The organism is Faecalicatena contorta (genome assembly GCF_003149105.1).
Classification (GTDB): Bacteria; Bacillota; Clostridia; order Lachnospirales; family Lachnospiraceae; genus Muricomes; species Muricomes contortus_C.
Genome location: NZ_QGDS01000020.1, coordinates 1 through 55,263 on the forward strand (window position 1 = coordinate 1; position 55,263 = coordinate 55,263).

Annotated in this window: 50 protein-coding genes and 1 pseudogene; 47 read left to right on the forward strand and 4 right to left on the reverse strand. The window is 42.6% G+C overall.

Features of this window, described 5'->3' with window-relative positions:
- Nucleotides 1-206 (reverse strand): annotated as a pseudogene (locus tag A8805_RS19690) (IS256 family transposase); the annotation flags it as partial.
- Nucleotides 207-941: 735 nt separating this feature from the next.
- On the opposite strand from A8805_RS19690, the gene A8805_RS23050 reads away from it, so the two are divergent.
- The 6 genes from A8805_RS23050 (at nucleotide 942) to A8805_RS19720 (ending at nucleotide 7,133) form a co-directional block, all read left to right on the forward strand.
- Entirely contained in the window at nucleotides 942-1,403 is a 462-nt protein-coding gene (locus A8805_RS23050; protein WP_242992508.1) for a hypothetical protein, read from the forward strand.
- Nucleotides 1,404-2,016: 613 nt separating this feature from the next.
- Nucleotides 2,017-3,234, forward strand: a complete 1,218-nt coding sequence (locus A8805_RS19700) for a trans-sulfuration enzyme family protein (RefSeq protein ID WP_109714372.1) — start codon at nucleotides 2,017-2,019, stop codon at nucleotides 3,232-3,234.
- A gap of 49 nt (nucleotides 3,235-3,283) precedes the next feature.
- The gene (locus tag A8805_RS19705) at nucleotides 3,284-4,087 is read left to right on the forward strand and encodes an ABC transporter ATP-binding protein (protein ID WP_181392927.1); all 804 of its coding nucleotides are present in this window, start codon (nucleotides 3,284-3,286) and stop codon (nucleotides 4,085-4,087) included.
- Between the two features lie 47 nt (nucleotides 4,088-4,134).
- Complete coding sequence (locus tag A8805_RS19710) at nucleotides 4,135-5,241, forward strand: ABC transporter substrate-binding protein (protein WP_109714376.1); 1,107 nt, start codon at nucleotides 4,135-4,137, stop codon at nucleotides 5,239-5,241.
- 27 nt (nucleotides 5,242-5,268) lie between these two features.
- Nucleotides 5,269-6,027 (forward strand): ABC transporter permease, encoded by a 759-nt coding sequence (locus A8805_RS19715; RefSeq protein ID WP_181392928.1) that lies wholly within the window; start codon nucleotides 5,269-5,271, stop codon nucleotides 6,025-6,027.
- Nucleotides 6,015-7,133, forward strand: a complete 1,119-nt coding sequence (locus A8805_RS19720) for a uroporphyrinogen decarboxylase family protein (protein WP_242992497.1) — start codon at nucleotides 6,015-6,017, stop codon at nucleotides 7,131-7,133. Before A8805_RS19715 ends, A8805_RS19720 begins: the two co-directional genes overlap by 13 nt.
- On the opposite strand, the gene A8805_RS19725 is transcribed toward A8805_RS19720, so the two are convergent.
- A complete protein-coding gene (locus tag A8805_RS19725) occupies nucleotides 7,130-7,954 on the reverse strand; it encodes a helix-turn-helix domain-containing protein (RefSeq protein WP_242992499.1) in 825 nt (274 codons plus the stop codon). The genes A8805_RS19720 and A8805_RS19725 overlap by 4 nt on opposite strands.
- A 319-nt stretch (nucleotides 7,955-8,273) precedes the next feature.
- Here A8805_RS19725 and A8805_RS19730 point away from each other — a divergent pair, with 319 nt between their 5' ends.
- From A8805_RS19730 to iolG, 29 genes are all read left to right on the forward strand, one after another.
- Nucleotides 8,274-9,281, forward strand: coding sequence for an ABC transporter substrate-binding protein (locus tag A8805_RS19730; RefSeq protein ID WP_109714380.1), 1,008 nt, complete (start codon nucleotides 8,274-8,276; stop codon nucleotides 9,279-9,281).
- Between the two features lie 76 nt (nucleotides 9,282-9,357).
- Nucleotides 9,358-10,317: a FecCD family ABC transporter permease gene (locus A8805_RS19735; protein ID WP_242992501.1), complete on the forward strand. Its 960-nt coding sequence runs from the start codon at nucleotides 9,358-9,360 to the stop codon at nucleotides 10,315-10,317.
- Complete coding sequence (locus A8805_RS19740; RefSeq protein ID WP_109714382.1) at nucleotides 10,314-11,312, forward strand: FecCD family ABC transporter permease; 999 nt, start codon at nucleotides 10,314-10,316, stop codon at nucleotides 11,310-11,312. The genes A8805_RS19735 and A8805_RS19740 overlap by 4 nt, the downstream gene beginning before the upstream one ends.
- A gap of 14 nt (nucleotides 11,313-11,326) precedes the next feature.
- Nucleotides 11,327-12,115 carry an ABC transporter ATP-binding protein gene (locus tag A8805_RS19745; protein ID WP_109714384.1) on the forward strand — a complete coding sequence of 263 codons (789 nt, stop codon included), beginning with the start codon at nucleotides 11,327-11,329 and terminating at the stop codon, nucleotides 12,113-12,115.
- A 116-nt stretch (nucleotides 12,116-12,231) separates the two neighbouring features.
- The gene (locus tag A8805_RS19750; protein ID WP_109714386.1) at nucleotides 12,232-12,867 is read left to right on the forward strand and encodes a TetR/AcrR family transcriptional regulator; all 636 of its coding nucleotides are present in this window, start codon (nucleotides 12,232-12,234) and stop codon (nucleotides 12,865-12,867) included.
- Nucleotides 12,868-12,875: 8 nt separating this feature from the next.
- Nucleotides 12,876-13,061, forward strand: a complete 186-nt coding sequence (locus A8805_RS19755; RefSeq protein ID WP_109714454.1) for a cysteine-rich KTR domain-containing protein — start codon at nucleotides 12,876-12,878, stop codon at nucleotides 13,059-13,061.
- Nucleotides 13,062-13,176: 115 nt separating this feature from the next.
- Nucleotides 13,177-14,898, forward strand: coding sequence for an ABC transporter ATP-binding protein (locus A8805_RS19760; protein WP_109714456.1), 1,722 nt, complete (start codon nucleotides 13,177-13,179; stop codon nucleotides 14,896-14,898).
- Between the two features lies 1 nt (nucleotide 14,899).
- On the forward strand, nucleotides 14,900-16,651 hold the full coding sequence (locus A8805_RS19765; RefSeq protein WP_109714388.1) for an ABC transporter ATP-binding protein: 1,752 nt from the start codon (nucleotides 14,900-14,902) through the stop codon (nucleotides 16,649-16,651).
- Entirely contained in the window at nucleotides 16,648-17,610 is a 963-nt protein-coding gene (locus A8805_RS19770; RefSeq protein ID WP_207657734.1) for an ABC transporter permease, read from the forward strand. The genes A8805_RS19765 and A8805_RS19770 overlap by 4 nt, the downstream gene beginning before the upstream one ends.
- A complete protein-coding gene (locus A8805_RS19775; protein ID WP_109714390.1) occupies nucleotides 17,603-18,421 on the forward strand; it encodes an ABC transporter permease in 819 nt (272 codons plus the stop codon). The genes A8805_RS19770 and A8805_RS19775 overlap by 8 nt, the downstream gene beginning before the upstream one ends.
- Nucleotides 18,421-19,221: an ABC transporter ATP-binding protein gene (locus A8805_RS19780; protein WP_109714392.1), complete on the forward strand. Its 801-nt coding sequence runs from the start codon at nucleotides 18,421-18,423 to the stop codon at nucleotides 19,219-19,221. Before A8805_RS19775 ends, A8805_RS19780 begins: the two co-directional genes overlap by 1 nt.
- On the forward strand, nucleotides 19,205-20,023 hold the full coding sequence (locus A8805_RS19785) for an ABC transporter ATP-binding protein (RefSeq protein WP_109714394.1): 819 nt from the start codon (nucleotides 19,205-19,207) through the stop codon (nucleotides 20,021-20,023). The genes A8805_RS19780 and A8805_RS19785 overlap by 17 nt, the downstream gene beginning before the upstream one ends.
- Nucleotides 20,024-20,038: 15 nt before the next feature.
- The gene (locus A8805_RS19790) at nucleotides 20,039-21,691 is read left to right on the forward strand and encodes an ABC transporter substrate-binding protein (protein WP_109714396.1); all 1,653 of its coding nucleotides are present in this window, start codon (nucleotides 20,039-20,041) and stop codon (nucleotides 21,689-21,691) included.
- Nucleotides 21,692-21,834: 143 nt separating this feature from the next.
- Nucleotides 21,835-22,815, forward strand: coding sequence for a LacI family DNA-binding transcriptional regulator (locus A8805_RS19795; protein WP_109714398.1), 981 nt, complete (start codon nucleotides 21,835-21,837; stop codon nucleotides 22,813-22,815).
- 149 nt (nucleotides 22,816-22,964) lie between these two features.
- Complete coding sequence (locus A8805_RS19800) at nucleotides 22,965-24,191, forward strand: ABC transporter substrate-binding protein (RefSeq protein WP_109714400.1); 1,227 nt, start codon at nucleotides 22,965-22,967, stop codon at nucleotides 24,189-24,191.
- Nucleotides 24,192-24,447: 256 nt separating this feature from the next.
- Nucleotides 24,448-25,332 (forward strand): carbohydrate ABC transporter permease, encoded by an 885-nt coding sequence (locus A8805_RS19805; RefSeq protein ID WP_109714402.1) that lies wholly within the window; start codon nucleotides 24,448-24,450, stop codon nucleotides 25,330-25,332.
- Nucleotides 25,333-25,356: 24 nt separating this feature from the next.
- On the forward strand, nucleotides 25,357-26,187 hold the full coding sequence (locus A8805_RS19810; RefSeq protein WP_109714404.1) for a carbohydrate ABC transporter permease: 831 nt from the start codon (nucleotides 25,357-25,359) through the stop codon (nucleotides 26,185-26,187).
- Between the two features lie 19 nt (nucleotides 26,188-26,206).
- Nucleotides 26,207-27,691, forward strand: a complete 1,485-nt coding sequence (locus A8805_RS19815) for a glycoside hydrolase family 32 protein (RefSeq protein WP_109714406.1) — start codon at nucleotides 26,207-26,209, stop codon at nucleotides 27,689-27,691.
- Nucleotides 27,692-27,776: 85 nt separating this feature from the next.
- On the forward strand, nucleotides 27,777-29,132 hold the full coding sequence (locus tag A8805_RS19820) for a NosD domain-containing protein (RefSeq protein ID WP_109714408.1): 1,356 nt from the start codon (nucleotides 27,777-27,779) through the stop codon (nucleotides 29,130-29,132).
- Nucleotides 29,133-29,477: 345 nt separating this feature from the next.
- Nucleotides 29,478-31,277 carry a cache domain-containing sensor histidine kinase gene (locus tag A8805_RS19825; RefSeq protein WP_109714410.1) on the forward strand — a complete coding sequence of 600 codons (1,800 nt, stop codon included), beginning with the start codon at nucleotides 29,478-29,480 and terminating at the stop codon, nucleotides 31,275-31,277.
- Nucleotides 31,264-32,877 (forward strand): response regulator transcription factor, encoded by a 1,614-nt coding sequence (locus A8805_RS19830; protein ID WP_109714412.1) that lies wholly within the window; start codon nucleotides 31,264-31,266, stop codon nucleotides 32,875-32,877. Before A8805_RS19825 ends, A8805_RS19830 begins: the two co-directional genes overlap by 14 nt.
- Nucleotides 32,870-34,147, forward strand: coding sequence for an ABC transporter substrate-binding protein (locus A8805_RS19835; protein ID WP_109714414.1), 1,278 nt, complete (start codon nucleotides 32,870-32,872; stop codon nucleotides 34,145-34,147). The genes A8805_RS19830 and A8805_RS19835 overlap by 8 nt, the downstream gene beginning before the upstream one ends.
- 91 nt (nucleotides 34,148-34,238) lie before the next feature.
- Nucleotides 34,239-34,406, forward strand: a complete 168-nt coding sequence (locus A8805_RS23190) for a DUF6783 domain-containing protein (RefSeq protein ID WP_420319483.1) — start codon at nucleotides 34,239-34,241, stop codon at nucleotides 34,404-34,406.
- 19 nt (nucleotides 34,407-34,425) lie between these two features.
- On the forward strand, nucleotides 34,426-35,715 hold the full coding sequence (locus A8805_RS19845) for an extracellular solute-binding protein (protein ID WP_109714418.1): 1,290 nt from the start codon (nucleotides 34,426-34,428) through the stop codon (nucleotides 35,713-35,715).
- Nucleotides 35,716-35,904: 189 nt separating this feature from the next.
- Nucleotides 35,905-36,789 (forward strand): carbohydrate ABC transporter permease, encoded by an 885-nt coding sequence (locus A8805_RS19850; RefSeq protein ID WP_109714420.1) that lies wholly within the window; start codon nucleotides 35,905-35,907, stop codon nucleotides 36,787-36,789.
- Nucleotides 36,789-37,655, forward strand: coding sequence for a carbohydrate ABC transporter permease (locus A8805_RS19855; RefSeq protein WP_109714422.1), 867 nt, complete (start codon nucleotides 36,789-36,791; stop codon nucleotides 37,653-37,655). Before A8805_RS19850 ends, A8805_RS19855 begins: the two co-directional genes overlap by 1 nt.
- A gap of 6 nt (nucleotides 37,656-37,661) precedes the next feature.
- A complete protein-coding gene (locus A8805_RS19860) occupies nucleotides 37,662-39,776 on the forward strand; it encodes a glycoside hydrolase family 36 protein (RefSeq protein ID WP_109714424.1) in 2,115 nt (704 codons plus the stop codon).
- 70 nt (nucleotides 39,777-39,846) lie between these two features.
- Nucleotides 39,847-40,743 (forward strand): myo-inosose-2 dehydratase, encoded by an 897-nt coding sequence (gene iolE, locus A8805_RS19865; RefSeq protein WP_109714460.1) that lies wholly within the window; start codon nucleotides 39,847-39,849, stop codon nucleotides 40,741-40,743.
- Between the two features lie 11 nt (nucleotides 40,744-40,754).
- The gene (gene iolG / locus A8805_RS19870; RefSeq protein WP_109714426.1) at nucleotides 40,755-41,768 is read left to right on the forward strand and encodes an inositol 2-dehydrogenase; all 1,014 of its coding nucleotides are present in this window, start codon (nucleotides 40,755-40,757) and stop codon (nucleotides 41,766-41,768) included.
- Between the two features lie 110 nt (nucleotides 41,769-41,878).
- Here the strand turns inward: iolG and A8805_RS19875 are convergent, their stop codons facing one another.
- On the reverse strand, nucleotides 41,879-42,745 hold the full coding sequence (locus A8805_RS19875; RefSeq protein WP_109714428.1) for a LysR family transcriptional regulator: 867 nt from the start codon (nucleotides 42,743-42,745) through the stop codon (nucleotides 41,879-41,881).
- Nucleotides 42,746-42,945: 200 nt separating this feature from the next.
- Here A8805_RS19875 and A8805_RS19880 point away from each other — a divergent pair, with 200 nt between their 5' ends.
- The 12 genes from A8805_RS19880 (at nucleotide 42,946) to A8805_RS19935 (ending at nucleotide 54,816) form a co-directional block, all read left to right on the forward strand.
- Complete coding sequence (locus A8805_RS19880) at nucleotides 42,946-44,205, forward strand: aspartate aminotransferase family protein (RefSeq protein ID WP_207657735.1); 1,260 nt, start codon at nucleotides 42,946-42,948, stop codon at nucleotides 44,203-44,205.
- 24 nt (nucleotides 44,206-44,229) lie between these two features.
- Complete coding sequence (locus tag A8805_RS19885; protein ID WP_109714430.1) at nucleotides 44,230-45,495, forward strand: aspartate aminotransferase family protein; 1,266 nt, start codon at nucleotides 44,230-44,232, stop codon at nucleotides 45,493-45,495.
- Between the two features lie 13 nt (nucleotides 45,496-45,508).
- Nucleotides 45,509-46,513, forward strand: coding sequence for a phosphotransferase enzyme family protein (locus A8805_RS19890; RefSeq protein WP_109714432.1), 1,005 nt, complete (start codon nucleotides 45,509-45,511; stop codon nucleotides 46,511-46,513).
- Nucleotides 46,514-46,635: 122 nt separating this feature from the next.
- Nucleotides 46,636-47,778 carry an iron-containing alcohol dehydrogenase gene (locus A8805_RS19895; protein ID WP_242992503.1) on the forward strand — a complete coding sequence of 381 codons (1,143 nt, stop codon included), beginning with the start codon at nucleotides 46,636-46,638 and terminating at the stop codon, nucleotides 47,776-47,778.
- Between the two features lie 12 nt (nucleotides 47,779-47,790).
- Nucleotides 47,791-49,065: an aspartate aminotransferase family protein gene (locus A8805_RS19900; protein ID WP_109714434.1), complete on the forward strand. Its 1,275-nt coding sequence runs from the start codon at nucleotides 47,791-47,793 to the stop codon at nucleotides 49,063-49,065.
- A gap of 187 nt (nucleotides 49,066-49,252) precedes the next feature.
- Complete coding sequence (locus A8805_RS19905) at nucleotides 49,253-50,200, forward strand: transporter substrate-binding domain-containing protein (RefSeq protein ID WP_181392930.1); 948 nt, start codon at nucleotides 49,253-49,255, stop codon at nucleotides 50,198-50,200.
- Between the two features lie 19 nt (nucleotides 50,201-50,219).
- Nucleotides 50,220-50,996, forward strand: coding sequence for an amino acid ABC transporter permease (locus A8805_RS19910; RefSeq protein WP_242992505.1), 777 nt, complete (start codon nucleotides 50,220-50,222; stop codon nucleotides 50,994-50,996).
- A gap of 12 nt (nucleotides 50,997-51,008) precedes the next feature.
- Complete coding sequence (locus tag A8805_RS19915; protein ID WP_242992507.1) at nucleotides 51,009-51,752, forward strand: amino acid ABC transporter ATP-binding protein; 744 nt, start codon at nucleotides 51,009-51,011, stop codon at nucleotides 51,750-51,752.
- A gap of 12 nt (nucleotides 51,753-51,764) precedes the next feature.
- Entirely contained in the window at nucleotides 51,765-52,418 is a 654-nt protein-coding gene (locus tag A8805_RS19920; protein WP_109714440.1) for an AAA family ATPase, read from the forward strand.
- Between the two features lie 3 nt (nucleotides 52,419-52,421).
- The gene (locus tag A8805_RS19925; protein ID WP_109714442.1) at nucleotides 52,422-53,183 is read left to right on the forward strand and encodes a helix-turn-helix domain-containing protein; all 762 of its coding nucleotides are present in this window, start codon (nucleotides 52,422-52,424) and stop codon (nucleotides 53,181-53,183) included.
- A 22-nt stretch (nucleotides 53,184-53,205) separates the two neighbouring features.
- Complete coding sequence (locus A8805_RS19930; RefSeq protein WP_181392931.1) at nucleotides 53,206-54,000, forward strand: SDR family oxidoreductase; 795 nt, start codon at nucleotides 53,206-53,208, stop codon at nucleotides 53,998-54,000.
- A 249-nt stretch (nucleotides 54,001-54,249) separates the two neighbouring features.
- Nucleotides 54,250-54,816, forward strand: a complete 567-nt coding sequence (locus tag A8805_RS19935) for a TetR/AcrR family transcriptional regulator (RefSeq protein ID WP_109714446.1) — start codon at nucleotides 54,250-54,252, stop codon at nucleotides 54,814-54,816.
- 224 nt (nucleotides 54,817-55,040) lie between these two features.
- Here A8805_RS19935 and A8805_RS19940 read toward each other — a convergent pair.
- Nucleotides 55,041-55,263 (reverse strand): transposase (locus A8805_RS19940; RefSeq protein ID WP_146199463.1); only part of this gene is annotated, 223 nt, incomplete at its 5' end.

Genomic DNA, 55,263 nt, shown 5'->3' on the forward strand with positions numbered 1-55,263 from the left:
CTGCGGTTTGTCCCCTCCTTTTCCTGTCGGTCATTACTCTCATAACCCAGATGATCTTTCATTTCTCCCTGAAGCATTGATTCAAACATAGGGCCGAAGATATCTTTCAAAGCATCCTGCATGTCTCCGACGTTTTCCGGTTGGTACTGATTCAGTATTGCCTGTACCAGTGCATCTTTTTTAGGGTCACGTTTTCTTCTTGCCATAGTAGTTCTATCCTTCCTTTTCTCTGTTGTTTAGTTTAACATATCCTGACAAAAAAACAGAGTGTGAAGTTCATTTTGAACTTACACACTCTATCTTACACTCCCTCAAAATCCGAAACGCTTACAGGTGGTTCTAAACAAGTCCTTGATGCACTTACAACAATTCAGTCGAGTCTAACGAGTGTGTCTGTTTCGACTGAGCAGTTAGAACAATTAACGGGTAGCTCGGCTTCCATTAAGCAGGGAATAAGTAATCTCTATGATGGAGCAGTAACGCTACAGACAAATCTATCTTACGAATCATATAAAGCGGCAATGAATCAGAATGGATTAGATCTAAATCAGTTAAAAGCGGGAAATAGTGCGGCAATTACATCATTGTCGGAACAGATTGCTAATCTGCAGGTATCTCTGGAACAACTAAAAAGTATTCCAGGATATGAAAGCAATGAAGAAAATGCTGCAAAGGTTTCCGATTTGGAAAATCAGATTACAAGTCTCAGTAACATTGTGACACTGTTAACCGGAAACAATGCAGCAATTGGTGGGACGGAAACTTATTTTAATACGGTTTCATCTGGGGTCGCTTCACTTGTAAACGGGCTGTCTGACTTAAAAACAAATTATGAAGCATTTGATAGTGCGATTGTTTCTTTGGCAAATACATTGTCAGGATTGGCAGTAAATATGAGCACATTAAAGAGTGGAATTGATCAACTTGTTAATAATTACACCATGTTAGATACAGGAATCAATGAGTATACATCAGGGGTTGCTACTGTTGCTGCCAGTTATTCACAATTGGTGGATGGAGTCAGCACATTTGCATCTGGAAGTAAGGAGCTATTAGAGGGGGCAGGAACATTAAAGCAGGGCACAGCAGAGTTGTATAATGGAATTGTAACCTTATGTGACGGAACAACTGAATTACATGACGGAACAAGTGAATTTTATGAGAAAACATTAGATATGGATACGCAGGTGGAGGATTCAATTGATGAGATGATAGCTTCTATATCTGGTGAAGAAACCGAAATAGTATCCTTCGTATCTGAGAAGAATAAGAAGGTAGAATCTGTTCAGTTTGTAATTAAGACAGCTGCAATTGAAAAGGAAGATGTTGCAGAAGTTACCGAAACAGTAACTCAAAAAATGAATTTTTGGCAGAAAATTTTAAATTTGTTCGGGCTATATTGAGACAATTCATACAGTATTGCATCCAACATTCCAGTTGGCGGTACGGGATAACATTATTCGTAATAATCCAAGTGACGGAGTTATGGCACAAGTTAAGAAACAACCGGTATGAAGAAACAAGAATCAATTCAAAATTTAGCATACAGATTAGATGTATTTTAGGAAAGAGTCCAATTTGGACTGGCAGAGAGTACGAAAAAGTGTGTGCCATACGACAATAGTACGACAAACTAATAGGGATTAAGGGCTTTCATTAAAGAATGCTTCGCTTTTTTATTTATCAAGGATGGCTTAATAAAGGGAAATGCGTTATAATAAATTAAACTGACGTATAAGCCTGGCGATGAAAAGTTTGAGCTAAGAAATTAAAAGGACATTTTCCAACTATATGGAGAATGTCCTTTTTCTGTTGTTATGGTAAAAAACAAAATAAAAGAGGTAAGCTATGGAAAACCCATGCAAGTAAAAAGATTCATTATCTGCCTTGAAATGTTATAGAAGATGTCTATTCGTCCGGTGTATATATGTAAATAAACAATTAGACGAAAACATACCGGGGGTGGTAACATCAGGTTGGTTGTCTAAAAAGTAACATATATACAGGGAGGATAAGATGAACGAGATTGATTTTGGACAGACGGGATTTGGAACCTGCGTTATCCACGCAGGCCAGGGACCGGACAAAGTTTACGGCGCGCTGGCAACGCCTATTTACCAGACCTCTACATTCTGCTTTGAGACTGTTGAGCAGGGCTCTTCGATTTTCAGCGGAGAGACACAGGGATACGCATATTCCCGGGGCGGTAATCCTACCGTAGCCGCGCTGGAGACAAAGATTGCCGCTTTGGAGTGCGGAGAATCTTGTGTGGCAACGGCATCTGGGATGGGAGCGGTAGGCGGCGTTGTGCTTGGGGCACTGGCAGCCGGAGACCACGCCATCTGCGGTGAATGCGTATACGGATGTACAGACGTTGTATTCCGGGAGACATTGAGTAAGTTGGGGATTGAAGTTACATATGCGGATACGAATGACCTGGACGCAGTGAAGGCGGCAATCCGCGAGAACACGAAGCTGATTTATTTTGAGACTCTGACGAATCCGACCATGGAGCTTACAGATATTTCGGCTATTGCAGAGATTGCACATGAGCATGGAATTATAGTGGCAGTGGATAACACATTTACACCGCCCCCAGAGGTATATCCGCTGAAGGAAGGCGCAGATCTGGTGCTTCACAGTTGCACGAAGTACATCAACGGACACGGTGATGTAATTGCCGGTGCAATCATCGGAAGAGAAGAACTGGTGACACCGATCCGTAAGAATATCACCTCTAAGATCTGCGGTACGACACCGAGTCCATTTGATGCATACCTCATGCTTCGGGGAATGCAGACGATGGAGCTTCGTATGGCACGTCACTCAGAGAATGGAATGGCAGTTGCAAAGTACCTTGAGGGTATTCCCTATGTAAAGAAGGTTTACTATCCAGGGCTTGAGAGCCATCCGCAGCACGAACTAGCCGGGAAAATCATGCACGGGAACTTTGGCGGCCTCATTTCATTTGAACTGAAGGATGAAGTGAATGGGATGGACGGATTTACCGCCTGCAAGAAGATGGTAAATGCGCTAAAGCTTGCATCTATTGCTGTAAGTCTCGGAGATCCGGAAACGCTCATCCAGCATCCGGCAAGTATGACACATGCAAATATGTCGCCTGAGGCGCGGGCAGAGGCTGGAATCAAGGATGACCTGATCCGTCTGTCTGTAGGTCTGGAAAATGCAGAGGATATCATTGCCGATTTCCAGCAGGCTTTTGCAGTCTTATAGATAGTTTTGTAAACTGATGTAGATTCAGAAAAAGAGGATAACAGTACAAATGAGTGAAATTAAAATTACAGATCTTTCCTTCGCATATAAGGATCAGCCGGAGCGTCTGATTCTGAAGGACATCAGTGTAGAAGTGGAACATGGAGAGTTTGTATGTCTTCTTGGACAGTCCGGATGTGGAAAGAGTACATTTTTAAGATTGCTGGCAGGCCTTGAGGCTCCTGCTAACGGTGTAATCCAGGTGAACGGGGAAGATATGAAGGGCGCAAGCCTGAACCGGAGTGTGGTATTCCAGGATTATGGACTCTTTCCGTGGATGACGGCCGGAGAAAATATTATGCTGGCCCTCGAGCAGAAGTATCCGAAGAAGAGCAAAAAGGAACTGAAAGGGATTGCAGTTGATATGCTGGCCAAGGTTGGACTTGATGGGACGGTATTCAAGAAGCTTCCCAAGGCGCTGTCCGGTGGTATGAAGCAGCGGTGTGCGATTGCGAGGTCATTAAGTATCGATCCGCCCATCCTTCTGATGGATGAGCCTTTTGGAGCATTGGATGCGGTTACCCGTGCCAAGCTGCAGGATCTTCTGGTTGATTTGTGGAATAACGAGGATGAGAAGAAAACCGTATTTTTCGTAACCCATGATGTGGATGAGGCCATTCTTCTCGCCAACCGCATTCTCGTATTTGGTCAGTCTCCGAGTAACATCATATACGACAAGAAGGTGCCGGGTGATATGCATGCGACCAGAGAAAGTATCTTTGACAATCCGGATGTTCTGAAACTTAGGAATGAACTGATCTACTACATTAACCGTGATGTAGCGGAACGCACCAATAAAGTACAAAACAACTAGCACATTTTGTATAGAAATCAGACAGTGAAAAAATGGAGGAAGAACAGATGAAGAAAAGAATTGTATCCATTCTGCTTGTGGCAGTGATGGCACTTGGCCTGACTGCCTGCGGAGGCGGAAATAAAGAATCCGACAGCAAGTCGGAGGACACGAAGAAGGCAGATGTAGGTTCGGTGACAAAGGACTCCTACGATCCGGAGAAAACGGATGTTGTGTGGGCTCAGGGGATTAGTGGCAATGTACTCGTAACACTTGCGACTCAGCTGGGATATTTTGAGGATGTTGGGCTGAATGTGAAAGAAGTGCCGCTGGATGACGGGCAGTTACAGGGAGTTTCGGATGGACAGGTGGATATAGCATCCAACTCTGGAACGAATGAGCCTCTTCAGATGATTGCATCTGGGGATGATATTGCAATCATCGGAGGATTTATGCTGGAAGGCTGTATGCCGATTATTGCGAAAGAAGGAACCGTATGGAACGGACCTACCGATTTCGTGGGTAAGAAGGTTGGAGGCTCTCCGACAACCTATGCTATCACAAGCAAGATTCATGAGGCAGGATACGATATCAACAATGACATTCAGTGGGTGCCGTTTGATAACGACGCAGATAAGATTGCAGCAATCCTGAACGGACAGATTGATTACGCTGTTATGGGAACTGGCCGTATGTATATGATTCAGAATACAGAGGGAATTGGTATCATGGCTTACTGTGATGATGTGACACCGAACTATTCCTGCTGCCGTATGGTAGCACGCAATTCATGGGTACAGGAGAATCCTACTACAGTTAAGCTTCTCAATGAGGCACTGCTCCGTGCACAGTGCTACTTTGAGGCAAACAGAGATGAGTGTGCAGAGATTATGTCTGAAGTGTTAGCTGCAGATCTTGACTATGTAAAGGCCTATATGGATGAGACTGAGCACTATGAGCTGAACGTTGCGACCGTTAAGAAGACTGTTGTAGATAACTGGCATTTCCAGCGTGAGGTGGGACTTATCGATGCAGATATGGATGACAGCGTAATTGAGGATGTGGTATATGATAATCTCTACAAGGCTGCTCTTGACGCATGTGTGGACAAGTATTATGATGATGATCCGGATTTCTGGGACAGCCAGGTACAGATGTATGAGGAACTGCAGTAGTTGGATAGGAATGTGGGGTAATATATTTTGGAAAAGGTTCTTGGTTATGTAAAAAAATATTGGCTGACAGTGGCATTTGGAGCAGGACTTGTACTCCTCTATAAGCACATATCCGACAACAAAGTATTCGGCTCTATGATGTTTCCGACAATTGAAGAGATCTGGGCAGCGTTCGTAAGTGAGCGGACAGTCATGTTGAAGAACATGCTGGCGTCATTCGAGCTGCTGATTCCATCCATTGGAATCACGCTGATGATTGCGCTGGTCGTGGGTGTGATTTTAGGAATGAGCAAGTATCTGCGAGATGCACTGCATCCTTTTATCTACGCATTTAGCTGCGTGCCGGCCATTTTGCTCTCTCCGTTTGTAATCCTGATTGCGGGAAATTTCTGGATTTCCTCAATATTCCTGATTTTTTACGGAACCGTGTGGGCAACCCTGTTTGCTACCATCACCGGAATTGAGACGATTGACAAGCGGTACCTGGATAATGCCAGGACACTGGAGTTAAAAGGTGTTAAGTTGATGTTTAAGGTGATTCTTCCGGCAGCCAGCCCGTCTATCATAGGAGGCTTTGTCAATTCTCTGAGAAGTTCCTTCGTTATGCTGGTATTTGCGGAGATGTATGGGGCAAGCTTCGGACTTGGATTTTATGTCCGAAGGTACTTTGATTACGGTCTGTATGCAAATGTGTGGGCCGGGTTTTTATTCATGGTATTGGTTTTGGTCTGCGTGATGATGTTGTTTGAGCAGCTGAAGAATTATCTGTTGAAATGGACGGCGTAAGAAGTATGATAGAACAATATTTGCACGGACTTAAAGTCCCGGAGGATGAACTGACCGCGCTGGAGCGAAGCAGGCTCTTAAGCGAGGGAAAAGAAGTTGACCGGATTCTGTGCTGCATCGATTCAGGGGAGACATTGGCTCCCCTGATTGGATGTACGCTGACGGAATATTATTTTTCTTCGGAGAAAATGTGTGCGCTGGAAGAGTATATTTATGAGAAATATCATTCTGATGGAGCCGGGATATCCATAACTCTCCGCGGAATGGCGGAGGCCATGGGGACGAAGATTAAGTATTCAGATTATAACATTGCCCAGGTGGAGACACCTGCCATAAAAAGCCTGCAGGAAGTGAATCGTTTGGGGCTGGTAGATGTGGATAGGGACGGCAGGCTCCCTATTATTTTGGAAGGACTCAGGCTGGTCAAAAAGAAGCTGGGAGATAAAGTCCCTGTCAGCGGAACTGTGACCGGCCCTTTTACTATTGCAGCTATGCTGGTCGGTGCAGAGACTTTGCTGAAGGGAATGATGAAGCATCCGGATCAGGTGCTCCAGATGATGGAGATTATCACAGAGAATAATAATCTCTACATTCAGAGGCTTCTGGATATGGGTGTCGGAGTTGGGTTTGCAGATCCCATGAGTTCTACCTCTCTTTTGCGTGTGTCCCAGTATGAGAAGTTTTCCCTTCCGTTTTTCCAGAGGAATGTGAATTATATTAAGAACCAGGGCGGAGGATGTGGACTGCACATCTGCGGCACCAGCCGGAAGCTGTGGGAGAAACTGATTTCCACCGGAATCGGTACATTTGGTCCGGATAATGTGGAGGATATGGAAGAGGCCAAACAGGTGCTGGGCCCTTATATGTGCATCCAGGGAAATGTTCCGCCCGTGGATGTAATGCGCATGGGAAGTCCTCACGATGTGCTTCGCTCTGCCAGGGAGTGTATCCGAAAGGCATACGATTCACCGAAGGGGTATGTGCTGACATCTGGATGTCAGACACCCATGAACACGCCGGAGGAAAATATGATGGCACTTATGGATGCGGCGAGGATTTTCGGACGTTATCCGATTAATCAGGAACTCCTGTGGATGGAGGATTAGTTAATGGCTCGCAGAAGTGAACTGGGGCTTACACCAAATCTTTTCTGGAATGCCTCTGAGAAGTGGCTTATGTTCGTATAGCCTATAGCATATGCGGTCTGGCTTACGTTACAATTCCCTTCTTGAAGCAAAGAAAAAGCCTTTTCCAATCGTTGTTCCCGAACAAATTCATAAACGGTTTTTCCAAAATATACCTTGAAAAGCCGCTTCAATTTACAATCATTCATCTGGATGATGCGTGATAATTCAAGTAAAGTCGGAGGAGTTTCCAGCCGGTTTAAAAGAACTTCGCGGGCGTAAACCAATCGCTCTATATCAGATTTAGATATTTCACAAAAGCGTTCATCCAAAGAATCCTTACAAAGCAGCCTCTCTATATTCAGAGACAGCAGTTCCAGAATATAACTCTCCAGCAAAAGTCTGTTCAGGGCTCCGGACCCATTTGAAAAGCATGAATCCAGCTTATTTATAATGCTTTCTTCCTGGGCATCACTTTTAAAATCGCAACGGTAATAAGCTTCCTTTTGAAAAGAACGAAATCCTATATTGCTCTTTCCGCAGACAGCTTCACAAAAACAATCAAATGCAGAAGGGCTGACCCAGATAGAATATAGCTGAATGTTATCTCCTCTATCGTACTCTGAATGGCTGACAGCTTCTCCCAAAAACCCAAGTGAGGCATATCCAGGGCGAAGTTCAACCGGTGTCCGGTTTACTTCTCCATGCAAGGTATTCTTTCGGGTATAAGATAACTCGAATATAGGAGCAGTTGATTCTGATTTTCTGCAAATATTATTTTCCAGGGTACCGGTAGATAGCATAATATGTAAATCAGGTCGAACGGATATACGTTCTTTAGGAAAAATATTTGAATTTTCAAATTTTAATGGCAAATATGACATTTTATCAATCCTTAATATTTCGTGATATAAGAAACAAAACAAGGGTAAGGTACTCTTTTGTATTAATTATAAGTTAGACGCGTCTAACTTGTCAAGAAAAGTTTATTCGTATTGTCCGTCTTGGGGTAAAAAGAATCCGTTTGGGGGTAGAAGAGTTTTCTCATATTCCTTATACTCATCATGGTTAGTGATATCTAACTAAAGATTGTAAAATTAGATTACATATAGGAGGATCAAAATGAAGAAAAAGTTTATTATTCCGATTTGTTTTATTTTAGTATTACTTATGGCTGCCTGCACAGCCACACCAAACAGTTCGGAAAAAACCGGTCAGCAAACGAATTCAAACGAAGAGGCTGATTCGAATGATACTGTAAAAACGATTGAGGATATGAAGGGAACAGCTGAGATTCCTAAAAACCCACAGCGCATTGTAGACGTATCGGGGTCAGCAGATGAATTGATTGTTATGGGGGTTCCATTTATCGGTTCAGCAAATACCAGTATGTTTGACGGCGTGACAGTGCCGGATTACCTTCAAGACTACTTTAGGAAAAATGAAGTTGAAGTAGTGGGAAATTATTCTGGAACTATGGATTTAAATCTGGAAAAGATAGCAGAATTAAAACCGGATCTTATTATTATGAACATCCGTCATGAAAAGGTGTACGACCAGCTAAAGGCTATTGCTCCTACGGTCATGCTCAGCGATGATATTAATTTTGTAGATTGGCGCGGACGCTTTCAGCAGCTGGGTGAGTGGTTTGGCAAAGAGGACGTTGTGGCAGAGTGGCTTGAGACCTACGATGCAAAAGCTGCTGAACTTGCTGAACAGGTAAAGGCTGCCGTTGGTGATGAGTCCTTTGCGGTTATTGAAGCGAACTCAGTGCATTTTGGCTCTTATTATGTTTATCGGACAGCAGGGCCTGGTGATCTTATTTTCAATGAATTGAAGCTGAAGCCTTCAGCAGGCGTGCCTGAAAATGTCTGGGGTGAAGTTGTAGATGCAGAATACTTTTCCAAGATTGACGCAGAACATATTTTTTACTTTAGTGATGATGGAAAACTTGGAGATACAGCGAACAGTCCTACCTGGCAGAATCTGAAAGCTGTAAAGAATGGGAATGTGTACTATGGGCTGAATAACAATCAATATAATATGGCTTACACACCCAATGGAAAATTACTCTATATGGAGAAGATGGCGCAGGCTATTATAAACCACACAAATGTTGATGATGAATAAAACGTTTAAAGAAAGGACCTTCCTAAAAAACACCGCAATTCATACAAAAGTGGGTTATACATTTTTAATACTCTTTATGATTGTCATACTAATATTGTTTGTCTTGTTATCCGTTAGTACAGGTGTTGCCGGAGGAGATCTTAGAATATTAATTCAAACCCTTTTTCTCCAGCATAACCCTTCCGAAATTGGAAGGGTTATGCTGGAGATGCGTATGCCAAGAGCACTGGCTGCGTGTTTTACTGGTGCGGCGTTTGCCCTTGCGGGAGCTATTATGCAAGGGGTCACGAGAAACCCATTAGCTGATTCCGGACTTTTGGGAATTAACGCCGGAGCAGGGTTTTTTGTTGCTGTTACCACCGTCCTTTTTCCTTCCATTCCAATTTTCGGTACAATGTTTTCCGCATTTCTTGGGGCAGCGGCAGCTGTCCTTATGGTATATGGGCTAGGCATGGGAAAGCAGAAGTCTGGAACAATACGGCTGATTTTAGCCGGTTCTGCTGTTTCTGCCTTATTAACGGCTCTCAGCCAGGGAATATCACTTACTTTTGGTATTTCTAAAAATCTATCCTTTTGGACGGCAGGTAGTATGTCTGGTATTACATGGACGCAGATTAAGATAACCATGCCATGCATCATGGGTGCGGCATTAATCGGATTTTTTCTTTCGGGGAAATTGTCCATATTGGCACTTGGTGAAGAAACTGCTGCAGGGCTTGGGATAAACATACGGGCAGTGCATCTGACCGGCATTGTGGTTGTCTTGGTTCTGGCAGGAGTGAGTGTATCGACAGTAGGCGGGATTTCATTTTTAGGGCTGATTGTACCGCACTCCGCCCGTCTGCTGGTAGGATCTGATTACCGGAAAATATTACCTGCATCAGCACTCTTAGGAGCAATTTTACTGGTAGCCGCCGATATAGCAGCACGCACGATTCATGCTCCTTTTGATACCCCTGTGGGTGCACTTGTATCGGCAATTGGCGTTCCAGTTTTTTTGGCTCTGACCTATCAAAAGAAAGGAACCGTTATATGAACAAACGAACCCGGCAGAGGCTGCTGCCAGGGCTGATTCTGTCAGTAACCTGTGCTGCAATCCTGTTTTCTATAAACTGTGGGTATCTAAAAATACCATATGAAAATGTCTTAGAAAGTCTTATTCATCCAGACAGCCCTGAAGCATCGGTTGTGTTGCTGCAAATTCGGATGCCACGTATTATTTTGGCTGTTTTGTGTGGAATGGGGCTGGCTCTGTCTGGCTGTACATTGCAGGCAGTGACAGGAAATCATCTGGCTGATCCGGGAATCCTTGGCATCAACGCTGGTGCAGGATTCTCGGTGATGCTTTTTCTGACATTCTTTCCTTCTCTGCATATTAGCAGCATGATTTACCAACCACTGTTTGCCTTGGCAGGCGGCCTTTTGGCAGCGGTGCTGCTATATGGTTTTTCTAAAAGGAATGGGAAGATACGGCCTGATTATCTGTTATTGGGCGGAATTGGTGTTTCAGCCGGATTTTCTTCTTTGATGCTCATTCTGGCTGCCGACATGGATAGCAGTAGCTATCAATTGGTGGCAAGATGGCTGGCAGGGAACATCTGGGGCAGCAGCTGGCATCAGATTCATGCGCTGATTCCTTATTTGTTAATTCTGATTCCCTTATTGCTTACCAGAGTTAATGTGCTGGATATTCTTCTCCTTGGTGAAGAAACTTCTCTGGCGTTAGGCGTCCGGGTAGAAAAAGAGCGGAGAATTCTCTTGATTGTTGCGGTTGCTCTGGCAGCCAGTTGTATTTCCGTCAGCGGAGGAATTGGATTTGTCGGTTTGGTGGCACCTCATGTATCCAGGAGACTTGTAGGGCCACGCCATTCTTATCTTCTCCCGGTCTCTATGCTTATCGGCGGGCTTTTCCTGTTATTGGCGGATACTATAGGCCGCTCTTTATTTCAACCGATAGAAATACCAGCAGGTATCATGATTTCCATTTTCGCTGCGCCCTATTTTCTATACCTGCTTCGTAAGCAGATTTAAGGAGGTAAAATATTATGCAAGCTTGTATTACAGCAGACAAGTTATCTGCGGGTTATGGCAGCGTTTTGGTTTTTCATAATCTCAACTTTGAAATCCCTGCAGGACAGATTACAACATTAATTGGTTCAAATGGTTCCGGTAAATCTACCATTCTCAAAACCATGTCAAGAATCATTGCCCCATCAAGCGGTGTTGTGTATTTGGATGGTGAATCTATACACAAAATGCCTACAAAGCTGGTTGCACAAAAGCTGGCCCTGTTACCTCAAAGCGCACAGACTCCTGGGGGGATATGTGTGCGGGATCTGGTAGAATACGGAAGGTTCCCTTATCGCACAAAGCTGTCCGGCATGACACAAAAAGACAGAGAAGTGATTGATTGGGCGTTGTCCTGCACGAATATGGAAAAACTGGAAAAGCGGGAAATGGATCAGCTTTCCGGAGGTCAACGGCAACGGGGCTGGATTGCCATGGCACTGGCGCAGAAAACAAATATTTTGTTTTTGGATGAACCGACTACCTATTTGGATATCTCACATCAACTCGAAATACTTCAGCTACTAAGGAAATTAAATATAGAGCAGGGCGTAACGGTTGTCATGGTTTTACATGATTTAAACCATGCCGTTATGTTTTCTGATTACCTTATAGCCATAAAGGATGGTGACAAGTATTGTGACGGCACCCCTGAGGCGGTTATAAAGCCGGAAACAATCCGGAAGGTTTTTGGTGTGGAGGCAGAAGTGATACGGCATCCTGTGCTGGATGTGCCGGTATGTCTTCCATATGGGGTATGCGGTTAACTATTTGAAAATAAAAAATAAACAAAAGGAGGATTAGCACTTGACCATTTGCCAAGCCGGTGGTAGAATAAGACCATCGGTTAAACCACTGGTCTAAAAATAGAGAGGGCGAATAGATGGCAATACGAACAGATGATGTCACTGAGAAATTGCTTGAGTGTGCAAAAGAGGAATTCCTTGAAAACGGATATGAAAATGCGTCTTTGCGGACGATTGCTGCGAAAGCAGGATCAAGCAAAGGCTCTATCTATTTTCGCTTTACGGACAAGGAAAGCCTGTACCGTGAATTAGTTCAGCCGGTAGTGGACGGTTTTTGCGGTCTGCTGGGTATGATGCTTGGCGAATTTGAGGCGATGTCTGGAACTGAACAAAAGGAGCGGGCCATATCTTACGCAGATGGTGGATTCCCTCAAATCGTTGACTATATTTACGAACACTTTGATATGTTCAGGCTGCTGATGATGAGTGGAGAAAACAAAGCGGCGCAGGAGTTGATGCACCGCATTGTCGAGATTGATGTTGCGTGTACCATGCAATTTATTGAGCAGACAGGAAATGATGCTGTTTCGTCCGGCAGATTAACGGCGGATTTAGCGCACCTTTTGTCCAGTGCTTTTTACTCTGGCGTGTTTGAAGTAGTGGTGCATGATATGCCGCAGGAGCAAGCTAACATACATATTCAGCGGATGCGCCTTTTTTACAATGCCGGTTGGAAAAGTATCCTGGAGGGAACTGGAGGAGATATCAGTTGAAGGGGCGAATTGACTCGGAGGGTTGGGTTCATTGCCCAATCTGTGGGAATAAATCCAGAACAAAAGTATATCCGGAAACAGTGTTGATAAAATTCCCGCTCTTTTGCCCAAAGTGCGGGCAGACACATATTGTGGGAATACAACATAATAAAATAGTTTCAGTAGAGCCAGACGCTAAGACGCAGAGCCGATAATTTGCAGGGAATATTCCCGTGAATTATCGGCTTTTTTTGCGGTGGCGGTTAGCTGAGACTAACAAAATGGAGGAGGAGATTATCTTTGAAACAGCAAAATCCATTTTCACGGCTGATGCAATTTATCCGCCCCCACCGGGCAGGATATCTGTATTCAGTAATAACGGCTGTATTGGGAGTGGCCTGCGGCCTGGTTCCCTATTTCGCAGTAGCCCGTATGGTAAACTTTTTGATAGCGGGGAATACAAACTTTTCTACATATATCATTTGGGGAATTGTGGCGTTGGCTGCTTTCCTTCTCAAATCCATATTTCATGGGATGTCCACCCACGCATCTCATAAGGCGACTTTTTTCGTCTTATCAGAGATCCGGCGCTGCCTTGCGTCAAAGCTCACCCGGATTTCGATGGGCTACTTAACAGATACACCATCCGGAAAAATAAAAAATGCAATGGTAGAGCGAGTGGAGCAAATGGAGGTTCCTCTTGCCCACATCGTTCCCGAAATGACTGCAAATCTGCTGGTTCCATTTGCCATTGTCATATATCTGTTTACACTGGATTGGCGGATGGCTCTGGTGTCTTTAGTTACAATCCCTGTGGGGATGCTGTGTTATATGGCACAGATGAAAGAATATCCCAAAAAGTATGGTGCGGTGATGCAGGCGGGTAAGCATATGAGCGCTACTACAGTTGAGTACATAAATGGCATTGAGGTAATAAAAGCATTTAATCAAAGCGCAGCATCCTATGCGAAATTTACCGATGCGGTTCATAAGAATGCGGAATTGATTTTGGATTGGATGAAATCAACCCAGGGCTATTCCGCCCTGATGATGACAATTTGGCCTGCTGTTCTCATTGGAATACTGCCGGCTGGTTGTGTTTTCTACATGAACGGCTCTCTGGATGCCTCCACCTTTATTACTATTATGATTCTTGCGCTGGGCATTGTAGGTCCTCTGATAGCAGCCATTTTCCTGACAGATGAATTTTCAAAAATCGGCACGATTGTTGGTGAGATCAGCGCAATATTAGAGGAACCTGATTTGAACAGGCCATTACAAAGACAGCAGGTGAATAATACAGACATCACTTTGCAGGATGTGAAATTTTCATATAAAGATACACAGGTTTTATGCGGCATTAACCTGAAGATACGGCAAGGAACAACTACTGCATTGGTTGGGCCATCCGGCAGTGGAAAGTCCACGATTGCGAAACTCATTGCATCCTATTGGGATGTGGACGGCGGCTCTGTCACGATTGGAGGAATTGCGATAAAGGACCTGCCGGCCGAACAAGTAATGGACCTAATCGGCTATGTATCCCAAGATAATTTTCTTTTCAATATATCAGTGCGTGAAAATATCCGCATGGGCAAGCCTGACGCCACTGACAATGAAGTGGAAGCCATAGCTAAAGCTGCCGGCTGCCATGAGTTTATCTCAGGGCTTGACCGTGGATATGACACCACAGTGGGTGGTGCCGGCGGGCATCTGTCTGGTGGAGAGCGGCAGCGCATCGCCATAGCACGCGCTATGATGAAAGATGCGCCTATTGTTATCCTCGATGAAGCAACATCCTATACAGACCCCGAAAATGAAGCAGTGATACAAGATGCTGTGAATCGGCTTACCAAAGGCAAGACACTGATTGTAATCGCCCACCGCCTATCTACAATAACCGGAGCGGATCAGATTGCCGTTGTAGAACACGGGAAAATCCTGGCTGCGGGAACACATGAAGAACTATTGGTTCAATGCCCGCTATATAACCGGATGTGGACTGCTCATACACAAGCTAAAGACACAGATCAGGCAGAAAGGGGGAATTAAAATGCTGGATGCTTATAAACGTTTCTTTGCCTTCTCGGGTAAACAAAAGAAGACCTGGTATAAAGGGATGACATTTGAACTCCTCCGCAGCGTCTTTGAATCGCTTCAATTTATGGCTCTGCTGACCGTATTAAAAGCATTGGTAGAACAAAGCGTTGTCCCTGCTACAGCATGGACAGCTTTGGGGATTATGGTGTTAAGCGTGGCCGGTGCTTCAGTCTGCTGGTATCTGGCACATGGAAATGAGGGCCGGGCAAGCTATCGCATGTGCGAAGAAAAGCGTATTAGCATAGGTGAGCGCATGAAATATATGCCGATGGGCTACTTCAACAGTCAGAGCCTTGGCAGTCTGACAGCGGCAGCTACCTCAACAATGGAGGACTTAGAGGCAATGGCGTTTGCGGTTGTTGCAAGAACAATGGTTGGGATGATCCGAACCTCTGTCTTTTCCATCGCCATCCTGATTTTTGATTGGCGTATTGGTTTGGTGTTTATGGCGGGGATGCTTTTGTTCCTGTTGGTAAACTCCCGCCTGCTTAAAAAGTCGAGAGAGTTATCCCCCGGACGATTGCAGGCACAAACAAAACTTGTTGACTCGGTTCTGGAATATATTCAGGGAATGAGTGTGGTCCGGGCATTTCATGGCGATAAAGCTGCCAACCAGACTTTGAATCATACCATTGACGAAACCCAGCATCAAAATTTTAAGCTGGAAAGCAAGCGCATCCCTTATAACGTATTGGAACATGTTGTTTTAAGGGCTGCCTCTGCTGCTGCCATTCTTCTGTCGATATGGTTATTCCTGAATGGAACAATGTCTTTGATAACTTGCCTTATGATGACAGTTTCTGCGTTTTTAGTATACAGCGAATTGGAATCTGCTGGTGAAATGTTCTTTATGCTGCCGATGATTGACGCTTCCATTGGCCGTGTTGAGCAAATTGACACTACACCAAGAATGGATGAGCATGGCTCAAAGCAAAAGATTGATTGTCATGATATTGTTTTTGAAAATGTGGAGTTTTCCTACGGAGAACGAAAAATTATTGACAATGTGAGTTTCACAATTGAAGAAGGTACTACAACAGCCATAGTTGGCCCGTCCGGTTCCGGCAAAACAACGCTGACTAGCTTAATGGCCCGTTTTTGGGATGTTGACAAAGGTTCCATAAAACTAAGTGGAACAGATGTCAGGGAATATGCTCTGGACAGTCTGATGGCAAATTTCAGTATGGTGTTCCAGCAGGTATACCTGTTTAATGACACCATTGCAAATAATATTAAGTTTGGAAAACCGAATGCTTCCCACGATGAAGTAGTGGCTGCCGCCAAAGCAGCACGCTGCCATGATTTCATTGCAGCTATGCCGGATGGATATGACACTGTGCTTGGTGAAGGCGGCGCAACCGTTTCTGGTGGAGAAAAGCAGCGTATATCCATAGCCCGTGCCATGCTGAAGGATGCGCCTATCATTATTTTGGACGAAGCAACTGCCAATGTTGACCCGGAGAATGAGGCTGATCTTCAAGAGGCCATCGAGGCGCTGACCCAAAACAAAACTATTATTATGATAGCCCACCGATTAAAAACAGTGATGAACGCAGATAAAATTCTTGTTATTGATAACGGAAAAATTGTACAAACGGGCAAGCATGATGAGTTGATTAACATCCCCGGTATTTATGCTAATTTCATCGGCGTCAGAAAGAAGGCAATCGGGTGGAAGTTAATGAGCCAGGAGGACTTGTCATGAGAACAGGTGATTATTTTTTCAAACAAGTAATAAGTAAAATCGCTATGCTCATCATCGTTTTGTGCGGCGCAACGTTATTGGCTTTTTTATTTTCAAACCTTTCCCCCACTGATCCGGCAGAGGCGTTTGTGCGGCGCACAACATCAAATCCGACGCAGGAACAGATTGCAATTGTCCGTGAAGAAATGGGACTTAATAAACCTTTCACGGAACAGTATTTTGGCTGGATTGGAAACGCCCTTCAAGGCAACCTGGGAATTTCTCTCAGAACGCGTATTCCGGTTGCAGAAGAGCTTCCAGGCACTCTTTTTGCCACTCTCAGCCTGGCTGGGATGGCTACACTTTTTGCCGTTATTTTTACGGTACCGAACAGTATATATGCTGCTGCCCATAAAGACCGGACTTTCGATCAGGCAACAAAGATAACGACGATATTCGGAATGTCACTGCCGAACTTCTGGATTGGAAGTATGCTGCTTGTGCTTTTCGCAGTTGCACTCCCCATCTTCAATGTAGTTGATTTTGGGAATATAAAGAGTACGATTCTTCCTGCACTGGCACTGGCGGTTCCCATGGCGGCTGCAAGTATAAGGGTTCTTCGTTCAAACCTGATCAGCAGTTATCAGAGTGATTTTGTTACTTATGCCCGTGCCCTTGGCTTGCCCGAATCCAAAATAAACAGAATGGTACTAAAGGATTCCCTTCCGCCGATGATTACACTGTTGTTTCAGCAGTTTGGCTTTACTCTGGCAGGAAGTGCAGCAGTGGAAGGTGTGTTTTCATGGCCTGGCATCGGCTCGTATATGGTTTCCGGAATTCTTGCCCGTGACCTTCCTGTCATAAATGCGTGTGTTCTTGTAATTGCTGTTTTGTTTGTTCTGATTAATTTTGCGGCTGATATGATTAACCTGGCGATTGGCCGTGATATGGAAAACGGAAAGGAGGGCTTCCGTGTATAAAAGCATACTTCGAAATCCACAAGCTGTTGTAGGCATAATCATGATCCTGATTGTTTTGACCGCCGCAATATTTGCCCCCAATTTAGCTCCCAACGATCCGAATGAAGTTGATATTTACAACACATTTGCAAAACCAAACAGAGGGTACCCTTTGGGAACAGACGAGATGGGGCGCTGCATACTTTCACGATTACTTTCCGGAGCCTCTCATTCTATGGGAATTGCCATACCCGCACTATTGATTCTAACGGTATTCAGCACAGCTCTTTCCGTGACCTGCGCATATGCCGGAGGATTATTAGATAAGGTCTTTAATATCGTGTGCAATATTTTTATGGCATTTCCTCCTATCCTTGTGGCGGTAACGCTGGTCGGCTCTCTGGGGAATGGGTACTGGAACATCATGTTTTCCCTGCTGTTTTCCATGTGGGTATGGTACGCGCGGGTAATCCGAACCTATGTGCTGCAGGAAAAGGGCAAGGATTATATTGTTGCCTGCCGTGTTTCCGGATGCAACAACCGCAAAATATTGACACGGCATATTCTTCCGAATATCCTTCCTCATCTGCTCGTTTATTTCAGTACCGGGATTGCGTCTATTATCCTGACGATATCTATTTTTGCCTATTTGGGGCTTGGATTTGCAACTGGAACTGCGGAATGGGGTTCCATGTTCAGCACTGCTGCCAGCCACCTCCAAACACACCCGGTATTGCTTGTTTACCCCGGCATTTGCATTATTTTTACAGCAGCCGGTTTTAACCTCTTTGGTGAGGCACTTCGGGATATTTTATCCAGGGAGGAAGCGTGATGGGAAATATTTTAGAGATAAAGGATTTACATGTGCGCCTTAAAAAAGGTGGTAAAGAGCTTGTGCGTGACGTCAATCTTTCTGTAAACAATGGCCAGACTCTGTGCATTATCGGAGAGAGCGGCAGTGGAAAGACCATGACAAATAAAGCATTACTGGGCATTCTGAATCCTAATGTATTTGAGGTTTCAGGAAGCTGTATATTTTGCGGCCAGGAGCTTATCGGAATGAAGCCGGAGGCATTGGCGCAGATACGCGGTAACGATCTGGCGATTATTATGCAGAACCCCATGACGGCCTTTGCACCAACTACCCGCGTTGGCAGGCAAATGGCAGTGCCATTGCTTGTACATGGTAAAGCGGACAAGCGTACAGCGTATGAAAAAATTATGCAGATGCTGGAAAAGATGAATCTGCCCCAGCCCGAGAAAATTATACGGAGCTATCCCCATGAATTATCGGGAGGGATGCTTCAACGTGTCATGATTGCGCTTACACTGCTTTTAGAACCGCGGATGATCATTGCTGACGAATCCACCACGGCGGTGGATGCAGTTTCTGAGGAAATCATTTTGCAGGAGTTTGTGCGAATAAAAAAGCTGGGCATATCGCTTCTTGTCATTACCCATGATTTTGGCGTTGCGGCTGCGCTGGCTGATTATATTGTTGTTATGAAAGACGGTGTGTTGATAGAAGAAGGCCTGCCACAGCAGATTTTCACTGCCCCGTCCCATGAGTATACGAAGGAACTACTTGGTGCAAGTCTTTTAACGGAGGGAAATTATGCTAAAAGCATGTGATGTAATCAAGTACTATGCGGAATCGGGCAGGCCGGGTCATGTCTGCCATGCGGTCAACGGCATCTCGATGAATTTTGAGGGAAATACGGTCTATTCCCTCGTAGGTGAAAGCGGCAGCGGGAAAAGTACTCTGGCAAGAATGCTGGCGTTTGTGGAGCGCCCTACCAGTGGGGACATTGAAATAGACGGCAAATCTGTTTTTGCATACGGCAAAACCGGACTTCGGGCAAAACGTGCTGATATTCAGCTTGTTATGCAGGACGGGCTTAGTTCCCTTGACCCCAGGCAAACGGTAGAGCAAATATTGGCCGAGCCATTAAAAGACCTGATGGGAATGGGCATGGCTGAATGCACAGTGCGTATCCGTGAGTTGGCAAATCTGGTGGGCTTACCGGAAGAGCTGCTCACGAGAAGGCCCAGGACGCTTTCGGGCGGCCAGCAAAAACGTGTTTGTATCGCAAGAGCAATCAGTGTCAAACCAAAACTCATTATTTTCGATGAGTCCTTGAGCGGTCTGGATGTTACTCTGCGAAAACAAATTATGGATTTACTGATGAAACTAAAGGAGGAACTACAGTGCAGCTATTTGTTTATCACCCATGATATTGAAGTGGCTATGTACCTTTCCCAAGTTATCATTGTAATGAAAAACGGACAAATCGTTGAAACAGTGAAGGATGTCCGCAGCTATGATGATTTCACCCATAGCTATTCCAAAAGCTTGGTGAAAGCCTTAATGTTTAAGAAAACTGCGCTTCAAACGATCAGTTGCGTTGTTTTTGATAAAAAATATATTTCTTAAAGGAGGATTTAATTTATGAACAAGAAGTTTTTTGCCACCTTACTCGCTATTGCGGTAATCGTGATGTCTTTAGCAGGCTGCTCGCCGTCCCAAGAGGAAAATCAAGATAAAACAAAAACCATTACGATTGCGGAATCTAACGATTTTGTGGGTGGTTTTGCCTCAATATACGGGCCTGAGCAGGGCAGCTCATTGAGCTATTACTATTATGTGGGGAATTTTTATGAACCGCTTGTGAAATATGAAAACGGAGAGTTTCTTCCCGGACTTGCAAAAGAATGGAAAATTTCGGATGATGGGAAAGTATATGCCTTTTCTTTAGAAGAGGGCATTCTGTTCTCTGACGGCACTGAGCTGACTGCTGAGGTTGTGAAACTAAATCTTATGAACACCAATACAATACTAGGCTCGGCTGCAGCTAACTACGGTATGCTGAACAGCCTGATTGAAGACATTGTTATCGTAAATGACTATGAGTTTGAAATGCACCTTTCACAACCCTATTATGCCACGCTTGTGAATCTGGCTATGGTTATGCCGCGTGGGATCATGGCTGCTGCTGCCTTCAATGAAGACGGCACTATGTCTGATGCTTTAAAAACATCTACCTATGGTACTGGACCTTACATGTATGCCGGTGAAAACAATCAGGATCGTTCCTATACGTTTGTCAGAAATCCGCATTACAACCGCACCCTGCCTGAACTGGACGAGTTTACAGTAAAAGTAATTGAAGAAAATGAACCGAAGGCTCTTGCTCTCAAAAGTGGTGAGGTTGACCTGATTATTGGCGCTGATAATATCTCTTACGATACATTTGACAGTATTTCCAGTGAAAATGGCTATGCAGGAATGGTCTCGGAAGTACATAGTCTTACAGAGTTTTTGACACTGAATCCGGCTGCTGCTCCTTTTGATGACATCAATGTCCGTCAGGCGGTGCATTACGCATTGGACAAGGAAGGCATCGTAAATAGCCTTTTTGGCGGACATCGAACTGTTGCCGATACAATTATGGACACGAACCTGCCCTATTGCGATATATCTGTCACACCCTATGATTACAATGTGGAGACCGCAAAAACACTTTTGGCCGATGCGGGCTGGGCAGACAGCGACGGTGACGGCATTCTTGAAAAAGATGGTGCAGTACTTTCGGCTGAATTGAAATATGTCTCCAATACACTGAACGATAAAACCGCTTTGGCTATTCAGGCTTCCCTTAAAGCGATTGGAATTGATGTGAAACTAACAGGCATGGAGCTCATGGCGTTCTTCGGGGATATTTATAGCGGCGGGGAGTTCTCAATGGCTTACTATGAGAGTTATGGCATTCTCTACGACCCCTTTACCTATGTTGCCAATATGAACCCGAATACAGACTATACACAGCCTTCCTATTCTACTGATCCGATGGTTGCAAAGGCCTTGCCGAGCATGGGCTATGATGCCGCTTATGAGCTTATCAGCGGTATTCCCACCTTGGTAGGTGATGAAAACATCAGGACAGTATTTCACGACGTACTTGAAGCTGCCCATACCGATTCTGTTCTTATTCCGGTTACCTATGTCAACGAATTGGTGATTTACAATAGCAATGTGATTGATGCATACAGCTTTGCAGGGGTTCCCTCACAGATCAATGTGGCGGGGATTACGTTGAAATAACAACTTAATGAATATGTTCGAGATTCTAAGAGCAGAGATTATTTGAAGATAAAGTATTTAGACAATAAAGGTATTGAATACATTTTGCTTTAACGCTATACTGAAAGAATAATCAGATTAAAGTATGGAAGGTATAGAGTTAAATGGCCGGAATTAAAGACGTTGCAAAAATGGCTGGAGTAGGGGTTGGTACTGTATCCAGGGTAATAAATAATAGCGGATATGTGGCAGAGGCAACAAGAGAAAAAGTTGAGGATGTCATGAAAACCCTTAATTATACGCCAAATGAATTGGCGAGAAATCTTTATCGAAAAAAAACAGGTATTGTTGCAGTACTGGTTCCAGATTCAGCACATCCGTTTTTTGCAGAATTCGTAAGGTCCGTGGAAATGGAATTATATCATCGCGGATATAAAACGATGATATGTAATACCGATAAAGTAAAAAATAGTGAAAGCGAATACTTACAAATGTTAAGGCAACGCGTTGTGGATGGCGTTATTACAGGTGTTCACTCTTTGGAAATAGCAGAATATCTTGATATTGAGCGTCCAATCGTTGCATTAGACCGCTTTATAGGTAATAAAATTCCAGTTGTATCTGTAGATCACAAACTGGGGGGCAGATTGGCAGCAGAAGAATTGATAAAAGCAGGATGCAGGGAAATCATTCAATTTCAAGGATCAAAGAGTGTTCAGTCGCCCTCTCAGGAAAGGCATACAGAATTTGAAAGAATCATAAACATGCATGGGATTACTTTACATTCTGTTGAATTAGGATGGAATAAATTTGAAACACCGTATTATGAAGAAATCGTAAGTCGCGTGTTTGGAGAATATTCCAATACAGATGGGGTGTTTGGAGCTGATTTGCTGGCTTTAGAATATATGAAGGTTGCACAGGAACAAGGAAAAAGGATTCCAGAAGACTTAAAAGTGATATGTTATGATGGTACTTTTGTGACAGATGTTGTGAGTCCTCCTGTTACAATTATCAGACAGCCAATTGAGCAGCTTGCACAAGAAAGCGTGAGATTAATTGATCATATGATTAATGGAAAAGAATATAAAAAAAGGATGGTTGAGTTTACACCAGAGTTAATAAGAAGAAAGAGCACGTTGTGAAGTATAAATAAAAATAAAAAGTAAATTCTATAGAAAATATACAAAAAAGGTACAAGTCACAAGAAACAATTGACTTGTATCTTTTTTTGATGTAAGCTATGTATATAAACATGGAACGCGTTCCATAAAATTGAATAAGGAGAAAAAGAATGAAAAAGAAAATTTTTAGTATCATGCTTGTAGTTGCAATGGTAGGAACAATGTTAGCCGGATGTGGCTCAAAAGAAGACAAAAAAGAGTCCAAAGGAAATAAAAACAGTATTACAGTTCTGGTAGAAAGTGGCTCACCTGCAGAGGCACTGGCAAAAGAAACAGCAGCATCCTTTGAAGAAGAGACTGGATGCAAGGTTGTTATTGATGCAGTTGCTTATACCGGAATGTATGACAAGCTTTCTACAGAGATTAAGGCAAAGCAGGCTGCACATGATGTGGCATGCATGGATGTAGTATGGTTAGCTGCATTTGCAGATGCGATTGAACCAATAAATGATGCAGACACAAGTGATTTTCTTCCGACCTTACAGGACAGTGGAACGATTGATGGAAATCTTCTTGGATATCCTATGTGGGTAAACGCAAAGGTGTTGATTTACAGAAAAGATCTTATTTCTGAAGATAAAGTTCCAAAGACATGGGAAGAGTATCAGGCACTTGCAAAAGAACTGAAAACCGATGATATGAGTGGAACAACAGTTTTCGGCAGCGGTTCTGATGCAGTATGCTCATTCCTTGATTTTGCATGCCAGGCTGGTGCAGAAGGACTTGTGTTTGATAAAGAAGGAAATGTAAACATCACAGATCAGGCTTATGTAGATGCATTGAACTTTATGGTTGAGAATGCAAATGCTGATTACACACCAGCAGATTCACTGGCTACAGCAGCTACAGAGTCTCAGGAACTCTTCACAAACGGAAAAGTTGCAATGCAGCTGAACTGGAGCCATCAGTATCCGGCAGCAGTAGAGGCCCTTGGAGCAGATAAAGTAGGCTGTGCACCGATGATTGGTGGAAGTGCCGGTGTTGGAGCAACTACAGGTCCCTGGTATGAATGTGTAATGAAGAATTCTGAAAATAAAGAGATGGCTAAAAAATATGTGGAATTCATGTATGATCACAATGCAGATTATATGGATCTCACATTAAAGATTGCGGGAAGAACATCTGTATACGAAGAAGCCGGAAAAGTAGCAGGCAATGAACATACAACAGCAGTTCTTGAAACATTAGGAGCTGAACAGTCACAGGCAAGACCTATGGTAACTACATGGTCTCAGATTGAAGAAGTTCTGATAGGAGTTGTAGAATCAAGCTTAGGCGAAGCTGATGTAAATGATACATTGGAAGCAGCAAAGACTCAAATTGAATTAATTATGTAACTGTTCAGTACAGGACTGTGCATTTGCTGCACAGTCCGTGTGAAAACATTGAAGACGCTATAGCAAGCCCCATCGCCAAAGGCGATTTTCATGGGCTTGCGGGGTATCTGTTCATGATTCTGAACAGATGCTCAATTGGTAAATAGTTAAATCGGCGTGTTTAAACATATGAAATGATTAGCAGAGGGCATTCCAGGAAGTTTAAGGAGACATAAGGACGGAATGCTCCTCTGCTTTATAAAGGTGGTAAGTGGAAATGAGATTAATTTCAAGAAAAACCTTATTATTATTCTTTCTGCCGGGTGCGGTATTTATGGGTGCGTTTCTTATATATCCAATCATTACAATGGTAATTGACAGTTTCTATAAAATTGGAATTACAGGCGATAAAACATTTATTGGTTTGGAAAATTACATCCACGCATTTGCAGCCGGAGGTTTTTTTAAACAATTAAAGAATACATTGATTTATATCGTAGTAGCCGTAAGTTTTGAGACGGTGATAGGTTTATTATTTGCATTATTTTTTGAACTAGATTATAAAGGAAGCAAAATTATCCGTTCGCTTATGATGGCACCTCTTATGATAGCACCATTAGTAGCAGGCCTTACCTGGAAATTAATGATGAGCTCCAGTTTTGGAATTGTCAATGAACTTTTGACAAGGATTGGAATTTTATCAAGCAGCAGTGATATTCTCTGGCTTGCAGACGAAAAATGGGCGTTATTTGCATGCTGTATTGCAGATATCTGGCTCACAACGCCGTTTATGATGTTGATGATACTGGCTGGATTGCAGGGATTGGATTCCAGTATGCTGGAAGCTGCAAAAATAGATGGAGCAAGTATGCTGCAGCAGGTCTTTGCGATTAAGCTGCCGGTAATCAAACCAGTTTTGCTGACTGCATTGTCAGTAAGAATTATTGACGCCGCCAGAACCTTTGATATTATCTGGGCAATGACGGAAGGAGGCCCTAATAGTTCTTCAGAAACAATCAGTATTATTATCTACAAGACACTGACACGATATAACGATATTGGTTATGCAAGTGCAATGGCGGTAGTATTTATTGCGGTATTAGTAATATTTACACTGGTATTTATGCAGAGCTTGTGGAACCCGAAGAAAAAGAATAGCTAGTTGGTTTTAGAGGAGGCGAAAAAAGTGGTGAAAAAAGGTGAAATCGGAAAAAAGCTGGGAATCAGTTTGTCAGTAATTCTCACTGTATTCTGGCTTTTTCCATATATATATGTGATTAGTTGTTCATTTAAACCGGGGGCAGAAGTAATTTCAGTTCCACCAAACTTTTTCCCAAAGATATTTTCGGTTGAAAATTTTTCGGGGCTGCTGGGGAGAATGGATGCACTTAAATATCTGATGAACAGTTTGAGTGTTTCACTGGTAAGCACAATCATTGCATTGATTCTGGGGTCTCTTGCGGCATATGCAATTCAGCGTTCAGGGGCAAAATTATCAATTGCATTGGTTGTTTTAGTTTTGTGCCTGAAGATGATTCCTACTTCAAGTATTGTAGTGCCGATTTATGAATTGATTTGTAATCTGGGTTTATATGATACAAAAATTGCTTTGATTATTGTGTACGCAGCCATTAATATGCCATTTGTCATGTGGACGATGTTAAGTTTTTATGAGGGAATTCCAACGACGCTGGATGAAGCGGCATTTGTAGACGGCGCAAGTAGTTTACAAACGTTTCAGAAGGTCATTCTGCCGATTTGTAAACCTGGATTAGCGACAGCATTTATATTTACACTGTTCCTTGCATGGAATGATTTCCTTATTGCGTTGTTATTGACCAGTACAAATGCAAAGACATTCACAGTTGGATTGGCAGGATTTTTGTCAGCATACAATTTGGATCTGGGACCAATGTGTGCAGGTGCATTTTTGTTTAGTTTCCCAGTAATGATTATCTCCCTTGTGGCTCAGAAATATATTGTGCAGGGAATGACTGCCGGGGCTGTAAAGGGTTAGAAATGATGGAGGAGTCTTTATGTCTAGAGAATTAATGCAACAGAATATCGAAAAGGCTCAGTGTGAGATAGATAGCAAAAAAAGTGTTGTGAAAAATGGAAAGATGCGCCAGCATTATCATTTTATGCCGCAGACCGGATGGCTGAATGATCCCAATGGCTTAATATATTTCAAAGGAAAATACCACTTCTTTTTTCAGCACAATCCATATCATGGATTCTGGGGCAGCATGCATTGGGGACATGCGGTCAGTGATGACATGCTGCACTGGGAGTATCTGCCGTTAGCGCTGGCTCCCAGTGAAATATATGATAATGACCCGCGTGGCGGATGCTTTTCGGGGAGTGCACTCGAACATGATGGCAAGTTGTTTCTGATGTTTACGGGGACGACCAATGAAGGAAAGGGATTTGAGCAGACACAGTGCATTGCATACAGTGAAGATGGAATTCACTTCGAAAAATATGAAAGAAATCCGGTCTTGACTGCACCAGAAGGTATTCCGACTGATTTATTCCGGGATCCAAAGGTATGGAAGCACGAGGATACTTATTATATGGTATGTGGTGCAAGTCGTGGTAATAAAGGACAGGCGTTGCTTTATCGGTCGAAAGATATGTTCCACTGGACATTTTTCAATGTGCTGGCTGAGAGCCGTGGAGAATGGGGCTATATGTGGGAATGTCCCGACTTTTATCCCATGGGTGATAAATATGTCCTGACGTTTTCACCCATGGGGGCGGGTGAGCATACCTCTGTGTATCTGGTCGGTGATTTTGATTATGAGACAGGTAAGTTTAACTGTCATGTAACTGGTGAGATTGACTGGGGTTTTGATTATTATGCGCCGCAGTCCTTCCTGGCACCGGATGGAAGAAGAATCCTCGTTGCATGGGCCAATGGATGGGAATGGATGCCATTATGGAAGGACTGGGGACCAACGTACAAGGAAGGCTGGTGTGGTTCTTTCAATATTCCGAGGGAAGTGCGCATGATGGGAGATGGGACATTACAGTTTCTTCCAATAGCAGAGGTGGAAACGATTCGTGAAAATAGGAAACATAAAGATGAGCTTGTGGTGACGGAAAAGGAGACAGAGCTGACAGCCGGAGACGGAGTGTGCTTTGAACTGAAGCTGAACATAGATCTCGAAAAGACGGATGCTGATAAGCTGGAATTAGTTCTGCGCTGCGGCGAGGGTAAGAAGACGGCATGTCTGCTTGATTTTAAGAATGCAGAAATGAGTGTGGATCGAAACGAAGCGGACGGATGGAGCAGGGGTATATCAAGAAGTGTGATGTACCTAAAAGGAAAAAAAGAACTGGATGTGCATATTTTGTCTGATCAGAGCTCTCTAGAAATCTTTACAGATCAATACCAGAATAATCATTCCAACAACATATTTGCGGGAGATGCGCAGAATCAGTTGAAGATTCGTGCATATGGCGGCAGGGTGGTGATTAGAAAGTTTGAATCCTATGGGCTGAAGGAATGTTTTAAATAGATTTTTCCATAATGTTATACTTATGGTTTGACGATGCAGCAGCGTAAAAATTTATTTAGTGTTAATTTTACAGGAGGATTTATGAATGGTTAGTAATAATTATTATGATGTAACAGCGTGGAATGCGGGCAATCCATATGAGGATATTGGTAAGGTAATCAATAGCATCATTGGGGATATTAAAAGTAGGCAAACGGACTCTGATATTAATGAAGGAGGAAAACCAGGCGCAGTGATCTATATCCCGCCAGGTGATTATCATCTCGTTACTCAAGTAGTTATAGACATCAGTTACCTAAAAATTATGGGTTCTGGACATGGTTTTACATCTTCAAGTATTCGTTTTAATACTCCGGAGAGTGAATGGGCAGACTGGCACGAAGTGTGGCCGGGAGGAAGTCGTATACTTGTAGATATTTCCCCGGATGCTGACGATGAGGAGTGCGCAGGAGCAGCATTTTATGTTAAGCGGAGTGGGGAGCCCCGAATAAGCTCGTTAGAGTTTGCTGACTTTTGCATTGATGGTTTGCATTTTTTGGACGATGGTTTAGGAAAAGCAGATCCAGAAAACACATATACAAATGGGAAAACGGGTATTTATGTTGCAAGTGCAGGGGACTCATTCCGGATTACAGGCATGGGGATCGTGTATTTAGAGCATGGAGTTACTATTTATAATGCAGATGCACTGGCTGTACATGATAATTTTATAGCTGAATGTGGTAACTGTATAGAGCTGCGGGAATCAGGCCAGGCTTCAAAAATAACCGATAACTTGCTGGGAGCAGGTTATAAAGGATATTCAATTTATGCTCAAAATTTTGGAGGGCTTTTGATTACGGCAAATAATATTTTCCCACGAGGTGCAAGCAGTGTCCATTTTTCCGGTGTGGTACGTTCCAGTATCACAAGTAATAGATTTCATTCATTTTACCCGGGAATGCTGGTATTCGAAGAAAATTCCTCGGAAAATTTGGTTTCTTCAAATCATTTTCTGCGTGACCATGAACCTTGGCCTCCTATGCAGGCATACGACAATGGGTTAGATGATTTGTATGGCCTTATGTATATTAGCGGTAATAATAATTCTGTAATCGCTAATCACATTTCGGAAACAATAGATACTCAGTATATCAGACCGTCTGGTGCAACACCTGTAATCATACGTGTTGTTTCGGGTAAGGGAAATTATATTTCTGATAATCATATTGTTGCTACTACCGAAGTCACGGATGAGCAAGCCGCGGCAGCGGGTTCTTGTTTCGATGCGCAAGTGGGAGCATTGCTGACTACGGATAAATTGGAGGCACTTGACGTGACAACAGTACTGGTAGAAAAGGAAGCGATTGAAAATACGATTCTTGATTCGGGAAGTGATGCGCAGGTTGTTGTGGACAAGGCTGTAAATGCATTCAGAGCAACTCCAATACCAGGAGTATAAATAATTTATTTAATTATTCTTGTTATTCTAGTATCTGGGTCAATACTTTGGATATAAAAAGTTGAGCTTTAAGGACATTTCCATAATTGTAGGAAGTGTCCTTTTTGTTATAGTAAAATATTAGTATACAAAACAAAAATAAAAACCACAACATTAGGTGCGGAAAAAGTATAAATTAAACATACCCTTAAAATTTTAATAATCTACTATTCATGAATATAATGTTGAAATTAATTCTCATAAATGATAAATTAATCAAAAGACTATAAGAATGCTATCAAAACATAACAGTATAAAAAGAACATCTTGGGATAGTATAAGGTTAAAATCAGGGGACGATTACCGATGAAGAAAAAAGAGAGTATGAGAGTTAAGATTTTACTGCTGTGTCTAAGTAGTATTTTGATTGCCCTGCTTGTTCAGACAACACTGTTTCAGCAGACGTCTGCCCGTACCATTTATGAGCAGACAAAGGAGTCTAATATTCACTTGTTGAAAAGTATGCAGGAAGAAATAAATAACGTTATCAAAACAATGGAGAATAATCTGCTGGAGATTTATAATCAGAAAGAGCTGATGAATGACCTTCAGCGGCACCGGGAGATTAACGGTATGCGCGAGGACTATTACCGCACAGCATATACCATAGCACAGTCCTTCGAAGTGGACGACAAAGTGGCAGCAGTTTATGTGTATGATGACTTTAACCGTATCGTCAGCACCTATTTCCACGCCTCTACCCCTATTTACAAGTACCCTGAGGATGTCTTCGAAAAAACCGGAAACTATAATATTAAGCCGCTGCGCAAGTTTATGGACCAGGAAGATAACGTGATGTTTGTCTCAAGTTATTACAATGAAAACCGGAAGAAAGATATGATCCGTTTTGCCATTAATATTTTCAATCAGGCATACCCCAGGCAGCAGATCGGCTGTGTTGTATGTGATGTTGACAGTGAGGTGTTCAAAGATATATTGAATAAATATATCTACGGTGAAAATAATATCTTATGGATTCAGCCTGTCGGTGATAGGCCAATTATAAAAACCGGCGGAAAGCAGCAAAAATACGAGGAAGAATATGAAAGTCTGTCAGCCGACATAGCAAAGGGAAAAGGGGATAAGGAGCTGAATCTAAAGACCAATGGTGAAGTTCTTTTTAACTTTTCAAGTACCCGTTATAACCTTGAGATATTTTCACTGATGCCTCCGTCTTTACTTGTCAAAAATCAGCAGATGCTGACCAGAAACCTCGTCTTAATTGCTGTCCTTTTACTAATCGTATTCGGTATCCTGTCGATTGTGATGGCGAAAGGAATTACCGGTCCGCTGGAATATCTTACCGACACCATGCGCAAGATCCGGAAAGGAGATATGAATCTTCGCGTCAGTGGCCTCGGAAATGATGAGATCGGAGAACTGGGTGAAAATTTCAACAAGATGTTAGATGAAATGCAGCAGCTGATTGCGAAAGAGTATAAGAATCAGTTGATGCTTCGAGAGGCAGAGTATAAAGCACTTCAGGCACAAATCAACCCTCATTTTCTTTATAATACCCTCGATACGATGAGCAGTATTGCCCAGATTCAGGACTGTACTTTAGTAAGTAATCTAAGTGAATCTCTGTCAGCCATCTTTCGTTACAGTCTTGATATGAAAAATCAGATGTCTACCGTAGAGCGTGAAATGCTGCATCTGAAAAACTATATCTATGTGATGGATGTCCGGATGAACAATGATATTCGCTATGTCTTCGAGATGGAAGAACAGGTACTGCCTTTAGAAATTCCGCGTCTGACCCTTCAGCCGATTGTCGAGAATGCGTTAAAGTATGGTGTACGGGATATTAAGAGAGAAAAGATTATTAAAATGGGCGGCAAAAAAATAGGTGAACTGTTGATTCTGACTGTGGAAGATAATGGTACCGGGATGAAGGCAGAGAGCCTGAATCAGCAGTTTGAAGAAAACAATCTGGAGTATGTGGAAAAGGGAGACTCTATTGGACTGCATAATATCAATGCACGGATAAAATTGTTATTTGGAGCAGCATATGGTGTTTCGATTGAAAGTGAACTGGGAAAAGGGACGAAAGTGACTGTTACAATCCCCTGCAAGAAAGAGGAGGAAGCAAATGAGAAAGTATAAATTACTGATTGCCGATGACGAATACTGGACCAGGGAAAAGCTCCGCCATATTATTGAATGGGATAAGTATAACATTGAATTTATGGAGCCTGCAGAGAATGGGGAAGAGGTACTGGAAAGAATGGCAGAAACTACACCTGATATACTCATTTCGGATATCAATATGCCGATTGTTAATGGGGTGGAGTTAATAGAACAGGTTAAAGAACAATATCCGTCAGTCATTACCTTTATTGTCAGTGGTTACGATGATTTTAATTATGTCAAGAGTACGATGAAAGCCGGGGCAATCAATTATCTGTTAAAACCAATCAACCGGGCTGATCTTATTCTGGCAGTTTCTGAAGCTATGGATATCATCAACCGGCGGCTGGCACAGGAAGAGGTCGATCAGGAGACCCGTAACCAGCAGCTCAGACTGTCTTCCATGATGCAGGACCATGAGTACAGCAGACTGATTGACCGGGATGAGTCAGGGAGCCTCAATAATTTGTCTATTAATCTCAATCTGGACACCGCGGGATATGGTTTTGTGCTGTTGAAAATACATAACATGCAAATTGCCATGGATGCCTATAATCAGGACATCAACCAACTGTCATATGAAGTAAAAAAGAGAATTAAAGCGGCTCTGAAAGAAGAGATTATCGTCTTTAATCATGCCACTAAATCCAACGAGTTTATTATTATTTCAAAAGAAAAAGAAGCCCATTCACACCGGGCAGCAATTGTATATACAAAGATTTTAGAAGCGGTATTTCAGGCGCCCATCACCGTCGTACTCAATGACTTTTCCTATTCGATTGAAAGCTTTCATTATGCTTATACCCAGGCAATCAGTCTGCTGATGACCAGAAAATATGTGGGTAAAAGTGAGATTATTTCTCATGATAAGCGTTCGCGGGAGATTCAGGAACAGCACCGGCGAAAATTATTAAGTGAAAAGGTGGTAAATCAGCTGGTCATCTTTCTGAAAGCGGGAAATAAGGCTCGGGTAGAGGAAGTGGTGATAAGAAGTCTGGACCTGGAAGGGCAGCCATCAGTTACTTACCTGGACGTAAAGCAGATGATCAGACAGATAAACAGTGTTTTGATGAGCAATATGCAGATTGATATCATGGACCCGGCTGACATAATCAATATCGAAAGTCTGGTTGATGAAGTGGATAAATATGTTGACCGTCTGGATTTAAAGCGGTTGATTGCCTGTGAAAGGGATATTATTGACAGCATTATGGTGGATACTGACGCGGCTAAAAGTGACACTATGGAAGGGATTGTCAGACAGGTTAAGAATTATATTGACAGTCACTATTTTGAAGAACTTTCTCTGGCGGTATTGTCGGAGCGTTTTGCCGTAGAACCCTCGTACCTGTCAAAGAGCTTTAAACAGTTTACGAAAGAAAACCTGATGGTATATATCGCCAGGAAGCGGATGGAACAGGCGGTTTCATATATTACAGAGAATCAACTGAGTCTGTCGGAAATATCATTTCTGGTAGGATATGATGACTATACTTATTTTAGCCGGGTCTTTAAGAAAATCGTAGGGGTCAGCCCCAGAGATTATAAAGCGAAAGGGGGCGGTCCGGTTGAATAAAAAAATAATTGCAGTAGTTGTGATATTGGTACTCTGGCTTTTCTACAGTGTAACCGGGCCGCTGCCGTCAGGAGAAATCATTTCCGAGAGCGAGAGTAAGCCGACAATCACCATTCTGGCCGGGCAGTCATCTTCTGATGCAGGAACTGAGGAGATGATCCAGGAGGTACTGGCGGCAAAATTCCCGGATGTGGATTTTCAATGGAGCTGTGTGGACTGGGGGGATCAGTTTGCATCTCAGGTAGAAGGTAAATTTGTATCGGGTAATCTCCCTGATATTTTGATCGGGAAATCCCAGGATGTATATCCTTACCGGATGAGCGGAATTATCGCCCCGCTGCCGGAAGAAGTATACTCGGAAATATCAGAGCAGTCGTTAGCGGTGGTCTCATCAGAGGGAGGGGTCTATGGCCTTCCTTACACCGAGAGCTTACAGGGTGTGTTTTATAATAAAGAGATATTCAAACGCTTCGGGCTGACAACACCTAAAACCATTGAGGAACTTGATCATGTTGTCAATGTGCTGGAAAAAAATAATGTGGTTGCCTTTGCCAGTCATTTTCAGGAGAGCTGGAAAATCGGAAACATGAATATGCAGTTTTTTATGAATGATATATTTGCCAGTGACCCGGCATGGGGGGAACGTTTCCGGGCAGGCGAAGTAAATTATTCGGGGAATCCGCTGATTACTTCGTTATTCAAAAACAATCAATATATTCTGGAGCATTCTTTTTCGGATGCCATCCAGATTAATCAATATGAAAGTGATGTCCGTTTTGCCCGGGGAGAGGCGGCGATGAACCTGACCGGTACGTGGTCTTTACAGGCTATGAGCCAGATGGTTTCGGAAATCGATGTGGGTATCTTCCCTTATCCAAATGAGAGCGGTGATGCAAAATTGTTAGTGGAAACCAATATGACTTTTATGAAAGGAAATAAAGAAGAAAACACAGAATTGGTAGATGCGGTGCTGACAGAGATCGGAACAAACTATCTGCTGGCGCAGGAAATTGTAGATTATATTCAGGCACGCTCCACATTTCGCAGAATGGAGGAAAATGGGGATGTAATGGTGCAGGATGACGTAAAATACTATCGGGAGAATAATCAGATGCTCAACGTGGCGGCCGGCAATTCCCAGCTTGTCTGGAGTTATCAAAATGATGTGGCGGCTCAGGCGATGCTCTGGTTACAGGGGAAGGCAAAACTTGAAGATGTCTTGCAATATGCCGATCAAAAGAGGGATACAAGTATTATCGAAGAGCGGTAAGCAGTTGTACTTTTCAAAAAAGTACAACTGCTTTTTTCTAAATAGTCCTAATTGTCATCAACAAACCCATACTATAATTAATTTAACTAGGATGTGTCTGAAAACTCATAGCCCCAATCTGCACGCCCCACTTCGCGGTATATTTGTCCCAAATTCAGTTGGCGTAGCCCACTACGCCGCCTTTATTTGGAACAAATCTCCCACAAAGTGTGACGCACACCTTGGAACAAGCAGTTTTCAGACACACCCTAAAAATTGAATCAAATGGGAGGAACACTATGAAGTTAAAGAAAGTATTGGCTTTAGGGCTGGCCGGATGTATGGCAGCATCAATGCTGGCCGGATGCGGCGGATCAGATTCATCAGGTAAAGATACAAAGGGTGAAGAGGAAAAAGAAGAGGTGACTCTCACTGTTCTTGCCGGACAATCCACAACCGATGTGGGAATGGAAGACATGATTGATGAAGTGATGGCTGAGAAGTACCCTCATATAACACTGGAGTGGGAATGTGTTGACTGGGGAAATGATTTCCAGCCGAAGATGCAGCAGTATATGCAGTCAGGACTTCCCGATATAATGATTGGAAAAGCTCAGGATGTTCTTACATATGGATCACAGGATCTGCTGGCAGAAATACCTTCGGAATATACGGGACGAGTTCTGGATGCGGCCATTGAGAATGTATCAATTGATGGAAAAGCTTACGGTTTGGTGTTTAATGCGCTGTATCAGGGTGTATATTACAACCGGGCGATGTTTGAAGAAAATGGATGGTCAGTACCGAAGACCCTGGATGACCTGCAGAAGATTATCGATGACTGCAACGAAAAGGGTATTACCCCATTCGCCAGCCATATGGTTGATACATGGAGTATTGGAAACGTAACCATGCAGTTTGCCATGAATGACGTGTTTAATAAGAACCCACAGTGGGGCGATGATTTCAGGGCCGGCAAAGAGTCTTATGAAAAGAGCCAGGATATGCAGGCTGCGTATAAAAACAATGAGATTATTTATAAGAATACCTTCCCGGAGACATTCTCATTAGAACAGACAGACTGTGATGCCAAAATGGTTATGGGCGAAGCGGCAATGAAAGTTTCTGGTTCCTGGTCAATACAGAATTTCCTGGATATTGACGAAAACTTTGATTTCGGGATATTCCCGTTCCCGAATCAGAATGGTGATTCCAAGCTGATCTTTGAACCGAACATTACCGTTATGACCAAAGCAGACAGTGACAAACAAGAAGCAGTTAACTGTTTTCTTGATGTACTGACCGGAGATAAAGATCTGGCAGTTCAGATTTATGATCACACCAAAACTGCTCCAATGTTAAAGGATGTGTCACCAACATTCATCAATCCAAGCCAGTCTGATATCGATAAGTATGCAAGTGAAGGAAATATTGTCGATGTTACCCTTGGAAACAACCAGTTAGTATGGGGCGGTTTCCAGGAAGAGAATGCAAAAGACATCGGTGCATGGCTCCAGGGCCAGCAAACCTTCGAAGATGCACTGAAGGCTTCTGATGGCAGAGTAAATGCAAGTTCAGTATCAAAATAATGTTCCAAAAGGGGAAGAAATTACCTTCCCCTTTTCTAATGTAATAGGAAAGTGCTTTTCCTATTACATAAAAACTCTACGGGGGGATGCACACTGCGGTGTAAATGGTAGATGTCGCTATGCGACCTCCGCAGGCGCAAGAGTTTGCGAGGCAAACTCTTTATTTAAATAGAAGGAGGAGTAAAGCAGATGAAGAAAAAAGGTGACATCAGTAAGTCTATGCTGCGGCAGTATTTTTTACTGATTATTCCCGGGTTTGTCATCTTCACGATTGGTATTATCATACCGATGGTACTGGCGGTAAGATATTCTTTTACCAACTGGGATGGAATGGCGGCGGAAAAGACATTTATTGGATTTGATAATTATATCAAGTTATTAAAGGATCCGGAGGTTAAGAATGCCTGGTGGTTTACAATCAGGTTTACCATCGGCAATACCATATTGCAGAACATTATAGCCCTTTTATTTGCCGTTGCGTTGGATAGCGGGATCAAAGCACAGAAGATTTACCGGGCAGCCTTTTTCATCCCTTGTCTGATTAGTTCGGTTATTGTGGGATTTATCTGGCTGAGGATGTATTCCAATGTTCTGCCGGCAATCAATGATATGCTGGGAACCAGTATCAATTTCCTGTTGTTTGGAGAAGCAGATACTGTTTTGGGCGGCTTGCTGATTGCGAACAACTGGCAGTGGGTCGGATACTGGATGCTGATTTACCTGGCAGGGCTGCAATCAATTCCGGGTGATCTGTACGAAGCGGCAAAAGTGGACGGAGCAGGACCGATCAAGCGCTTTTTCAATGTAACTGTGCCGATGCTGGCACCATCATTTACCATTTGCATTGTTGGTATTACGACTGGCTCACTAAAAGTATACGATTTACTGGTTTCATCGACCAAAGGCGGACCGGGCCGGGCATCGACCTCAATCATTTACCAGACCTATACCACAGCAATCAATGGCCGGCAGTTTGGGTACGGCTCGGCAATGTCGACCTCATTAGTACTGGTTCTGCTGCTGGTTGCCGTAATCCAGGTGCGGGGTCTTAAGAAGAAGGAGGTGCAGGCATAATGTTTAAGAAGAAAAAGGAAAAAGACGACATCATGCCTCAGAAATATACCAAAGCCACTCTGGGAGTTCAGGTTGTGATGGGGATATTTGCAATTGTATTTCTGATGCCGATATTCATTATTTTCAGCTATTCGTTTAAGACCAAAAAGGAATTGTATCTGGGAAATCCCTTAAGTCTGCCGGAAAGTTTTAACCTCGACAACTATAAGACAGCATTTGACAAACTGAATCTGACGACCACTTTTTTTAATACTTTTTTGTATACGGCCATCAGTGTGCTGATCTTGGCGCTGCTATGCGGGATGACAGCCTGGGCAATCGCCAGATGTAAACATAAATTTTTTAAGTTTGCTTATGTATATTTTATCATCGGAATCCTGATTCCCTATCAGGCGCTGTTTTTACCGATTTACATGGTGGGTAATTCGCTGAAGATGACAAACACCCGGTTTGGCATAATTTTTATGTATGTGGCGACGAGTATCTCATTCGGTGTATTCCTAATGAACAGCTTTATGTCAACTGTTCCCATTGAATTGGAGGAATCGGCCCGGATTGACGGATGCTCGGTATTTAAAACATATTTTCTGATTGTTATGCCACTTTTAAAACCGGCAATGGCTACATTGGTTATCATGCAGTCCTTTCAGATCTGGAACGATTATCTGCTGGCCAGTCTCTATGTAAGTAAGAAACAGTTAAAGACACTGACAGTGGCAATATCATCATTATTTTCTGCCCAGGCCAGTGACTATAACACGGCGATGGCGGCGATTGTGATTTCGGTGCTGCCGATTGCCATATTATTCCTATGTCTGCAAAAATATTTTATCAAAGGTATGACAGTAGGAGCGGTGAAAGGATAAGAAGATATGAGTGTTGTGTTATTAAAAGAATATGAACTGGGTGATATGAAAGCTCAGTATTATTGTGATGAACAATCTCAGAATGTGGAATTGATGATCATTCCGGCGGCACTGGAACCCAATGTCTGGGAGCAGAAGAAGCAAGTGGTTGATTCACTGGTACAGGTCAAGCTGGTAGGTGATACCTACCCCGGAAGCTTTGCCGGCGGCGGTACGTTGAGACAGAGTGAAACGGTGGGGAGGCTCAGGTTTAAGGCACAGCAGATTGAAAAGGACCAGACTGCAATGTGCATTACGACAATCTTGGAAGATGTGCGCGGTTATACAGTGAAACATCATTTGATCTGGAAATCTGGGCAAGTGACGTTAAGAAGCTATACGGAATTTTGCAATGCCACGCAGGAGAGTGTGAAACTGGAGCTTCTCTCAAGCTTTTCACTTGGCGGCATCAGTCCTTTTCTCGCTGGTGCAGGATACGGGCAGATTGATATTCACCGGATCCGCAGTGTCTGGAGTATGGAAGGCAGATTAGAGACCAGAAGCCTTGAAGAACTTCAGCTGGAACCGTCCTGGGAAGGGCATGCAGTACGCTGTGAGCGATTTGGCCAGGTAGGTTCACTGGCTGTCAATCACTATTTTCCATATTTGGTGGTAGAAGACAAGCAAACAGGAGTATTCTGGGGAGCCCAGCTGGCCCACAATGCATCCTGGCAGATGGAATTGTACCGGCGGGACGATGGGCTGGCGGTATCCGGCGGTCTGGCTGACCGGGAGTTCGGACATTGGGTGAAAACCGTCGAACCGGGTGAAACATTTATATCACCCGAAGCAATTTTAACAACCTGCCACGGCGGCATAGTTGATGATGTATCACAGCGGCTGACATCGGCAGTGGCAGAACAGGTAAATGCGGGGCCAAAAAAGGAGCAGGAACTTCCTGTAATATTCAATGAATACTGTACAACCTGGGGGTGTCCGTCACATGAAAACATCACAGGGATTTTGGACAGTATTAAAGACCGGGGCTTCGATTACTTTGTCATTGACTGTGGATGGTATAAAGAAGATGGGGTATCATGGAACATTTCCATGGGAGATTATCAGGTGTCCGAGGCATTGTTCCCGGAGGGGCTGGGGAAGACAGTAGAAGCGATTAAGGAAGCCGGACTGGTTCCAGGTATCTGGTTTGAGATTGATACCGTTGGAAAGGCAGCAAAAGCCTACCAGCTGGAAGAACATTTGCTGAAACGGGACGGTGTAACCCTGACAACTTCTATGAGACGGTTCTGGAATATGGCTGATCCCTGGGTTGAGGATTACTTATGTGAGCGGGTTATCAGGATGCTAAAAGACTATGATTTTGGATACATGAAGATGGACTATAATGACACCATTGGATTGGGATGTGATGACCCGGATTCACTGGGCGAAGGGCTGCGGAAAAACATGGCGGCATCCTATCGTTTCATTGAGAAAGTGAAGCGGGAGATACCGGGGATTATTCTGGAAAACTGTGCATCAGGCGGACACAAGCAGGAACCGCTGATGATGGAGCTGACCAGCATGTCGTCCTTTTCTGATGCTCATGAATGCGAAGAGATTCCAATTATTGCCGCTAATATGCATCGCGTAATTCTGCCCCGGCAGAGCCAGATATGGGCGGTTATCCGTAAAGAAGATTCACTTAAGCGGATTGCCTATTCAGTTGCTAATACATTTCTGGGCAGAATGTGCATATCAGGTGATGTCACCGATTTATCTGAGCAGCAGTGGCAGGTGCTGGATCAAGGGATTGCATTTTATAAATCTATTGCCCCGATTATTAAAGAGGGATATACAAAGTGGTATGGACCGGAGATTCAAAGCTACCGTCACCCCACCGGATGGCAGGGGATTTTAAGAATAGGTATAGAAGATCAGGCCTTCGCTGTTATCCATACTTTTAACGGAGAATTGCCGGATTATATTGAGATGGCATGGGAGGATAGCGGGGAATATATGATTGAAGAGACTTATTCTCACAGCCAGGATATAGTACAAATAATAAATGGCATATTAACTTACCGCCCAACTGAAAATATGTCTGCGGTTGCGGTACGGTTGAGAAAAGTGAGGAAATAAGGTTGAATGAAGCATACTTATGGCCTGCAGCATGCAGAATTCTGATAAAAAGGAAGGGAGAAACAACAGGATGTTTGATAAAAATAAGGTGAAGCTGGGCATTGCGCCCATTGCCTGGACGAATGACGATTTGCCGGATCTGGGTAAGGAAAACACCTTTGAGCAGTGTGTAAGTGAAATGGCTTTAGCAGGGTTTACCGGTTCTGAGATTGGCAATAAATACCCTAAAGACCCAGCAGTTTTGAAAAAAGCACTGGATATGCGCGGGATACAGATATGTAATGCATGGTTTTCCTCGTTCCTGACGACGAAACCATATGAAGAAACAGAAAAAGATTTCTTAGAGCATGTTCAATTCCTGCAGGCCATGGGAGCTAAAATTGTCGGTGTATCTGAACAGGGGCACAGCATCCAGGGAATGCAGGACACTCCCATCTTTGAGCAGAAGTATGTTATGATTGAGGAAGAGTGGAGGCTGCTTACAGAGGGGCTTAATAAACTTGGAAAGCTGGCACTTGAGTACGGAATTTCATTAACCTTTCATCACCATATGGGAACTGTGGTACAGAATGCTGATGAAGTGGAACGTCTGATGCAGGAGACTGACCCCCAGTATGTCAGCCTGTTGTATGATACCGGGCATTTTGCCTACTGTAATGTGAATCCGCTGGAAATGGTGAAAAAGTATATTGGCAGAATCAAACATGTTCATTTAAAGGATATCCGTCAGGATGTAGTGGATAAGGTAAAGGAAGAGCATTTAAGCTTCCTCGAAGGGGTCCGCTTAGGAACCTTCACTGTTCCCGGCGACGGCTGTATTTCTTTTGATGAAATCTTTGCAGTATTAAAAGATCATGACTATAAGGGGTATATGCTGGTAGAAGCGGAGCAGGACCCGGCGAAAGCGAATCCCCTTGAATATGCTATTAAGGCAAGAACTTATATTAAAGAAAAAACGGGATTATAGGGAGAAAGACCATGGTAAAAGTAGGAATTATCGGAGCCGGCAGAATAGGTAAAGTACATGCAGAGAGTATCTGCACAAGAGTAAAAAATGCAAAGCTTAAGATCATTGCAGATCCGTTCATGAGCGATGAAACGGAGGCATGGGCAAAGGGGATGGGAGTGGAACAGGTCACAAAGGACTATAAGGAAATTCTACAGGATGAAGAGATTGAAGCTGTGATAATCTGTTCTTCCACAGATACCCATTCTGCTATTTCAGTAGAAGCAATCGAGACTGGAAAGCATGTTTTTTGTGAAAAGCCAATTGATCATGATATCGAAAAAATCAAGCAGGTAATGGAAGCGCTGAAGAAAACTGAAGTGAAATATCAGGTGGGCTTTAACAGACGTTTTGACCATAACTTTAAAGCAGTTAAAGATGCAGTGGCAAATGGGAAGATTGGGGATCCGCACATTATAAAGGTGACCTCAAGAGATCCGGAGCCGCCAAGTGCAGAATACGTGAAAGTCTCCGGCGGGATGTTTTTGGATATGACCATTCATGATTTTGATATGGTACGTTTTTTAGCCGGATGTGATGCCACAGAGATTTATGTGCAGTCGGCAGTCCTGGTTGATGATGCAATTGGCGAGGCCGGAGATGTAGATACCGCAGTAATTACTCTGCAGATGGAAAACGGCGCGATTGCGGTTATCGATAATTCCAGAAAAGCTGTTTACGGATACGATCAGAGAGCGGAAGTGTTTGGCTCACGGGGGATGGTGGCAACGGCGAATGACAGTTTGTCTACGGCAGTAATCAGTAATGAACAGGGAGTAACCGGGGAAAAGCCGTTATACTTTTTCCTGGAGCGGTATATGGATTCCTTTGGGGAAGAGATGAAACAGTTTATTGAGGCAATTGAGAATAATCTGGATACACCACTTGGTGTTATCGATGGATTAAAACCCGTTCTCATGGGCCTGGCGGCGAAAAAATCGGTAGAGGAGCACAGGCCTGTAAATATATCAGAAATATCATTTTAAGCGTATAATTCCATAAGGGCTTATTAAAGTACGTAAAAAATGGATAGTTATCCCCACGAATGTGGGGGACTATCCATTTTTTACTTCAAAGAATAAGGAGCATACTCTGGTTAGTTAAGCTTCAGAAAGTAATCCTGCAGGTATTTTATGATTATATTTGCGGACTTTGACAAGTATTTATCTTTTAGCCATTGCAAGATAATGTATCGGGAGTAGGAGACTGTTAAGGGGCGAAGTACAATGCCGCTGTGCTTCATATAGGGTGCCCAGGTTTTTCCGGGAATAATGGAAACTCCCATATTGGCGGAAATTAGGTCAAAAATGGTTTCCCGGTTATCGAATTGTAGATTTGTATTGGGTTTGAAACCGGCATTCTGACAAAGGTCACATGTAATCCAATACAAAGGTAATTGATCCTGCATAGTCAGAAAAACTTCACTGCGAAGCATCTCAGGAGCAATACATTGGTTTGCTGACAAAGGATTATCCTTTGATATGCCAATCAGGCAGGTCTCGGACAGGAGCGTGATTGCATTAACGTCATTCAAGGGTGTTGTGGAGGAACGAAGATACAGGTCGCAGTTATGTTTTGCCTGCTGGATGGATTCCTGTTTGATGTACAGGCTGATCTCCGGATACTTTTTCTTTACATTAAGGAGAATATCAGGCAGAAACTGTGTGGCTGCAGTCATAGAAAGCACCACCTGCTGATAATGATTGTTCCTGTCACTGATTTCTGTTAAAGCATTTTCCAGGGAAGATAAAATGCTTATGGCATAGTTATATAGAATTCTTCCGTTTTCATTTAATTGTATGCCGGTTCCGGCTCTCTCAAAAAGTGGATATCCTACTTCCTGCTCCAGTAAGTGAATGGACTTAGAAAGGGCCGGCTGAGAGATATATAATTGATCTGCCGCATTTGTGATATGCTCCAGTTCCGCTACTGTCTTAAAATATTTCAATTGCAGAAAATTCATAAAAAGTCCCTCCCTGAAAAATACATTTATTGCTGCGCTCTCTTTGATGACAGTGTATATTCTCTTTATTATAACTGAAAGGTTATGAATATATCAATAGAAAGATATTTTACAGGATATGAATGCTGATTTAATATAGGTGCTATAGAAAAGAGAAGTTGTTTGCGCTTAATATTAAAAATAAAAGGAGTGAGCAAGATATGTTTAAAATGTTTCCTGATTTAACCAAGGAAGAAGTAATTGACTATAGTATAAAATATGTAAATCCAGGTAAGACACAGGAGTGGATTGACCGTAATATCAACCTTATTATGGAGAAAAGAGAAGGCTATGCTTTTTGGGATATGAATGGGAAAAAGTATCTGGATATTCATATTAATGGAGGTACCTTTAATCTGGGACACAGAAATCCGGAATTGATTGAGGCTATGATCCAGGCAACCAGGGATTTTGATATTGGAAATCATCATTTTGCATCGGCTGCACGTGCTATGCTGGGAAAACGCATGAATGAGGTGACGCCTGAGGGGCTGCAATACTGTGTGTTTTCCTCCGGCGGCGGAGAAGCTGTAGATGTAGCAATTAAAAGTGCAAGGTATACCACAAAAAGAAAGAAAATCATATCTATAAAAGGCTGTTACCACGGACATACTGGATTTTCTGTATCCACCGGAGATGCCATATTTAAAGATCCTTTTCTGGCGGGCGGAGAGGACGGATGCTTTGTCCAACTGCCATTAAATGATCTTGAGGCAATGGAACAGGAATTAAAAAAGGAAGACACTGCGGCAGTTATGATTGAGTCTATTCTTGCAACTTATGGATTTCAGATTCCAAATTCCGGTTATCTGAAAACTGTAAAGGAACTGTGTGAAAAATACGGTGCACTTTATATTGCAGATGAGGTGCAGACGGGACTTATGAGAACTGGAAAAATGTGGAGCATTGACCACGAAGGATTCACTCCGGATATTCTTGTAACTGCCAAGGGCTTCTCGGGAGGGATATATCCGATTTCCTGCACTGTGTTAAATAGGAAATCGGCAAAATGGCTGTTTGAGGCAGGGAGAATGCATGGCTCGACAACGGGAGGTTCGGAAATCGGCTGTATGGTGGCACTCAAGATGCTGGAAATTACTACAAGGCAATCCACCATTGATAATATTCATAAAAATACAAAACGTATGACAGATTTTGCGAACCGGATGATAGACAAAACGGACGGGTTTCTGAAAGGATACAGCCAGCGAGGCGTCATCATGGGAATGGACTTTGATGTGGAGGATGCCAGTAAAACTGTGAGTCCGGCATTGTTTGAAAATGGAGTGTGGGCCCATAATTCCAGATTACGCCCTTGTGTCCTGCAGTTTAAGCTGGGGCTGCTGGCAGATGATGCTTATATGGAACAGCTTTTTGACAAGATGGAAAAAGGAATTCTTCTTGCAGCTTTCAGAAAATAAATAAAACGGGGAGGAGGAAAACATATGTTTTTAAATAATCCGGAATATACGAAAGAAAAGGTAAAGCATGACTGTATCACCTGTTGGAATCCCAGCAGAACCCTGGCATGGCCGAAGATGGGGGGTGATATTATCATGGGAAAACGAGAAGGATACTATTTTTGGGATATTGATGGGAAGAAATATATGAATCTTCATTTAAACGGAGGGACCTTTAATGTGGGACACCGTAATCCAGAAGTCATTGGTGCCATGAAAGAAGCGATAGAAGAGTTTGATATAGGCAATCATCATTTTGGTTCTGTTGCAAGAGGTTATCTTGCCAAAAAGCTGGTGGAGACAGCAACGGAAGGAATGCAATATTGTATTTTCTCAAGCTGTGGAGGAGAAGCTGTGGATGTGGCAATTAAAAGTGCCCGCTATGCAACAAAACGAAGAAAAATCGTATCTTTGATGAAATGCTATCATGGACATACAGGTCTTGCCCTGGACTGCGGGGACAATCTGTATAAGGAAAAGTTTCTGTCGGGGTTAGGCGACCCTGATTTCATCCAGGTATCCATGGACGATGTAGATGCTATGGAACTGGTGCTAAAAAATGAGGATGTAGCAGGTGTGATTATTGAGACAATCCCGGCTACCTATGGCTTTAAGATTCCTGCTCCCGGCTACATAAAAAAAGTAAAAGAATTGTGTGAAAAGTATGAAACACTGTATATTGCAGATGAAGTGCAGACGGGACTCATGAGAACAGGGAAATTATGGGCAATCTCTCATGAAGATGTAAAACCGGATATCATCGTAACCGGAAAAGGACTGAGTGGCGGCATATATCCGATTTCTGCGACTATCATGAAAAAAAAAGCAGGGTTGTGGGTAGAGGAATTTGGTCGTGGTCATACCGGAACGTTCGGTGGTTCAGAGCTTGGCTGTGCGGTTGCAGGAAAAGTTATGGATATTGTTACAAGAGAGTCAACCGTAAAAAATGTACATTTCCTGACAGACTATCTGAAGAAAGGGTTGGATGGTGTAAAAAATTTGTATCCGGATTTCTTTACTTCCTATACCCAAAGAGGGATTATATTCGGTCTGAATTTTGATTATCCGGACGGAGGAATTGCAGCTATGAAATCCCTTTGTGATAATGGAATTTGGGCAATTTATGCAAGATTTGACCCCCATGTTGTACAGTTTAAGCCAGGGCTCCTTTGTACAAGGGAGTATTGCGATGAGCTGCTGGAGAAGTTTGAAAAAGGCATAGGTGAAGCTAGAAAAAATTTTTTGGGTTAAAAGGAAAGGTATTATGGCAGAATTACAATTTTCAAAAATAGAAACAGACAAATTATTACCCGTGGTGCGTCAATGCTATGGATTTCGAAATACCATGCAGATGCGTTTGCTGAAATATTCGGAAAATCTCACCTATCAAATATGGGATGAAATCACCGCAGAAAAATATGTACTGCGTGTTTTTCGGTCGGGATATCATCAGGAAGACGAGATGGAGGGAGAACTTCTATGGATTCATCAGATTAATCAAGATACGGATATCAAAACGGCAGATGTTCTTCCGGGAGAAAAGGGTTCTTTTGTCTGCAGTATTCAGGTCGAAGGACAGGAATTACACTGTGCACTATTTCAGTTTATACAGGGGGACACACTTCGGGGAATTTATGGGTGCAGGCGGCAGAAATATATGAAAAAACTGGGAGAGATTACGGCCAAATTGCATAATCAGGTTATAGCATGGCCACAAGCAAAGACTCTGAAACGTTTTACCTGGGATATAGATGATCTGGTGGGAGCTGACAGCAGGTGGGGAGATTTTTCCTTGATGAAAGGTCTGCCGGAGGAATATATGGACTGGTACAGACAGGCGGTGGAGATTATTCGCAGCCGTCTGGAGCGCTTTGGACGAAGCAGTGACCGCTACGGACTGATTCATGATGACATTAGTATCAACAATGTCCTGTTAAAGGGAGAAGAGTTATATCTGTTAGATTTTGATGATTGTGGTTTTGGCTGGTTTTTATATGATATTCCAACGATGCTTCTGGAATATTTTGATGAGCATATGAGTGAGGCATTATCTGCCGTATTAAAAGGATATGAAACATACAGACCTCTTTCTCAGGAGGAGCTTGCGGAGCTTCCAACCTTTATTCTCCTGAAAAAAATTGTCCGTATTGGCTGGATTGCCACTAGAAATGATAATGATACAGTGAAACAGGTGCACTCGGATTATTATGAAAAAACAGCAATGCTTGCAAAAGAATATTGCGAAAAATATGGTGAAAAAAATACCTGAAAAGGTTCATTTTGTACAATTTTTTTAAAATAAAGGTGTTTATAGTAAAGGTGAAGCAAAGGAGCTGCTTAAGAAAAGGGGGCTCCTAATTTATATTTAAAATTTATCAGGAGATGATGAAAGTGAAAAAATTAACGTTAACAAGGGATATGCTTGTTACTGGAGAGAATGCACTTGATTATCTGGCAGAAATCAAATGCAAAAAAGCAGTGATTATTACAGGTGGTCAGTCTATGAAAAGAACTGGTATACTGGCTAAAGTAACAAGGATTCTGGAAGAAAAAGATGTAGAAGTAGCAATTTATTCTGGAGTTGGGAAGAACCCCACAACCAATATGGTGTTAGAGGGGGTGGAATATGTAAAAGAACAGAATCCGGATTGTATCCTGGCAGTTGGAGGAGGATCTGCAATTGATGCGGCAAAGGTAATGCTGATTTTTTATGAGCATCCGGAAATGAACTTTGATAATATATTTGATGTAAATCTGGATGAGTTATGCTTTACAACAAAATTCATAGCGATACCGTCCACCTCGGGAACTGCTTCTGAGGTTACAAAGGTCAGTGTAATTACCTATGAGGAGGAGCGGTTTAAGAAAGTAATAAAGACGATCCATATATTCCCGAATATAGCAATTCTGGATCCATTACTGCCGGCCACACTCCCCGCGCAGATTGCCGCAGAAACGGGGATGGATGCATTGACTCATGCTATGGAGGCCTATATCAATAAGAGTGGCAATGATTTTACGGATGTGCTGGCAAAAGGGGCAATAGAGGGAATCATAGAGTGGTTACCGGAGTCGGTTATTGATAGGAGCCTGTCTGCAAGAGAAAAGATACACAATTATCAATGTATGGCAGGCATGGCCTTTGCCAATAGCGGTCTCGGCATGGTACATGGCGTCTCTCATGCTTTTGGTGGTATGTATAATGTAGCTCACGGTCTGGCGAATGCAGTGATTTTGCCATACTCTATGGATTATAATAAAAAAGATCCGGAAGTTCTGCGTAAGTACGCAAAACTTTCCCACATTCTGGGAATGGATGTGATTGAAAAAGTAAAAAAACTATCTGCAGAGATTGCCATTCCTGCTAAAATGCAGGATGCAGGGGTCACTGAGGAAGATTTTAAAAAGGACTTTGATAAATTGCTGGAACATTCTATGAAAGGCTCTACTGTTGTGAATCCTATTCCGGTTTCACGAGAGGATATGGAAAAGTTTCTTAATTGTATTTATTATGGCAAAAAAGTTGATTTTTAAGGAGGTCTCATTATGACACTTGCAGAGAGATGCAAAAAGGTTATGCCGCCAATGGCAAACCGTGTAACAGATTTGGGGATTGAGTATGCTTCAGGCTGCTATCTTTATACAGATGACGGAAGAAAAATTCTGGATTTTGCCAGTGGAATTGCAGTATGTAATCTGGGACATAATTATCCCTCAGTTATAGAAGCAGCAAAGGCACAAATGGACAAAGTTGTTCATTGCGGGCATAACCTTATGTACTACGCAGAGTATGTAAAGCTTGCAGAAAAAATAGTAGAAATTACCGGAGGAAACACCATGGTATACTTTGCCAATTCCGGTGCGGAAGCAAATGACGGAGCAATCAAACTGGCAAAATATGTGACTAACAGACCAGCAATCATCGCATTCAATGGTTCGTTTCATGGACGCACCATGATGGCTGCCACTCTTACGGCATCCAACTCCAAGTATCGTAAGCACTTACATTCCAGTTTGTGCCCGAATGTATACCACCTGGAATATCCATATCTGTTGCATACGCCATATCCCTATAACGGGGAAGACACACCGGAGCAATACTTTAAACAGTTTGACCAGTTGTTTGACCGTTTCGTTGCCCCCGAGGAAGTGGCGGCAATTATTATGGAGCCTGTACAGGGAGAAGGTGGATACATCGTGCCCCCTGGAGATTGGGTGAACTACGTTCGCGGAATATGTGATAAATATGGAATCATGCTTATTTTTGATGAAATACAGACCGGTTTTGGAAGAACCGGCAAAATGTTTGCCCAGGAAAATTTTGATGTGAGACCAGATATTATGACCTGTGCAAAGGGCATTGCCAACGGTTTTCCCCTGAGTGCAATTGTGGCCAAAAAAGAAATTATGGAGCAGTGGCCGGCGGGTGTGCATGGCGGCACCTTTGGAGGAAACCCGGTTGCCTGTGCCGCCGCAAATGCGACCATTCAGGAGTTGGAGAGTGGTTATATAGAAAACAGTTTCAAAATGGGCGAATATTTTATGGATAAGATGAAGGAGCTTCAGACAAAATATTCCTGTATCGCAGAGGTGAGAGGCCTGGGGCTTATGCTGGGTGTTGAATTCATGGATAAAGACCATAATCCACTGACAGAGCTTACATCCAAATTGCAGGAAGGATGTTTGGAGAAAGATGTGCTGATTCTTACCTGTGGCTGCTACAAAAATGTAGTACGTTTTATTGCACCGCTTATTGTAAACAGATACGATATTGATACTTGTGTAAGGACATTTGATGAGGTGCTGGGTACTCTTGTATAAAAAATAAAAATAAAAAAGTGAAAAAAATACTATTTTTTTTGATTTAGGCATGTTACAATGCACAACAATAAAATATCATTTGCGAATGGCAAAGGCGTCTGATTCCCAGGGGATTAGGCGTCTTTTCATTATCCGGGGAAAATCTCCGGAGATAGACCAATCAATAAGGAGAGGAAGGAGTATATTTATGAAAAAGAAACTAATAGCAAGCGTATTGGCAGGAATTATGGTAGTTTCCGCATTAACAGGATGTGGAGGAGGTAAAGAAACAACAAAAGCTGAGGAAAGCACAAAATCAGATACTTCTGCATCTGCAGATTCTTCAGTATCCTCTGATGCTGTTGACAAGAAAGTTTTTAGAATTGGAATTGAATGTACTTATGCACCTTACAACTGGACTCAGGAAACTGAGGATCTGTCAAATGGAGAAAAGGCAGTTAAAATTGCCAATTCAGACGGGTACACATATGGCTATGATGTGGCACTGGCCCAGAAGATTTGCGATGAACTCGGATGGACTCTTGAAGTATATAAGAGTGACTGGACTTCCATCTTTATGGGGCTGGAGGATAAGACTTATGACTGCATCATGAGTGCTGTTTGTTATACAGCTGAAAGGGATGAAATCTATGATTTTACATCCACTTATTATGAGAGACAGATTAAGGCAGTTGTAAGAGAAGATAGCAAGTTTGCCGATGTTAAGAAGCTTTCTGATTTTGAGGGTATGGCTCCTGCTGTGATTGCTCAGCTTGGAACAAACTTTGTTGACTATAAACCACAGGTTCCATCAGGCACTGCGGCTACCGATTATGAGTCTGCGTCCGAATTATTCCTGGCTATTCAGAATTCTACCGCCGACGTACTGATTACTGAAAAATCTACCGCAGATTCCGCTCTCCAATCCATGAACGGTTTAGTACAGCTTGAACTTGATTCGGATGATGATTTCGTGGCACCGGAAGGAAGCCCGAACAACTGCTGTATTCTTTTCAGAGGCGGCGATCCGGAATGTGAAATCATCCAGGGTGCCCTGGACTCTCTTGGATGGACAAATGAGACAGAGGAAGGTCTGGCAGTGATGAATGCTCTTATGTCAGAAATGATTGAATTACAGCCTTCCGCAGACAAATAAAGGGTAAGGAGCGTTGAACATGGGAAATCTGCTTATGTTAGTAGCTGCACCAACAAAGGATTCAGGACTTTTGGAATGGATCATTTTCATGGCCACAAAGTACTCGAATATTTTTTTAAAAGCAACATGGGCCACTTTGTACGTGGCCGTTATCGGAACGATACTTGGATTTATTCTTGGATTTGTGATTGGTGTAATCAACACGATAAAAATCCATGAGGGAGATAATTTTCTGAAGAAAATCATATTTAAAATCATAAAGGCAATTGTACTGGTTTACGTGGAGATTTTCCGAGATACACCAATGATTGTTCAGGGAATGGTTATTTATTATGGATTGCGTCAGGGAAACATCATGATTACATCGATTTTGGCAGGTATTCTGGTAATACTCCTTAATACAGGTGCCTATATGGGTGAGACGGTACGGGGTGGGATTAATTCTGTAGATCCTGGTCAGAAAGAGGGTGCACTTGCCATGGGCATGTCCCATGTGGGAGCAATGTTTTATGTAATTGTTCCCCAGGCACTTAAAAATATTTTCCCGGAAATGGCGAATACCTTTCTAAATAACCTGAAGATGACGTCCGTATTAAATGTAATCGGTGTGAGTGAACTGTTCCTGGCTGCAAAGACGGCAGGGGGTTCCTATTATAAGTATTTTGAAGCATATCTTGTTATAGCAATTATTTACCTGGTTCTATGCTTCTTCTTTAACCGTATTTTTATGATTTTGGAGAAGAAGATGAAAGGACGCAATGATTACGAACTTGCAACGGAATATCTTGAAAATTAGTGGGAGATGCATATGATGTCAGATGCAGTAATAAAAGTTGAAAACCTCATGAAATCCTTTGGTGATCATGAGGTTTTAAAGAAAATTGATTTTGGAATCAATAAGGGTGATGTGGTTTGCATTATCGGATCCTCAGGTTCCGGTAAGTCCACATTGCTCAGATGTGTGAATCACTTAGAAACTCCAACAGATGGGCGTGTTTTATTCCATGATAAGGAAGTGAAAAAAACACAGCAGTCTTTGGCAAAGTACCGTTCACAGGTCGGAATGGTATTCCAGTCCTTCAATTTGTTTAATAATATGACAGTGCTTAAAAACTGTATGTTTGGGACCAGAAAAATTTTAAAACGAAGTGAAGAAGAGGCGAAAATCCTGGCTATCAAATATTTGAGAAAAGTTGGTATGGCAGCTTATATTCATGCGAGACCGGAACAGCTCTCTGGCGGACAAAAGCAGCGTGTAGCCATTGCAAGGTCACTGTGCATGTCACCAGAAGTATTATTATTCGATGAACCCACTTCCGCACTTGATCCGGAAACAGTCGGTGAAGTACTGAAAGTCATGAAGGACCTTGCTGCTGAAGGAATGACCATGATCATTGTTACACATGAGATGGAATTTGCTAAAAATGTTTCTACAAGAACAATTTTTATGGATAACGGATATATTGTAGAGGATGAGAGACCTGAGATTTTATTCACGAAGCCAAAGAATGAAAGAACAAGAGAATTCTTGAAACGGTATATGGAAAGATAGGGAGGTAGAAACGTGGAACATCTAATCATTACAGTAGCAAGAGGCTTTGGCAGCGGCGGAAAATCTATTGCAAATCAGGTCGCGGAGGATTTGGGAATCAACTGCTATGAAAACCAGATTCTTACGTTAGCATCTCAAATAAGTGGCATTGACGAAAATATTCTGGTGGAAACAAATGAGAAAATCCGGGGAAAGAGTTATGTTCACAGTCTCCTACATAATTTGCCACGAACGCTCATGCCGAGGGTAGAAGGAGAATTTCAATCCGATAAAAATATTTTCCAGATTCAAAAGCAGATTATTGAGAAGCTTGCAGCTACGGAGTCCTGCATTATTGTCGGAAAATGTGCTGACTGGATATTAAGAGACAGACCAAATGTCATCAGTATATATATAGAGGCACCAAGAGCGTATTGCCGTCAGAAGATTATGGATCGTATGAATGTGAATGAAGCTGTTGCTGACAAATCCATTACCCAGACGGATAAATACCGTGCAGAATATTATAAGCATTATACCGGCGGCAACTACTGGACAAATCCTGTGAATTATGATCTTACCCTGAATAGTGCCAGAGTCGGATTCGACAACTGTGTAAAGACAATTGAGACTTATATTCAGATCAAATATCCGGGATTTGAAATGAAACCTGCAAAGGAAAAATAGCCTATGAATATTAAAACATTTGTAATCGATCAGAAATTGAATTATCAAGAGCATTACTGCAATGATAAGTATGTCAACAAGTATTATGAAATTGAAAATACAGGTGTGGCAATAAATTTGAATACAATTCCAGATGCCTGTGTGGATTTTCAGTTTGCGTGTCTGGAGGGAAAAAATGTAATATATGCAAGCGGCAGCTTTTTGCAGAGCAAAAGGTCACCCACCAGCCACTACAGTTGGTGCTTTGGTGTGAAATTCAATCCGGGGAAATATCCCCTGTTGGTTCGCGAAATAATATTGAATCTGATTGAGAGGCATAGGGTCATTGACAACTGCCCATGGCTGAATGCTATTGCAGAAGATATTTACAAGGCATCCTCCTTCCAGGAGCGAACAGAGATTTTTGAAGAAAGATTTCCTTTTGAAAGTCAGTTTGGAGGAAGTAATTCCATGGTGGATACGATAATGGACCATATTGAAAAGACGCATGGCATGATCAGCATTGCGGAGATTGCAAAGAAACTGCAGTATAATCAGCGCTATATGGGCAGGGTATTCCATGGGGCCACGGGGCTTACCATGAAAAAGTATGCGACCATTATCCGTATTCAGACCGCTCTCCGGTATCTTCAAAGGGGCCGGGTAGATGAGGTATATGAGACCTTGGGGTATTATGACCAGTCCTATTTTATTAAAGAGTTTAAAACATACACATCTATGACACCAAGGCAATATTGTAAAAAAACTGGGATGGATATTGTTTAACCGCCCAAAAGGAGTGTTTTCAGTGGAAGAGACAGGGTTTAAACAGTTAGCAATTGTGACAGGAGCGGCAAAGGGAATTGGCCTTGGAATTGCGGAAAAGCTTTGTGAAGCGGGTTACCGGGTGATGATGTTAAGCCGTGGTGCCGATGTATTTGATTGTGCCAGGGACTTGCAGAGGCAGGGCTACCCGGTGAAAGGATATCTGTGCGATGTTTCCAGCCCTGAGATGATCCGCCAGACAATACGGGAGATTGCAGAAGAACATGGAAGTATTCATGTATTGATTAATAATGCAGGCGTGGCAAGAATGGAAATATTTGAGGAGACAGATGATGCCCTGCTGGATTATCATATAGACATTAATATCAAAGGAACCTGGCATATGACCCGGGCGGTTATCCCATATATGAGAAAGGCAGGTTATGGAAGAATCATCAATATGTCTTCTGTAACAGGAGCCATGGTGTGTGATAAGGGATACACGGCATATGGTTTGTCAAAAGCGGCACTGATAGGATTAACAAAAACAGTGGCAGTAGAATATGCGGAATATGGAATTACCTGCAATGCGATTTGTCCGGGATACATCTGTACGCCGAATGTGAAGAGGGGATCGGAAAATGCCCATCCGGAGGAGCCGGAGCGGATTATGAAAGAAATTTCAGCCGGGATCCCCATGAAAAAGCTGGGAACACCTGGACAAATCGGAGCTGCCGCAGTTTTTCTGGCAAGTCCCGAAGCAGATTATATAACAGGAATAGCCTTGGTAATTGATGGCGGAAATATGTTGCCGGAAACCAATGCTGTGCGTTTTTAAACAATCTCCGGTTCTGGATATGAGGTTCCCCCGGCAAGATACAGAGCCACTCTTACATAAGAAGTATAAGTAATGTATTCAACTCATTTCATAGAGCTTTCTATACTATAAAGGTATAGGAGGCTTTGTTTTTCCATCAAAAATAATACCATTTTACTGACTTATTGACACAGCTTTCAATCCATGTTAACATATAGTGAATGAATAGATAAAACGATTCATTCATAATATTTATAAGGAGGTTTCCCTGTGGATAATAAAAAGTTAATTTTAGATCAGGCTGCGCATGAAACATTTTTAGAACACGGATATAAAAACACAAATATATCCGAAATCGCAAAAAGGGCAGGCATCGCCGTAGGTTCGTTCTATAAATATTATCAATCCAAAGAAGAAGTATTTTTAGAAATATATATAAGAGAAAATGAGAATGTAAGGAAACAAGTGATAGATAAGATTGATTGGACTGGTGAGCCTGTAAATGTAGTAGATGAACTTTTCACCTATAGTCTGGATTTTGTCTTAAATAATAAAATTATTGCAGAGTGGAATAACCCTGCAATATCAAAGATATTACATGAACATTATTATTCAGAATCAGGCACAAAGAACTACGCGTTTCATCAGTTTTTATTAAATACCTTTCAGGAACGTCTAAAGCAAGCATCGTATGATGAGGATATAATAGAAAAGATATTAAAGGTATTTGACTTTATCTATTATATTGACTGTCATATTACTGGTAATGATTTTGAAGGCTATAGTGAAGCATTAAGAACACTTGTCAGATATTTCATAAAGGGAATATTCGCCTAAAAATTAGCGGGGAGGAAGTCTAAATGATTTCCTCTAAACTTAACCTGTTACGTGAATGAATAACTAATAGCATTCATTCATACACATATTAATAAGGAGACCAACTATGAATAGTCAATAGGAAATTAAAAAGTTTTTAATAAAGTTTTGAACTAAAAAAGTGTATAGGAAATAAAGCATCATATAGATGCTCTTTGAAAATTAAATATAGTTAATAGGTAGGACTAGGCTAAATTAAACTCAACATTATCAGTCATCATTTTATGGATGACGCGAACAAGCTTATGAGCAACATGACCTAAGGCATTGTAATGGCGACGCCCCTGAGAAATCTTTAAATCATAATAGTCTTTAAAGGTTTGATTTACTAAGGTGGCTTGCCAAGCAGCATTTATGAGTGCATATCGCAGTAGCTTTGAACCGCGTTTAGACATTCGGGTTCGATCA

What these genes read in the sequence shown, in the direction of transcription:
- A8805_RS23050 (WP_242992508.1), top strand. Translation starts at nt 942, where the DNA reads ATGTTAGATACAGGAATCAATGAGTATACATCAGGGGTTGCTACTGTT.
- A8805_RS19700 (WP_109714372.1), top strand. Translation starts at nt 2,017, where the DNA reads ATGAACGAGATTGATTTTGGACAGACGGGATTTGGAACCTGCGTTATC.
- A8805_RS19705 (WP_181392927.1), top strand. Translation starts at nt 3,284, where the DNA reads ATGAGTGAAATTAAAATTACAGATCTTTCCTTCGCATATAAGGATCAG.
- A8805_RS19710 (WP_109714376.1), top strand. Translation starts at nt 4,135, where the DNA reads ATGAAGAAAAGAATTGTATCCATTCTGCTTGTGGCAGTGATGGCACTT.
- A8805_RS19720 (WP_242992497.1), top strand. Translation starts at nt 6,015, where the DNA reads ATGGACGGCGTAAGAAGTATGATAGAACAATATTTGCACGGACTTAAA.
- A8805_RS19725 (WP_242992499.1), bottom strand. Translation starts at nt 7,954, where the DNA reads ATGCTATCTACCGGTACCCTGGAAAATAATATTTGCAGAAAATCAGAA.
- A8805_RS19730 (WP_109714380.1), top strand. Translation starts at nt 8,274, where the DNA reads ATGAAGAAAAAGTTTATTATTCCGATTTGTTTTATTTTAGTATTACTT.
- A8805_RS19735 (WP_242992501.1), top strand. Translation starts at nt 9,358, where the DNA reads ATGATTGTCATACTAATATTGTTTGTCTTGTTATCCGTTAGTACAGGT.
- A8805_RS19740 (WP_109714382.1), top strand. Translation starts at nt 10,314, where the DNA reads ATGAACAAACGAACCCGGCAGAGGCTGCTGCCAGGGCTGATTCTGTCA.
- A8805_RS19745 (WP_109714384.1), top strand. Translation starts at nt 11,327, where the DNA reads ATGCAAGCTTGTATTACAGCAGACAAGTTATCTGCGGGTTATGGCAGC.
- A8805_RS19750 (WP_109714386.1), top strand. Translation starts at nt 12,232, where the DNA reads ATGGCAATACGAACAGATGATGTCACTGAGAAATTGCTTGAGTGTGCA.
- A8805_RS19760 (WP_109714456.1), top strand. Translation starts at nt 13,177, where the DNA reads ATGCAATTTATCCGCCCCCACCGGGCAGGATATCTGTATTCAGTAATA.
- A8805_RS19765 (WP_109714388.1), top strand. Translation starts at nt 14,900, where the DNA reads ATGCTGGATGCTTATAAACGTTTCTTTGCCTTCTCGGGTAAACAAAAG.
- A8805_RS19770 (WP_207657734.1), top strand. Translation starts at nt 16,648, where the DNA reads ATGAGAACAGGTGATTATTTTTTCAAACAAGTAATAAGTAAAATCGCT.
- A8805_RS19780 (WP_109714392.1), top strand. Translation starts at nt 18,421, where the DNA reads ATGGGAAATATTTTAGAGATAAAGGATTTACATGTGCGCCTTAAAAAA.
- A8805_RS19785 (WP_109714394.1), top strand. Translation starts at nt 19,205, where the DNA reads ATGCTAAAAGCATGTGATGTAATCAAGTACTATGCGGAATCGGGCAGG.
- A8805_RS19790 (WP_109714396.1), top strand. Translation starts at nt 20,039, where the DNA reads ATGAACAAGAAGTTTTTTGCCACCTTACTCGCTATTGCGGTAATCGTG.
- A8805_RS19795 (WP_109714398.1), top strand. Translation starts at nt 21,835, where the DNA reads ATGGCCGGAATTAAAGACGTTGCAAAAATGGCTGGAGTAGGGGTTGGT.
- A8805_RS19800 (WP_109714400.1), top strand. Translation starts at nt 22,965, where the DNA reads ATGAAAAAGAAAATTTTTAGTATCATGCTTGTAGTTGCAATGGTAGGA.
- A8805_RS19805 (WP_109714402.1), top strand. Translation starts at nt 24,448, where the DNA reads ATGAGATTAATTTCAAGAAAAACCTTATTATTATTCTTTCTGCCGGGT.
- A8805_RS19815 (WP_109714406.1), top strand. Translation starts at nt 26,207, where the DNA reads ATGTCTAGAGAATTAATGCAACAGAATATCGAAAAGGCTCAGTGTGAG.
- A8805_RS19820 (WP_109714408.1), top strand. Translation starts at nt 27,777, where the DNA reads ATGGTTAGTAATAATTATTATGATGTAACAGCGTGGAATGCGGGCAAT.
- A8805_RS19825 (WP_109714410.1), top strand. Translation starts at nt 29,478, where the DNA reads ATGAAGAAAAAAGAGAGTATGAGAGTTAAGATTTTACTGCTGTGTCTA.
- A8805_RS19830 (WP_109714412.1), top strand. Translation starts at nt 31,264, where the DNA reads ATGAGAAAGTATAAATTACTGATTGCCGATGACGAATACTGGACCAGG.
- A8805_RS23190 (WP_420319483.1), top strand. Translation starts at nt 34,239, where the DNA reads ATGTGTCTGAAAACTCATAGCCCCAATCTGCACGCCCCACTTCGCGGT.
- A8805_RS19845 (WP_109714418.1), top strand. Translation starts at nt 34,426, where the DNA reads ATGAAGTTAAAGAAAGTATTGGCTTTAGGGCTGGCCGGATGTATGGCA.
- A8805_RS19850 (WP_109714420.1), top strand. Translation starts at nt 35,905, where the DNA reads ATGAAGAAAAAAGGTGACATCAGTAAGTCTATGCTGCGGCAGTATTTT.
- A8805_RS19855 (WP_109714422.1), top strand. Translation starts at nt 36,789, where the DNA reads ATGTTTAAGAAGAAAAAGGAAAAAGACGACATCATGCCTCAGAAATAT.
- A8805_RS19860 (WP_109714424.1), top strand. Translation starts at nt 37,662, where the DNA reads ATGAGTGTTGTGTTATTAAAAGAATATGAACTGGGTGATATGAAAGCT.
- iolE (WP_109714460.1), top strand. Translation starts at nt 39,847, where the DNA reads ATGTTTGATAAAAATAAGGTGAAGCTGGGCATTGCGCCCATTGCCTGG.
- iolG (WP_109714426.1), top strand. Translation starts at nt 40,755, where the DNA reads ATGGTAAAAGTAGGAATTATCGGAGCCGGCAGAATAGGTAAAGTACAT.
- A8805_RS19875 (WP_109714428.1), bottom strand. Translation starts at nt 42,745, where the DNA reads ATGAATTTTCTGCAATTGAAATATTTTAAGACAGTAGCGGAACTGGAG.
- A8805_RS19880 (WP_207657735.1), top strand. Translation starts at nt 42,946, where the DNA reads ATGTTTAAAATGTTTCCTGATTTAACCAAGGAAGAAGTAATTGACTAT.
- A8805_RS19885 (WP_109714430.1), top strand. Translation starts at nt 44,230, where the DNA reads ATGTTTTTAAATAATCCGGAATATACGAAAGAAAAGGTAAAGCATGAC.
- A8805_RS19890 (WP_109714432.1), top strand. Translation starts at nt 45,509, where the DNA reads ATGGCAGAATTACAATTTTCAAAAATAGAAACAGACAAATTATTACCC.
- A8805_RS19900 (WP_109714434.1), top strand. Translation starts at nt 47,791, where the DNA reads ATGACACTTGCAGAGAGATGCAAAAAGGTTATGCCGCCAATGGCAAAC.
- A8805_RS19905 (WP_181392930.1), top strand. Translation starts at nt 49,253, where the DNA reads ATGAAAAAGAAACTAATAGCAAGCGTATTGGCAGGAATTATGGTAGTT.
- A8805_RS19910 (WP_242992505.1), top strand. Translation starts at nt 50,220, where the DNA reads ATGGGAAATCTGCTTATGTTAGTAGCTGCACCAACAAAGGATTCAGGA.
- A8805_RS19915 (WP_242992507.1), top strand. Translation starts at nt 51,009, where the DNA reads ATGATGTCAGATGCAGTAATAAAAGTTGAAAACCTCATGAAATCCTTT.
- A8805_RS19925 (WP_109714442.1), top strand. Translation starts at nt 52,422, where the DNA reads ATGAATATTAAAACATTTGTAATCGATCAGAAATTGAATTATCAAGAG.